A 57,342-nucleotide genomic window follows, 5' to 3' on the forward strand; every position below is an offset into this window, starting at 1 on the left:
CCGCTGCTGAAGATGCTGGAAGAGTATCGCAATATCCCGATGGTGGTGATGGACTGGGGCGAAGCGAAAGCGGACTTCACCGACTCGGTCATTGATAACGCCTTTGAAGGTGGCTACATGGCAGGACGTTATCTGATCGAACGCGGGCATCGCGATATCGGCGTCATCCCGGGCGCGCTGGAGCGCAACACCGGTGCCGGTCGTCTGGCCGGTTTTATGAAAGCGATGGAAGAAGCCTTAATCACGGTGCCGGAAAACTGGATCGTCCAGGGCGACTTTGAGCCGGAGTCCGGCTATCGCGCCATGCAGCAGATCCTCTCCCAGACGCCGCGTCCGACCGCTATTTTCTGCGGCGGCGATGTTATGGCGATGGGTGCCCTGTGTGCCGCTGACGAGATGGGCCTGCGCGTTCCGCAGGACGTTTCGCTGATCGGGTATGATAACGTGCGCAACGCCCGTTTCTTCACCCCGGCGCTGACCACCATCCACCAGCCAAAAGATTCGCTGGGCGAGACCGCCTTCAACATGCTGCTCGACCGTATCGTCAATAAACGTGAAGAGTCGCAGTCCATTGAAGTGCATCCGCGTTTGATCGAACGCCGCTCCGTCGCCGATGGCCCGTTCCGCGACTACCGCCGTTGATCCGCTCAGGGAGCCAGTACCTCTGGCTCCCGCAACCACTCCCTGTTCATCGTTTCACTGTCCCCCAGATAATCCAGCAGCCACGCCAGCGCCGGTGACATGTCGTTTTGTTGCCAGGTGAGGCAGCAGGCCGCATCCGGGAAGGGGTTTTCCAGCGTCAGCTCCACCCATTTGCCACTGTCTATCCAGGGCCGGGCAAAATGGACCGGCACCATCCCCACGCACAGCCCGGCCGACAGGCAGGTCGCAGAGGATTCCCAGTCCGGGGTGACGATCCGCCGCTGGTTATCCAGCAGCCAGGTGATCCGTTTCGGCAGCGAGCGGGAGGTATCTTCCCGCACCAGCGACGGCCAGTTGCGCAGGGTATCATCGCTGAGCGGGCCGGGAAGCGCGGCCAGCGGATGGTGGCTCGCCACCACGCAGACCCAGCTCAGCATCCCCATATCGCGAAACGCGTAGCGCCCCCCCACCGGTATCGCCTGGGTCGCGCCGATCGCCATCTCCACCCTGCCATCCGCCAGCGCATCCCAGACACCGTTAAAGACCTCCTGGGAGACACGCAGCTCAACGTCAGCGAAGTGGCGATAAAAGTCGACGATCATCTGGCGGGTGCGCTCGGGACGAACGATGTTATCCACCGCAATGGAGATATGCCCGCGCCAGCCGTTGGCAATCTGCTGACACTGTTCGCGGGTGATCTGCATTTTTTTGATAACAGAACGCCCCTCCTTCAGAAACCACAGCCCGGCAGGCGTCAGCTCCACATCACGGTGTCGCCGTTCAAATAGCGGCACCGCCAGCCACTCCTCAAGCTGACGCACCGTATAGCTGATGGCTGACGGGACACGATGTAGCTCCTGTGCCGCGCCGCTGAAACTGCCGTTACGCGCCACGGCATCCACCACTTCAAGGGAATATTCTGACCACATTTTCTGCCTGCAAAAAATTTGAATGCAACCGCCAAATATTAGCGTTTCACAAGCGGGATTGCACTGCCTACACTCAGCGGCTACCTAAACCTGCATCCATAAGGACAATAAAACCATGCAACCCGGGAAAGGATTTTTAGTCTGGCTCGGCGGCCTGAGCGTGCTGGGCTTCCTCGCCACCGATATGTACCTGCCTGCGTTCGCCATCATGCAGGCGGATCTGCAAACCCCGGCTGCCGCCATCAGCGCCAGCCTGAGCCTCTTCCTGGCCGGTTTTGCCTTCGCGCAGCTGCTCTGGGGACCGATGTCTGACCGCTTCGGACGCAAGCCGGTACTGCTGGCCGGCTTAGCCATCTTTGCATTCGGCTGCCTCGGTATGCTGTGGGTACGCGACGCCACCTGGCTGCTGGTGCTACGCTTTATCCAGGCGGTGGGGGTCTGCGCCGCGGCGGTGACCTGGCAGGCGCTGGTGACCGATTACTACCCGGCATCGCGAACCAACCGCATTTTCGCCACCATCATGCCGCTGGTTGGCTTGTCGCCAGCGCTGGCACCGCTGCTCGGCAGCTGGATCCTCGCCCATTTCAGCTGGCAGGCCATTTTTGCGGTGCTGTTTGCCATTACCCTGGTGCTGATGATCCCGGCCTTTTTCCTGAAGCCAGTGACGGTAAAAGAGGCGCAGCCAACCTCCCGCGTGACCTTCTTTACCCTGCTTCGCTCCCGGATCTACCGCGGCAACGTGCTGATCTACGCCGCCTGTTCCGCCAGCTTCTTCGCCTGGCTGACCGGCTCGCCGTTTATCCTCAGCGATATGGGCTACAGCCCGGCGGCGATCGGACTGAGCTATGTGCCGCAGACTATCGCCTTCCTGATTGGGGGTTACGGCTGCCGCGCCGCCCTGCAAAAATGGCCGGGTCACCAGATGCTGCCGTGGCTGCTGGGCCTGTTTGCCGTCAGCGTGATCGGTACCTGGGCGATCGGGTTTATTCCGGGCGTCAGCCTGGCGGCGTTGCTGGCCCCCTTCTGCCTGATGGCAGTGGCGAACGGCGCCATCTACCCTATCGTGGTAGCGCAGGCGCTGCGTCCCTTCCCGCAGGCAACCGGCAGCGCGGCGGCACTGCAGAACACCCTGCAGCTGGGACTCTGTTTCCTCGCGAGCCTGCTGGTCTCCTGGCTGATTGCCACCCCGTTGCTGACCACCACCAGCGTGATGGTGGCGACCGTCGTGCTGGCCGCGCTTGGCTATCGGATGCAGTATCTCCCTGTGGGCCAGCAGGATGAGAGCCCGCACGCAGAATCTTCCCACGCCTGACAGGATAAATAATTAGCGTACTAACAATATGCTGTTGAATCACCAGGATATCAGTCCTATACTGGCTAAAGCTTTCTGATAAATACTAAAATCATTAAGTGTTAACGGGAGCCGGATTGCTCCCGTTTTACCATGGATGGCCTTTCGGCAAGGGTCCTCTCCCTTCCTCTGTTCTACGTCGGATATTAGCCTCACGGGTTGCACCGTGAAATTTCTCACTCTCCATGAAGAGCGTCTACGCTGTTTATGGGTTCTGATCACATCAGGTGATGGAGAAGCTATGAGTTCATCGTGTATAGAAGAAGTCAGCATCCGGAATGATGACTGGTTCCGGATAGTCAATGAATTGCTGAGCCGCGCGGGTATCACCATCAACGGCCCGGCATCCTCCGATCTACAAGTTAAACACCCCGATTTTTTTAAACGCGTCCTGAAGCAGGGCTCACTGGGTCTCGGCGAGAGCTATATGGACGGCTGGTGGGAGTGCGAACGGCTGGACATCTTTTTCCATAAGGTTCTGCGAGCGGGTCTGGAAACACAGCTGCCCAGCCACCTGAAGGATACCCTGCGCATCGCTACTGCCCGCCTGTTCAACCTGCAAAGTAAAAAGCGCGCCTGGATTGTCGGCAAAGAGCACTACGATCTTGGCAATGACCTGTTCAGCCGTATGCTCGACCCGGCTATGCAGTACTCCTGCGGTTACTGGAAAGAGGCCACCACCCTTGAGCAGGCCCAGCAGGATAAACTGCGCCTCATCTGCGAAAAACTGCAACTGCAGCCCGGTATGCGGGTACTGGATATCGGTTGCGGCTGGGGCGGGCTGGCGGAGTTTATGGCGCAGCACTATGGCGTCAGCGTGGTCGGTGTGACCATATCAGCGGAGCAGCAACGCATGGCGCAGGCGCGCTGCGCCGGGCTGGATGTCACCATCCTGTTACAGGACTACCGCGATCTGCACGATCAGTTCGATCGCATTGTCTCGGTAGGGATGTTCGAGCATGTGGGGCCAAAAAACTACAACACCTATTTCAACGTGGTGGATCGTAACCTGAAGCCGGATGGCCTGTTCCTGCTGCATACCATTGGCTCACGAAAAACCGACCATAACGTTGATCCCTGGATAGACAAGTACATCTTTCCGAATGGCTGTTTGCCCTCAGTTCGCCAGATTGCGAATGCCAGCGAAGCCCATTTTGTAATGGAGGACTGGCATAATTTTGGCGCTGATTACGATACTACCCTGATGGCCTGGCATGCGCGCTTCCTTGCCAGCTGGCCGGAGATCGCCGACAACTATTCTGAACGATTTAAACGGATGTTCAGCTACTATCTGAACGCCTGCGCCGGTGCGTTTCGCGCCCGTGATATTCAGCTGTGGCAGGTGGTATTCAGCCGCGGCGTGGAGCACGGCCTGCGGGTGCCCCGCTAAAAAAGACCCCGGCTTGCCGGGGTCTTTTTTATCATGCGTCGTTGAGCGTCTGCTGGATAGCGGCGGCCTCTTTCGCCGCCAGTACGCGCTCCACGGTATCGACCACCGCCTGGGTTTGCGGGTCGATTTCGATATTCACTCTGTGCCCCAGCTTTTTGCTGCCGAGAGTCGTGCGCTGCAGCGTCTCCGGGATCAGGTGGACACTGAATCGGGTAGGTGTCACTTCACCAACGGTCAGACTAATGCCATCCACGCCAATAAAGCCTTTATAGAGGATGTACTTCATCAATGAAGGATCCTGCACCTTGAACCAGATTTGACGGTTATTTTCTGAGGTGAGGATTTTGGCAATTTCCGCGGTAGTCATAATATGGCCTGACATTAAATGCCCGCCAATTTCGTCGCTGAATTTCGCGGCGCGCTCCACGTTAACAATATCGCCCTCAACCAGGTCACCCAAATTGGTAATGCGCAGCGTCTCTTTCATTAAATCGAAGCTGATGAGATTACCGTTAATTTCGGTCACCGTCAGGCAACAACCGTTGTGTGCAACCGATGCCCCAGTCTCCAGCCCATCGAGCATCTCGTCCGGCAGGGCGACGACGTGGGTACGGAAATTGGGTTTTTCATCAATGGCCACCAGTTTCGCGGTGCCCTGCACAATACCAGTAAACATGCTTACGACTCCTGTTTGTTCCTTCGGTGTTAACACCGTTTAATCCCACCACAATAACAGTTGAAAATAGAGGTTGCCAGTACCCCCCTTTTCTGGCGATTTTTTCACTAGATAATTAGCTTATCCCCGCTACAATAGCTGGACTTCCCCGCATCTTCTTCTTGCTGTTTTTCGCAGCGGCTTTTTTTGCATTCAAATAACAACAATACCAAAGGTGTTCACGTGCAGAAGTACATGATTGAAGCGCGTCAGTTATTAGCTCTGGCAATCCCGGTGATACTCGCGCAAATCGCCCAGACCTCAATGGGGTTCGTCGATACAGTTATGGCGGGTGGCTACAGCGCCACCGATATGGCCGCGGTAGCCATCGGGACCTCTATCTGGCTACCGGCTATTCTCTTCGGCCACGGCCTCCTGCTGGCCTTGACGCCAGTGATTGCTCAGCTTAACGGCTCCGGGCGGCGGGATCGTATCGCCCATCAGATCCGTCAGGGCTTCTGGCTGGCCGGTCTGGTCTCGGTGTTGATCATGCTGGTGCTGTGGAACGCGGGCTATATTATTCACGCCATGCGCAATATTGACCCGGCCCTGGCGGATAAAGCCGTCGGCTATTTACGCGCCCTTCTCTGGGGGACGCCGGGTTATTTATTCTTCCAGGTGATGCGTAATCAGTGCGAAGGTCTGGCGAAGACCAAACCGGGCATGGTGCTGGGCTTTATCGGCCTGCTGGTCAATATCCCGGTGAACTACATCTTTATTTACGGTCATTTCGGCATGCCTGAACTGGGCGGCATCGGCTGCGGCGTTGCCACGGCGGTAGTCTACTGGGTGATGTTCTTCGGCATGCTCTCCTATGTGAAGCGTGCCCGCTCCATGCGTGATATCCGTAGCAAAGCGGGTTTCAGCCAGCCGGACATGGAGGTGGTCAAACGGCTGGTGCAGCTGGGCCTGCCTATCGCGCTGGCGCTCTTCTTCGAAGTGACGCTGTTCGCGGTGGTCGCCCTGCTCGTCTCCCCGCTGGGGATTGTGGATGTGGCCGGGCACCAGATCGCCCTTAACTTCAGCTCGCTGATGTTCGTCCTGCCGCTGTCGCTTGCTGCCGCGGTAACCATTCGCGTCGGTTATCGCCTCGGACAGGGCTCCACGCTGGATGCGCAAATCGCAGCCCGGACCGGCATTGGCGTAGGCATGTGCATGGCCGTCTGCACGGCGCTGTTCACCGTCACGCTGCGCGAGCAGATCGCCCTGCTCTATAACGACAACCCGGAAGTGGTGCTGCTGGCCTCCCATCTGATGCTGCTCGCGGCCGTGTACCAGCTCTCCGATTCAATCCAGGTGATCGGCAGCGGCGTGCTTCGAGGTTATAAAGATACGCGTTCGATCTTCTTTATCACCTTTATCGCCTACTGGGTGCTGGGTCTGCCGAGCGGCTATATTCTGGCGCTCACCGATCTGGTGGTGGATCGTATGGGCCCGGCCGGTTTCTGGATGGGCTTTATCATCGGTCTGACCTCCGCCGCCGTTATGATGATGCTGCGCATGCGTTTTTTACAGCGCCAGCCATCCAGCGTGATTTTGCAACGCGCTGCGCGTTAATCACCCGCCAGCCGCCTGCGGGCGGCTACTTTCTCTTCATTTTGCGCGGGAATAGAGCAATCGCGTGAAATCTGAAAGAAAATTGCGGTTTGCCTCTTGCCTCATGCGACCACTGCCGCTAATATCCGTCCCCGTTGTCACACACAACAATGCGTTCATAGCTCAGTTGGTTAGAGCACCACCTTGACATGGTGGGGGTCGTTGGTTCGAGTCCAATTGAACGCACCATTCTGCGTCCGTAGCTCAGTTGGTTAGAGCACCACCTTGACATGGTGGGGGTCGGTGGTTCGAGTCCACTCGGACGCACCATTTCAGTTCTGAAATGGTGCAATCCCTCTTCTTCTCTGATTTATCACTTTCGCTTCGTTTCTGAGTTGCTCATCACCCGTTTTCTACCACACTTAACCTGCATAGCATTTTTCCCATGGATTCGGTAAAAAAACAGCAGGTAAACACAATGAAAAAAATTGCCATTGTCGGAGCAGGTCCCACAGGGATCTATACCCTCTTTTCTTTTCTGAAACTGAATACACCGCTTTCCGTCACCGTTTATGAACAGGCTGAAGAGGCCGGCGTCGGGATGCCCTATAGCGATGAAGATAACTCGCGCATGATGCTGGCCAATATCGCCAGCATTGAGATCCCGCCCCTTTTCTCCACCTACCTCGCGTGGCTGCGCACCCAGAGTGAGGCGCATCTTGCGCGCTACGGCGTGCAGAAATCTACCCTGCACGACCGACAGTTCCTGCCGCGTATTCTGCTGGGCCACTATTTCCGTGACCAGTTCCAGACGCTCATCGCGCAGGCACGAAAACAGGGCTTCGAGATCACTGTCCAGGAGTCCTGCCAGGTGAGCGATCTGCTGGCCAGCGCCGAGGGGGTGAGCATCTGGACCGACGGCAAACTCACTCCTGACCAGTTCGATCTGGCGGTGATCGCCACTGGCCACGTCTGGCCGGACGAAGATACCTCTCCACGCGACTTCTTCCCGAGCCCCTGGTCCGGGCTGATGGAGGCCAGCATCGGCGCGGGCAAGGTGGGCATTTTAGGTACCTCCCTGAGCGGGCTGGACGCGGCAATGGCCGTCGCCGTACAGCATGGCAAATTCATTGAGACCGATGACGAGCAGATCCACTACCGGCTCGATGAGAAGAGCGAGGCGCTGAAGATTGTGCTGATGTCCCGCTCTGGCATCCTGCCCGAAGCCGATTTCTACTGTCCTATCCCTTACGAGCCGTTAACCGTGGTCACGGAAACGGCCATCGAGGCGGCGATCCAGCAGGGCACCACCGGCCTGCTCGACCGGGTATTTATGCTGATGATTGAAGAGCTGACGCAGGCTGACCCGCAGTGGAGCAAGGCGATCGCCCTGGACACCCTCACCGCCGACAGCATCCGCGACGCCTGGTTTGCCGATCGCCAGAAGCATGGCCCGTTCCGCTGGGCGGTCTCTAACCTGGATGAAGTGGAGCGTAACAAGCGGGACCACCGCACGTTGCCGTGGCGCTACACCGTGTTGCGGCTGCATGAGGCCGTAGAAAAGATTGTGCCCTACCTGGATGAGACCGACAGAGAACGCTTTAAAACGGGGCTGGCGCGGGTGTTTATCGACAATTATGCGGCGATCCCTTCACGGTCGGTGCGCCGACTGCTGGCCCTGCGCGAGGCGGGTATCATCAGCATCGAGGCGCTGGGCAACGAGTATGAACTGACCGCAGAAGGGAACCGGACGGTCATTCACGCCGAGGGTAAACGCTGGATCTTTGATACCTTTATCGACGCCCGCGGGCAGAAAGCGCTGAAAAGCAAAGACCTGCCGTTTCCGTCCCTGCGCGAACAGCTTGTCTCTGCGGGAGAAGATATCCCCGACGTCGGCGACGATTACACCCTGCTGGCACCGGAGTACCTGCGCGGGCGCATCGCCTTCGGCGCCCTGCCCTATCTGATGCACGATCGCCCCTTTGTCCAGGGTCTGGTGGCCTGCGCGGAGATCGGCGAAGCGATGGCGAAAGCCGCCGTTCAGCCCGCCTCCCGCGTACGCAGGCGGTTGCCGCTTATGGCGGAGTAAAGGCGGTTTCGCAGGCGGCGGCCAACGCCAGCAGCGGCGATTCATCGGCTGCGGGAGAGAGAATTTCCAGCCCCACGGGAAAGCCGCTGCGCGTTCTGCCGCAAGGAAGCGTGATAGCGGCGAAACCGCTGATGGCCGCCAGCTCAGGTGCACATCCGGGCGGCATCTTCTCCAGGCTGTCGGGTATACGGCACACCGTTGGGTAGAGGTAAGCATCGACCCCCGCCTGCTCTGCTACCTGACCAAGGGTGTGGCGCAACCGACGCCGCAGCTCTCTTCCGGCGCGCCACGCCGGGGTTTTCAGTTTGTCGCAGGCGAGCATCTGGGTCAGGAGCGGTAAAAACTCCGGCAAAAATTGCCCGGATGCCACAATGGTATGCAGATCCGTCGGCGCCCCCGGATGCTGCTTTAACCAGGCATCGAACCCCACGCGAAATTCGAACAGGCTCAGGCAGATTGCTCTCTCCACGTCGTGCAGTATCGGCAGATCGATCTCCGTAAGCGTTGCGCCGTGACGCGCAAGCTGCGCGAGGGCGGCATGCCATACCTCTCCCTGGTGCGAATCGCTCCCTTCCAGGCTGCGGATCACCCCAAAACGCACCCCTTTCAGCGAAACGGGTTCAAGGGTCCGTGGCGTCTGGCCGTGGATAATCCAGTGCAGCAGGGCCGCATCCTGCACGCTATGTACCATCGGCCCCACCGTGTCTTTACTGAGGGAGAGCGGCGCGATGCCCTCCATCTGCCCCCTGCGCACCCGCGGTCTTAACCCCACCAGCCCGGTATAGCTGCACGGGATGCGGATCGAGCCGCCGGTATCAGTACCCAGCGCCCCCTCCGCCATTCCTGCCGCCACCGCCGCCGCGCTGCCGCCGCTGGAGCCGCCTGCCGTAATGCCCAAAAACAGCGGGTGATGCACATCGCCGCCAAGCGAGCTGCGGGAGCGGACGTCGAAAGCAAACTCAGACATATTGGCCCGGGCCAGAATAATCGCCCCGGCAGCCCGCAGACGGCGCACCACCAGCGCATCCCCTGTGGACCGAAGCGCGGCCAGGGCCTGACACCCTGCCGTTACCGGCAGTCCGGCGCAGGCGATATTATCTTTGACCACCAGCGGCACGCCGTGCAGCGGCCCCAACGTCTGGCCGCGACGCCGCTGCGACTGGCAGAGGTGCGCCTGGGCCTGCGCCTCCGGGTTGATGCCGAGGATTGCGTTCAGCTGCGACTGCCCGGCGATGATCGCCAGCCGCCGGGCTATCTCTTCGGGGGCATCTCTCGGGGGAATCAAGCGACTCTTTTGCATATTGTCCTCTTCACAGTCATGCCGGAGGCCAGCGCAACGCGCTGACCTCCCGTTGCAATCAGTCCCGCAGTCCGGAGGTGATGGCATCCAGCGCTTCCGGATGCAGGCGGATCTCCGCGGCGCGACGGTGCCCCTGCATCCCCTCGGTACGGCTCTGGCGAATGGCCGGTTCCGCAATCGCCGCGATGCCCTGCTCGTCGATCCACTGATGGGTACAGATTTTAACGTAAGCTCCCACCCACAGCCCGCCGGTGTATCGTGCCGCCGCCATGGTTGGCAGGGTGTGGTTGGTGCCGCAACATTTGTCCGAGAAGACCACGCTGGCGTTCTGGCCGATAAACAGCGAGCCGTAATTGCGGATTTTCGCTGCCGTGCTGTGCGGGTCGCGGGTATGGACCTGCAGATGCTCGGTCGCCATATGATCCGCAAAGGCGATCAACTGCTCTTCGCTGTCGCAGACCACGATTTCACCCTGACGACGCCAGGCTTCGCCCGCGGTCGCGGCGGTAGGCAGCGTCATCAGCTGGCGCTCAATTTCTGACAGCACCCCCTCGGCGATCGCCCGGCTGGTGGTCGCCAGCCCGACGCGGGTGTGAACATCATGCTCGGCCTGCGCCAGCAGATCGGCGGCAATAATGCGCGCATCAGCGCTGTCGTCGGCGACGGTGAAGATCTCGCTCGGCCCCGCCAGAGCGTCAATCCCCACTTTGCCAAACACCTGGCGCTTGGCCTCGTTCACAAAGGCGTTGCCCGGTCCGACAATTTTATCCACCGCCGGTACGCTCTCCGTTCCCCAGGCCATGGCCGCCACCGCCTGAGCACCGCCAATTTTAAAGATCCGGTGCGCCCCGGCCAGGTGACAGACCGCAATCATCGACGGGTGCGCCGCGGGCGGCAGACAGGCGATAATCTGCTCGCACCCGGCAACCGTGGCGGGCACGATGGACATCACCGGCGCGGAGAGGATCGGATAGCGGCCCCCCGGCACATAACACCCCACCGTCTGAACCGGAATAATGCGGTGCCCCAGATGCACGCCAGGCAGGGTTTCCACCTCCAGCGGCTGCATGGTGGCAAGCTGGGCCTCGGCAAAGCGCCTGACCTGGGCGATGGCAAACTCGCTGTCGCGGCGGGTCTGCGGGTCCATCTCGCGCAGCGCGGTCTCAATCTCCCCGGCCGTGACTTCAAACTGCGCGGGCACCACCTTATCAAACTGCCGCGAGAAATCTCTCAGGGCCGCGTCGCCCTCGTCCTTTACCCGCGCAATAATGCCACCGACCGTGTCGGTTAACGATTTGTCGGCCTGCGCATCCTGCCCCTGGGGACGTTTGATCCAGCTCACCTGGTCAACAATTGACTGTACAGACATTATGCTTCCTCCATTTGACCCAGTTTGATTTGTGCCAGCAGCGCCAGGTGATCGTAAAGCACCCACTCGTCGACAATTTTGCCGTTGATAATGTGGTAGTGAGACATCCCCATCACGAACAGACGTTTACCGGTCGGTTTACCCAGCTCGCCGTAGCCCAGGTGGTGGCCCTCGATGATCCAGCGTATCGCTACTTTCGTGCCGCCTTCGTCGCACGGGTTGGAGCAGATGTGCTGCGGCAGCCAGGCGCCGTCAGGGATCATGCCGATCAGGGCCAGAGTCTGGTGCGTCACCGATGCCGTGCCGTACAGCTCTTTCATCAGCGGGCCGTGCCACTGAACGTTCGGCGCGTAGACCTCTTTGATCTTGCCGAGCATCCGGCGGTTATAGATTTCGTGCATCCAGCGCAGGCACTGCTCTTCGGTGTCGGTATGGGCGATGGAGACATCGCAGACCATCTCCGGCGGATACTGCCCCAGCATGCGGCCGTTTTCACCGATATCGGTAACGCGAAAGCCCTTGTCGAACTGCTCTTTCGCCATGTTGAAGGCGATTTCATCGGTGTTCAGTCCCAGCTGCTTCATCAGCGACATGTTGTCGCTCACCACCCACTCGCGATAGATCTTGTTCTCGTGGATCATGCAGTCGGCCACGGTGCGGGTGACGAACGTTCGGTTAGTCGGTTTGCCGAGGTGGCTGAACTGGGTATGCCGCCCGCTGCCGGTCACCAGGTGCGAGGTGTAGAAACCGTCCACGTCGTTACCGTTCCAGATCACCTGGGTCGCCATGCCGCGGCGCTCCGGAAAAGCCACCAGGCGTTGCAGCGTATCCTGCACTACCTGCTCGCGGGTATAGAGAGTACCCAGCGCGTTATATAAGACGCAGTTGTGCGTATAGTGGGTGTAAATTAACCCCACGTCGCGTTCATCCCATATTTTATGGGTGCAGCGGACAATATAATCGACAATATCGGTATAACACTCATCGAACCCACGTAATGATTGCGCCCGCGGACGTTTCTCCGGCACTAAATCAATAAAGTCGCGACGCTCAACCTGTAATACCGGTTCATCACGGGTCAGCTTATTATTTTTTTCAGGTACGGCTGGTGCTTTATTTGTTGCTTCAGTTGAAGACATATAAACCCCTGCTTCTGTTTTCAGACAATACGATCCCGCACCCGGAATGGATGGAGAATGGAGCCGCAATATTTATTGCGGCGGATTTAAAATCGTTCAGGTAAGAAATATAGCGGAGGTGGTCCTCCGGTTAATTCACGATTTGCGACCAGATAGCTAATTCATCAATACCAAGATATTCGCGAATAATTAAACCATCGCGTAATTCAAGCTGACTGATACCGGTGATCGATACCGGCTTACGGGTCGGCACGCCAAACTTGCCATACCCGTCGTGCCAGGTGAGGAGCGACCAGCGCAGCGAAATGCGCACCGGCTCGCCAGGGTCCCGGCGCACGATAAGGTGGTGCAGCTGCACTTCACTGTCGGCAAAGGAGGCGCGGTATCCCGACAGTAGCGCGGCAATCTCCTGCTCTCCCGTGCCGCTGCAGTGGCCCGGCGCATAGAGCGTGGCGGCAGGATGATACAGACCCGGCACGGTGCCGCTGTTGCCGCCCGCCCACATGGTGAGATAGCGCTCCACTACCCCGGCAATCGGCCCTTCGACATCATCCCCCTCCGGGCCACCCGCCCAGCGGGCGTCCAGCGTTTCGGCGGTTGCCCGGGGAATACCCAGCTGCTCCTGCATGCCCGCCAGATTGCGCGCAAATTCCTGCACGTTAAGTCCGAGCTGAGCGACAATCGCCGCTCTGTCCTGCAAAAGCCACTCCTGGCGCACCGCGCCGTCGGCACAGATACGGTCGGCCCAGGTGCGCACCCAGAGGGTTTTGCCGCTGGGTGCGCCGAAGAAGCCTTCGCCCATATGGCGAATGCAGGCGATGGTACGCTGGGCGGCGTAGTACTCATTACCGGGATTCTGTGTCGCCAGAATGTCCTCGGTCAGCACGGTGCGCTGGGGAAAGCTGTGCATCGCCTCCAGGGTCAGGCGCATAAACTGCGGCAGATCGGTCAGCTGTTTTTCGGGGGTGATAAAGACCACCGGCGTAGCGTAGAAGTCGGCAAGCTGGCCGATATCCTTTTGTTCCCAGACCACATGCGTCAGGGTGAGAATAAACTGTTGGATGGAATCGAACTGAGGGCTGAAGCCCGGCAATCTGCTCATTTGTCCTCCTGCGTCTGGAACATGTAATAACCCTCGGCGTCGATAGCCCCCGCATGCGGTCGGCGTGCGGAGTGGCGTACCACCAGTTTTCCCGGCACGGTAATTTGTTCAGGCTCGATCGTACCGCTGTCGATCTGCTTCATCAGTAGCTCCACCGTGGCGCTGACCATCGCCTCGACGGGCTGTGACGCGGAGGTTAATGCATAGGAAGCCCAGCCGGAGGGGCCGATGTCGTCATATCCCACAATGGAGACATCTTCCGGGATGCGCAGGCCAAACTCGTAGCGCGCCACATCCATGACGATCACCGCCATATGGTCATTGGCGACAAAAATGGCGTCCGGCGCGGGGGATGCGGAGAAGAGCGCATAGGCCGCTCGGGCCGTCTCCTGGGCATCGTAATTGCCGTTCACCACCCGGACATCCTCAATGCCCTGCTCCTGCAAAGCCTGCAAATACCCGCGCTGACGGGCGATGTTGACGGACGAGTCCGCCACCCCTCCTACGTAGGCAAAGCGTTTATGTCCTGCCGCCAGTAAAAATTCGGCAATCTGGCGGGATGCCGCCTCGTTATTGCTGTTGACGCTCGACGCCATTCCGCTCTCTTCGCTGCGGTTAAACAGCACCACCGGGATCCCGGCGGCAAGGCACTCCTGGGAGAGGTCAAGCGACAGGGTGACCGAAGCCAGCACAATGCCGTCTACCCGATACTGCATGATCTGGTCGAAAATCCGGTCAACATTCCCGTCGCGATCGCCGACAAACAGCAGCAGGTGATAGTTAAGGGTGTCCAGCTTTTGCGCCAGCGCCTCAAGCACCTGGGGATAAAACTGGTTATCAAAATAGGAGATCACCACGCCGATGATCCGTGAGCGGGCCGTGTTAAGCGAGCGGGCGATGGCGTTAGGCCGATAGCCCAGCTCACGCGCCGCCTTGAGCACCTTCTCACGCGTTGCCGGTGAGATGCTCGCCCCCGGCGTGAAGGTGCGGGACACCGCCGATTGTGATACTCCCGCCAGCTGCGCCACCTGTTGAGAGGTCACCGCTGTAAAAGTCTTACGTTTCATTACCGTGAGTTCCTTATCCCTGTGACTCCCCTCATCGGCGCTTGTGGCAGGGCTATTCCCTGTCACCGCGCCGCAGGAAGCGGGTACTTTTTATACTTACACCATGTTTGCATGCGTATGCAACAGCCTAAATTATTTTTTTCACAATGGTGATAAACGACCTTTACAAATTTGAAGCCTTTTCGTAACTTCAATTTTTGAATACGTATGCAGAGAAATATTCACACCGTCAATTGTACCGGGCAGCCTGGTCAGTATCCAAAGGGATTGAGCCGGTAAACGTTGTACTTGACTGGTTTTAACCCATTACGTTTTAAGAGGTTCACAACCATGTTTCGAGCACTGTTACGCCGCCCCGAAGCCCGGCTCTTTTTTATCATCAGCGTGTTGTTTTTTATCTGTATTCACAGCATTGATGCGTTCCTGGCCCCGATGATGATCAACCAGGGGATGGAGCCGCAGGTGATGGGGATCATCATGGGGGCCAGCGGCCTCGCCACGCTGCTGATCCGCTTTCCACTGGGTATTGTTTCCGATGTGGTGAAGAGTCGAAAAATCTTTATCCAGGGGGCGCTGGTCCTGCCGATTATCGCCTGGCCGCTGGCGTGGCTGGAGCCTAACGCCCTCACCCTCTATCTGGCGAAGGCGGCTGACGGGGTCACCGCTGCCACCTGGGTGCTCTACAACATTCTCTTTATTCGCTATTTTGACCGCAAAGATGCCCCTGCTGCGGTGGCCTTTCTGGCGCTGGCGGGACCGCTGGGGGTGTTTCTCGGCAACTGCATCGGGGGCCTGTTGATTCACTATTTTGAGAACAACATCGCATTTTTCGTCTCCTGCGTCTCGGCGCTGGTGGCGCTGTTTCTCACCACCCGCATCCGGGATGTACACGATCCGGTCAAAGCCCCGACGCTGAAAGCCTGTATCGCCGGTGCCCGCCTGCAGTTGGCCGATCGTTCGGTGTGGCTGATTGGTATTCTGGCGACCCTCGTCATCCTGGTGCCTTTTGCTACCCGCGATACGCTGACGCCGATCTATGCCGAGCAGTTAGGCGGGCGTGCCGGGATCTTAACCCTGCTGAGTAACATCCATCTGATCTTCTACGCCCTCGCCATCGCCCTGTGCAGCAGCCTCTTTTATCAGCGCCTTGGGCTGATGAAGACGGCGGTGCTGGGCATTGTCCTGCAGGTGGTGTCGACCTTAGGCATCCCCTTCACCAGCAATATGTATGTCATCTATCTGTTACAGGCGCTGGCGGGCTTCTCCTTCGGGATGGCGTTCGCGGCCTTTATGTCCCTGAGCGTGGTTAACACCACCTCCGATGAGCAGTCCACGCGCATGGGTCTGTTCCAGACCATCTACTCCTGCGGCATGTTTGCCGGGCCGGTGATCATGGGCGTGATGATGCAGCACATTAATCTGTCGTCCGGCTATCTCTTTATTGCTGCCCTGTCGGTTATCGCGGCCATTGCCACCCCGCTCTCCGTGCGCTGGGTGAATAGCCGTAAAACGCCGCCGTCTGCGGAATTATCCCTTAACGCCCCACTCGCGCCCGCGCGCGACCAGTAATATTTATCACCCATACATTTATCCCGGCCCGCCGGGAGGATGGTTGTCATCTTAATTATGCGAGGAAGAGATTGTGGCTTATATGCTTAAAACCAGTAAACCGGTTCAGGAACGTCAGGATGCGCAGCGTCAAATAAGGGAAACGGTAGAGCTAATCCTGGCGGATATTGAAAAACGCGGTAATAAAGCCATCCGCGAATTATCCATTAAGTTTGATCGCTATGACCGTCAGGATTATCGCCTGAGCGACGCGGAAATTAATGCCTGTATCAATAAATTAAGCCGCCAGGATATTCACGATATCGAATTTGCGCAGGAGCAGGTCTTTAATTTCGCCCGCGCTCAAAAAGAATGTCTGCGGGATCTGGAAATTGAAACCCGTCCGGGGGTGATTCTCGGGCATAAAAACATTCCCATCAATGCGGTGGGGTGTTATGTCCCGGGCGGGAAATATCCCCTGCTGGCCTCAGCGCATATGTCGATTATCACCGCCAACGTGGCGGGCTGTTCCCGCATCGTGAGCTGCGCGCCGCCGTTCGGCGGCGAACCGGCTCCCGCAATCGTCGCGGCGCAAAAAATGGCCGGCGCCACGGAAATTTATGCGCTGGGGGGAATTCAGGCCATCGGCGCGATGGCGCTGGGCACCGATTCGCTCTCGCCGGTCGATATGCTGGTCGGGCCTGGTAACGCTTTTGTGGCGGAGGCCAAACGCCAGCTCTTTGGCCGGGTCGGGATTGACCTCTTTGCCGGTCCAACGGAGACGCTGGTCATTGCCGACGACACCGTTGACGCCGAAATGTGTGCTACCGATCTGCTGGGACAGGCCGAGCATGGTGTGACCACGCCGGCCATTCTGCTGACCAACTCGATGGCCCTTGCCAAAGAGACGCTGCGCGAGATCGATCGCCTGCTGGAAAAACTGCCCACCGCTGATATCGCCCGCCAGGCGTGGCGCGATTATGGGGAGATCATCGTCTGCGACAGCTACGAAGAGATGCTCGCGGAAGCCGACCGCATCGCCTCTGAGCATGTTCAGGTCATGACCGCCCGGGACGACTGGTTCCTGGCCAATATGACTAACTTCGGCGCTCTGTTCCTCGGCCCGCGCACCAACGTTGCCTATGGCGATAAGGTGATCGGCACCAACCACACGCTGCCCACGCAAAAAGCGGCGCGTTACACCGGCGGCCTGTGGGTGGGGAAATTCATGAAAACCTGCACCTGGCAGAAAGTCCTCAGCGATGAAGCCACCACCGAGATCGGCAGCTACTGCTCGCGCCTCTCGCTGCTGGAAGGCTTCGCCGGACATGCTGAGCAGGCCAATATCCGCGTCCGCCGCTACGGCCAGGTGGAGGTGCCTTACGCCACCCCGGCGCCGATCAGAGAGAAGGTGTAAGTCATGGCGTGTCCTGAGATGCCCTCCTTCGGCCTGCAGGGAAAGCGAGCCCTGGTGACAGGCGGCTCCCGCGGGCTGGGATTCGCCTGCGCTGTCGCCCTGGCGCAGAGTGGCGCAGAGGTGTGGATTGCCGCCAGGGATCGCCAGGCGCTGGATGCGGCTGCCACCCTCGCCGCCGAACGCGGGCTGCTGCTGCGTCCGGTGGTGCTGGATATCACCGATGTCGCCCAGGTGGAGGCCGTCACCGAAGCCCTGCCCGCCTTCGACATTCTGGTCAACAGCGCCGGGCTGGCTCGCCACGAACCGTTTCTGACGGTCAGCGAGGCGAACTTTGATGCGGTGATGGCGATCAACCTGCGGGCGACCTTTTTTGTCAGCCAGCGGATCGCCGCCCGGATGCGTGAGGAGCGAATAGCAGGCTCGATCATCCACATCTCCTCCCAGATGGGGCATGTCGGCGGCCCTAAGCGCAGCGTCTACTGCGCGTCCAAATTTGCGCTGGAAGGGTTAACCAAAGCCATGGCGCTGGAGCTTGGCGAGGCGGGGATCCGGGTTAATACCCTCTGCCCGACCTTTATTGAGACGGCGCTGACCGCATCGTCGCTGGCCGACCCCGCCTTCCGCCACTACGTGCTGGAGAATATCAAGCTCGGACGCACCGGTACCATCGAAGATGTGATGGGTCCGGTGGTGTTCCTGGCCTCCGGCGCCGCAGCGATGATCACCGGCAGCGCGCTGATGGTCGACGGCGGCTGGACCGCAACCTGAGGAGTAAGATTGTGGATAATCACGCCCTGCCGCTGGTGCTGATTAGCGGCACGCTCTGTAACGCGAGTCTCTGGCAGCCGCTGCTCGACAGACTCAATCTCTCTGACGTGCTCTGCATTACGCTGACCGACGCGACGTCGGCGGCAGACGCCTCGCGAAACCTGCTGCGCGAACTGCCGCCGCGCTTCCTGCTGGCTGGCTTTTCGCTGGGGGCGATTGTGGCCCTGCAGATGGTCGCCGACGCGCCACAGCGTATCGCCGGGCTGGCGCTGCTGTCGGTCAATCCCCTTGCCGATGCGCCAGAAAATGCCGCTCCCCGACGCGAGGCGGTGCGCGTGGCGCGACAGCAGGGTGTAATGAGTTGGCTCTCCGCCAGCCTGTGGCCGAAATACGTTGCCCCGACGCGCACGCAGGATGCCGCCCTGCACGATCTGATTTGCCAGATGGCCGGGGAGTGCGGTCCCGACACCCTGGCGACGCAGACTGAAATCGCCATTACCCGGCGGGATAATCGTGGGGCGCTCCCGGCCCTCGCCTGCCCCATCGTTGTTATCAACGGCCTGCACGATCCCATCTGCACGCCGTCTCACCACCAGCGGGTTATTGAGAGTGCGCCTCAGGCGACGCTTGTCACCCTCGCCTCAGCCGGACATTTCACCCTGCTGGAAGCGCCGGATGAGGTTGCTCACCCGCTACGTCACTGGATCCAGGAGTGTTTAGATGCGTAAAAACAGACTCAAGGCAATGCCCGACGGCAGCGCCATGATTAACGGCTGGCTGGCCATCCCGTCGGGCTACAGCGCGGAGATCGCCGGCTATCAGGGTTTCGATGCGGTCACCGTCGATCTTCAGCACGGCATGATTGACTTCGCCAGCGCGCTCGCCATGCTGCAGGCCCTCTCCGCTACCCCTGCGGTGCCGCTGGTCCGGGTGCAGGATAACGATCCGGCGCAGATCATGCGCATGCTGGATGCGGGTGCCTACGGCATTATCTGCCCGATGATCTCCACGGCCGAAGAGGCTCGCCGTTTTGTGGCCGCCTGCCGCTATCCGCCGCTGGGCAACCGCTCCTTTGGCCCTGCCCGGGGGCTGCTCTACGGTGGCGCGGATTATCCGCAGCACGCCAACGACGAAATATTGACCCTGGCGATGATCGAAACCCGTGACGGGCTGGCGAACCTGGATGCCATCCTCGCCACCGACGGACTGGATGGGGTCTTCATCGGCCCGAACGATCTGTCGTTGACCCTGACCGGCAGCGCCAGCGCCGAATCCCGTCACCCTGAGATGCTGGCCGCCATCGAGCGGGTCGTCAGCCGGTGTCGTCAGTTGAATAAAATCGCCGGGATCTTTTGCACCTCGGGTGAGGCTGCCGCCCGGCGCATTAGCGAAGGTTTCCAGTTTGTCACCCCGGCGAACGATGTCATGCAACTTGGCCGCGCCTCACGCGAAGCCATCGCCCTGGCGCGGGGCAATGCACTCCCCACTACCGGCGCATCAGGTTATTAACAGGAGAAAAGATGAAAGCACGTCACATTAGCCCCGAACTGGCCCGCAGCCGTCTGGTTGCCCCTGAAGATATGGTGTCCTGCAATCTTGCGTTTATCGACTGCAAGCTCCCCGGCTCTCACCTGAAACAGAACTATTCGTTTATTGGCCCGGGCGTGACCCAGTCCTCCGCTCAGGTGGTCAATATCCCGGAGCCGCACGGCTTTAATATCGGCGCCGCGGCGATGCCAAAAGGGGTGACCAATAACCTGCATCTGCATTTCACCGCCGAAGTGTTCTTGATTCACGAGGGCACGTGGCGTTTTCGCTGGGGAGCCAACGGCGAAAATGAAGCCGAGTTCAGCGCCCCGGCCATTCTTTCCATTCCCACCTGGATCTTCCGCGGCTTTACCAATGTCAGTAAAGAAGAGACCTGCGGCATGGTCTACACGGTGCTTGGGGGAAATAACACGGGGGGAATTATCTGGCATCCGTCGATTCTGAACGCGGCCAGCGAGTATGGCCTCTATCTGAGCAAAGACAACATGCTTATCGACGTGAATGCGGGCGATACCCTTCCGGAACCGGCAGAACTGCTGGCGCCATTGCCTGCAGAAGAGATCGCCGCCCTGCGCCACTACTCCGTGGAGGAGATGCGCCAGCGGGCGGTGACCGGGGACGATCGGCGCTGGTCGGCGGCGGGGTTACTCGATTCGGTCCTGCCCGGCCACGGCGGCGAGATCGCCCCGGCGATCGGCTTTGGTATCAGCCAGGATAAACACGCCGCGCCAGCTATCGTTAACCCGCACGGTTTTTCCGTTGAGTGGCTGCGCCTGGCCGCGGAGCATGTGGTGGGTCGCCACCTCTGCCCGGACGTGCAGGTGATCATGGTCTTTAAAGGGACGCTGGAGGTGACCTGGAATAAAGAGGGCGAAGAGGTGAGCATTGTCGCCCCTGAGCGTTCGGTCATTTCGGTTCCGGCCAACAGCTGGCGGCGTTATCGCGCGTTGGAGGGCGACATGGAGTGCATTCTGACCACCGAGGGCGATCAGCGTAAGCGCGTCTACTGGGATGAAGAGATCCTGCAACAGGCGAGAGCGGCAAACCGCTGTCTGGATCCGGACGGGTATGTCACGGCGGCGGATCTGCTGCCGGAAACGGCGAAGCGCGCGGGTCTGAAACTTGAGGCGCTACCGTAAACAGAATCAGGGCGGGATCGCCCGCCCTGAATGCGGCGTGTTACTCGAAGTAAACGCCAGGATTTTCGGACAGCGAAACGAAGGTTTTCGTCTCTTTATCCAGGGCGCGAATTTCGCCGCTTTCGATATCGTACACCCAGCCGTGCAGGCGAATGGCGTTGTTACGCAGGCCGACCGCCACTGAAGGATGGGTTTTGATGTTGCTCAACTGGGCAAAGACGTTCTCCTGCACCATGGCGTTGACCTTGTCGGTCGGGGTTTCCCAGGTTTTCTTTTCCACCACCGCTTTCGCCGCATCGGAGTAGCGCAGCCAGTGAGAGACGGCAGGCATCGGCTCGAGGTTGGCGTTGTCGGCAATCGCCTTCATCGCGCCACAGTTAGAGTGACCGCAGATCACGATATCGGTCACGCCCAGGGCGACCACCGCATATTCGATGGTGGCGGATACACCGCCCGGCTCCGGCCCGAAAGGCGGAACGATGTTGCCAGCATTGCGAATGACAAAGAGCTGTCCCGGCTCCTGCTGGGTTACTAACTCCGGCACCAGGCGGCTGTCAGAACAGGAGATGAACAGCGCTTTGGGATTCTGGCTGGACGCCAGACTGCGGAAAAGGTCTTTACGTTGCGGAAAAATTTCTTTTTGAAAGCTGAGAAAACCTTCAATGATATGTTGCATAGCAATGTCTCATTTTTTTGTGATTGTTACAGGCATGATCGAGATCACGGTTTTTTGAGTTTACCCACCGGTCACGACTTCAGACAAGCAATATATTTCTGGACCGACCGCATGACAATCTCCCGCGCGTTCGCGGAAATGTTCTGGCCTTCAAAGGCGCCGTAGAGGCGTTCGAAGGAAACCTTTTCCAGCCGGGCGGCGATCTCAGCCACGACGCCTGCCGGGAGCGGCAGCATGTTCGGGTAGCTCCACATAAACGACACCGCATCTTTGCCCGGCGTGACCTGCAGAATATCCCCGGCCAGCAGAATACCGCCGTCGCGGTGCCAGTGCAGCACCGTCCCGCCGGCAAAATGGCCGCCCAGTCGGTGCAGCGTCACGTCAGGGACGATCTCCAGCGAATCGCCCTCCCAGAAGCGCAGCGCCGGGCTGCTCCTCATCACCCACTGCCGATCCCTGGCGTGCAGGTATACCGGGGCGTTAAAGGCCGCTGCCCAGTCCTGCATGGTGGTGTAGTAGTGCGGGTGCGAGATGGCGATGGCGTCGATACCGCCCAGCGCGGTCACCAGCGCCCGGGTGGCGGGATCGAGATTGGCGATGCAGTCCCACAGCACATTACCCTGCGCGGTTCTCAGCAGGATCGCGCGCTGGTTGATGGCAAACGCGGGCACGGTTTTGATGCTCAATAAGTCGGGTTCGAGCTGTTGCCACTTGTTGGTGTGCGTGCGGGTCAGGGCGGAAAAATCAAGCCACTCCTGGCCCGTCGCGGGTACATACTGGCGCTCATCTTCGCAAATGGCACAGTGCTGCGGTTCGCGGTCGGCGTCATAAGACGTGCCGCAGGTTTTACATAAGACGATCACAACGCCTCCTGAGTCCGGGTAAGTCATCAGTATGGCAAGGATTATCCTTATGTGCGCTGGGGTGCCTCCTCCCTCTGTTTTGCTCTATAATACGACCTGAAACAAAAACCGAACAAAGCAGGTAAACGATGGAAATTGATCTCAACAATCTGGTGTTTGACGGGCTGGACGAAGCCGAAGAACGTAACGCTGAACGCCTTGAAGATGCGGATAAAAAAGCCCAGGCGATCGTAGCGGATGATGATTGCGGCGACGCCTGCAAGATCTGATGTAAAAAGCCCCGGACTCGCGTCGGGGCTTTTAGTTTTATGCCGGGTGGCGCTACGCTTACCCGGCCTACAACACCCTTCCCTCAGAGCCGCGTAAGCGCAGCGCCGCCGGGCGTTTTTACGACTTCTTCAGGCCATCAATGGCTTGCTGCGCGCAGGCTTCATCCAGATGACCACCCGGCGCGCCGCCAATGCCGATGGCGCCAATCACCTCATCCCCTTCCCTGACCGGTACTCCTCCCGCCAGCAGCAGCAAGCCCGGGATATCGCGCAGGTTCTGCGCGCCCGCGTTGCTCTGGGCAGACTCCATCACCTTCCCCGACGCGTTTTTGGTGCTGAGGGCGGTAAAGGCTTTCATTTCGCTGGCTTTCAGGGTGTGCGGACCGGCGTTATCCGTGCGCTGCACCGCTTTTACCGCCCCGGCGCGATCCACCACCGTGACGCTGACCTGATAATTTTTTGCTGTGCAGGCCTGGATCGCCGCGCTGGCTAACGCATTCGCCTGGGCCAGGGAGAGATTTTTCTGCGCCACAGACTGTGCATGCGCCGATACGCTGACCATCCCTGCTACACACGCTGCCGCCATCATTAACTTTTTCATCGCACATCCTCTTGTAAGTGGGAACCCTTGCAGCGTATCCAGTCGTGGGATGAAATGTTATTCGGTTGACTACGCGGTGATCCTGGTAGTTATACGGATTGTAATTTGTCATATTCCCGGATGGCCTGCACCAGACTTGAGACGCCCAGCTTGGCGAACACCGCCGCCCGGTGCGCTTCCACTGTCCTTGGGGAGAGATTCAGCCGGGCGGCGACCGCTTTATTACTGCTGCCTTCCATGAGCGCCTGCAGCACCTCATGCTCCCGGGTGGTGAGCTGTTCAAACCGCGCTCGGACCCGCGTGGCCTCCTGCCAGACGCCCAGGCGCCGCTGGCTCTCGGTGAGGGCGGCGGTAATGGATTCGATCAGCCTGTCGGCATCCAGCGGCTTGGTGAAAAATTCAAACACGCCGTTGTGAAACGCGCGGCGGCAGGCATCAATGGTGCCATGACCGGTCATGAGGATCACCGGCAGCAGCGGCCACGGCCAGTCGCCCTCCTCCAGCCAGGCGAGCCCACCTTTTCCCGGCATGCGCATGTCCAGTAGCAGACAGCCGGTCAGGGATTTTTCCCCACTCTGAGCCGCGGTAAACGCGGCAATACTGTCATAAGGCTCCACATGCCAGTTCATACCGGTGAAAAGAAAAACCAGCGACTCTCTGACTGACGCATCATCATCAATCAACCAGATGACGTTATCCATTTACCTGACCTCCGTGGTGAGCAAACTGCAATCTGATCCTGGCCCCGCCCTCCGGGGCATTATCCAGAGCCAGCGTGCCATTCATCCGGGTGACCAACGACTCCGTTAAGGTCATTCCCAGCCCCGTGCCGCCCTCTCGCCCGCTATAAAAGGGCATAAAGGCGTTGTGGAGCGCTTCCGGGGTAAAGCCCGGGCCACCGTCAGTGATCGCTATATGGATGCGTTCGCCTTCGCGATGGCTGCGGATATGCACCCATCCCGCGGCGCGCTCCTGCTGGGCCTGAATAGCGTTGCTGAGCAGGTTATGCAGCACCTGCTCCAGCCACAGCCGGCCGGCGCAGAGCGTGCGGGCATCGGCGGCGAAATCATGGGTAAGACGAACAGGACTGGCGGTGCGCTCATGCTCCAGCAGGTTACTGACATGCCGCCAGCACTCGGCCAGATCTACTGCTTCTAAGGTGACAGCCTCCTGGGTCACGTGCTCACGAAAGCGGGTCAGCAGCGCGCTAATGCGCTGGGTTTGCACCAGCGCCGAGCCCAGCGCCTGAGCAACCGCCGCAGGGTTATCCTGGCGCACCTGGCGCTGCGCCCCTTGGATCCAGGTCTGCACCGCCGTGAGAGGCTGGTTGATCTCATGCACGATACCCGCGGTGATCTCCCCCAGGGTATTGAGCCGGGCATGTTGATAGTACCAGGCGCGCTGGTCGGCGTTCTGGCGCTGCTTACGCTGCCAGAGGATCACGCCACCCGCCGCGACCACAATAGCCCAGCCCACAAACAGCAGGACAAACGGCAGCAGCGCCACGCTCAGCCACGCCGGTTGGGCCTCGGCCAGCAGAATAAACGGCTGGGTATGCTGAGAAAACTGTCGCTGCCAGTGCCAGAAAGCCTCTGTTGCCGGTGGCTGCACCTCACCGGAGAGATTCAGGGTGAGGCGGGAAAAGCGGGGCCAGGCGTTAAGGACCGGCGAAGGGTCAATCAGCACCCGGATCTGTCGCCAGGGGTTGTAGAGCCAGTACTGCGTGCCCGTCACCGGTTCAACCCGGGCGGCGTCGAGTGCGCGACCAGAGGTGGTTTGCAGGTCGAGTATTTGCGGGAATGTTTTACGCAGCGCCGTCAGATCTTCATCGCCATTCAACAGCGGCAGCACTGACTCATTCTGGGTGAGAACCGCGCCGATCTCCGTAAACGCCGTGGCAAATTCCCGGTCGAGTGCCCAGTACTGACGGCGGATCTGTTCGGCATACAGCAGCACGCTGCTGAGCAGGCAGAGCGTGAGCCAAATCAGGAGCCCTCGTTGTAGATAGTTTTTGCTGTTCATTCATTTAACTGGCGCAGGAAAAGGACGCCAGAGACCTTAGCAGGAAGCTAAGCCGTGGACAAAACTTGCGGCGATTTTTGGATGTTAGCGTCCAGAATGGCAGAGGGTGCGGTGAAGAATGCACACCTCATTCCAGTATGTTTCCCGCACCAGACGGTGTTCAGCGTGGCGTTTGGTCATGGAACCACTCCGGGTCAATATTGGCGATATCCACACCGTAGAGGCTGGCGACAGGCAGAATGGATTCAATAATACGCTGCGCGCTGTTCTCTTCCGATCGTGCGGTAAAAAACCGCCGTAACGTACTCATCAGTTTGTCCATTGCCCTGTTCCTCATGTGCTCAACCTGAAAGCAGTACAACAGCAATCCGTCGGCGATGGAAATGCCGATTCCGGCAGAGGATTTGCGCCAGGCGCAAAAGCAACGCTGCTTTAACCGCTGAGTAACGCGCTGTTCACTAATGATTTTTTTCGTTAAGCAAAGATAATATTGGCATTTGGCTACCTGCGCCGGGTATGGGAGCGTATGAGGACAAAATAAAAACAGAAGCAGAGGAACCTATGGCAATACACACAAAACGGACGCTGGCACTGGCTTTACTGGCCGCTGTCGGGATGGTTTCCACCCAGGCGCAGGCAGACCAGCTGGCGGATATTAAGGCGGCGGGTGTGGTGAAAGTCGCAACGTTTGATGCCAATCCGCCGTTTGGATCGGTGGATGCAAAAAGCCATGAGATCGTCGGCTATGACGTCGACTTCGCTAAAGCGCTGGCAAAATCACTCGGGGTAAAACTGGAGCTGGTCGCCACTAACCCGGCAAACCGCATCCCGCTGCTACAGTCCGGGAAAGCGGATCTGATTGTGGCGGATATCACCATCACCCCGGAACGGGCGCAGGTGATCGACTTTTCGACCCCCTATTTCGTGACCGGGCAGCAGTTCCTGGTTCCGGCCAAGGGCGCGGATAAACTGGAGGCCTACAGCAAGGCGCGTATCGGGGCGGTAAAAGGCACCACCGGGGAGCAGGCGCTGCATCAGCGTTTCCCGCAGTCCCGCGTGCTCTCTTATGACGATATTCCGCTGGCGCTGACGGCGTTGCGCAACGGCAACGTGCAGGCGATCACCCAGGACAGCACCATTCTGGCGGGTCTGCTGGCCCAGGCGCCGGATAAAGCCAACTTTAAGATCCTCCCGGATCTGCTAAGTAAAGAAGAGATTGGCGTCGGGGTGAAAAAAGGCGAAACCGCGCTGTTAAAGGTGGTGAACGATGAGCTGGTGAAGCTGGAGAATACAGGCGACGCGGCAAAAATCTACGATGCCTGGTTTGGTCCACAGACGCCCTCCCCGCAGCCTCGCGCCTTTAAAATAGAAGCCCAGTAATATGCTGTCAGGTTTATTCTCTCGCTCCGCGGCCCGTGCCGCGGATTTTTCACATCTGCAACAGGCCAGCGTCACCTTTTGCGAGGTGGTGAAACGTTACGGCGACCGCCCGGTGCTGAAAGGCATCAACCTCAGCGTGACGCCCGGTGAGGTGGTCGCTATTCTCGGCCCGTCGGGTTCCGGTAAATCGACGCTGATTCGCCTGATCAACCAGCTGGAAGATCTCACCTCCGGCGACATCCTGATTGACGGGAAATCTACGCGCCAGCTCCCCCGCCAGGCGTTGCGCCAGCTACGCAGCCGGGTCGGTTTTGTCTTCCAGCAGTTTAATCTCTACAGCCATCTGACGGCCCGACAAAACATCGCCCTGGCGCTGAGGCACGTTCATGGCTGGCATTCGGCAGAGGCCGACACCCGCGCCGATAGATTGCTGGCGCAGGTGGGGATGGCGGATAAAGCCGATCACTATCCGGAGGCGTTATCCGGTGGGCAGCAGCAGCGGGTGGCGATCGCCCGGGCCCTGGCCTCCTCGCCGCAGATCATCCTCTTTGACGAGCCCACCTCGGCCCTCGATCCGGAGATGATTGGCGAAGTGCTGCTGGTGATGAAAGCCCTTGCCCACAGCGGGATCACCATGATTGTGGTCACCCATGAGATGCAGTTTGCCCGGGAGATTGCCGACCGGGTGGTGTTCATCGATGGCGGGCACATTCTGGAGGTGGCTCCGCCGGAACAGTTCTTTCAGCATCCTGCCCATCCGCGCACCCAGCGTTTTCTGCAGAAGGTGCTTAACCCGCTGCATCCGGGAGGGGTGTGATGCCCAACCTCGACTGGGAAGGGGTGCTGACCGGCCAGCCCTTGCAGTGGATCTTGTCCGGTTTTCTCACCACCCTGTGGGTGACGCTGGCAGGGATGGTGGTCGCCAGCCTTATTACTCTCGCCTCTCTGGGATTGCGTCTCGCCGGGGGGCGCATCGGCGCGCATATCGTCGCCCTGTGGGTATCGCTGTTTCGCAATACGCCCCTTCTGGTGCAGCTGCTGTTCTGGTATTTCGCCGCCTGGAACGGGCTGCCGCAGGGGTTTCGCACCTTTGTGATGGACGATCATGCCTGGGCGGTGCTGCCGGGTCCGGTCTGGTGGTTTACGCCAGAGTTTCTCTGCTCCGCCTGGGGACTGGGGGTCTTTACCTCGGCCTTTTTGACAGAGGAGATCACCGCCGGGCTACGCGCCGTTTCCGCCGGGCAGCGGGAAGCCGCCCTGGCGCAGGGCTTTTCCCCCTGGCCGCTGCTGCGGTATATCCTGCTGCCGCAGGGGCTGGCGAACGCCTGGCAGCCGGTGGTGGGTCAGTACCTCAATCTGATGAAACTCTCTTCGCTGGCAAGCGGCATCGGCTTTGCGGAGCTCACCTACCAGGTGCGGCAGACAGAGAGCTATAACGCCCACGCGCTGGAGGCTTTCAGCATCGGCACGGTACTGTACCTGCTCACCGGCGTGGCGATGGGGGTGTTGCTGACCAGACTGGGACCTTCAACCGAACGGCGCCGTAAAGCCGCCATCACCCCCCGGAGTGAAGAGAGATGTTAGCCGGACTTACTGTCATTACCGATAACCTGGATTATCTGCTCTGGGGACGGACTGCGACCGGAGAGCCGGGCGGCGTGCTGTTGACGCTACTGATGGCTTTGGGTGCCGCGGCGCTGGCGTTTCCGGCTGGAATAGCGCTGGCGGGGCTGGCGTGGCGTTTCCCGGGTGGCCTGCGCAAAGCCCTGTTCCTGTGGGCTGAGATTATCCGCGGCATCCCGCTGATTTTTGTCATTTTCTGGCTGTGGTATCTGTTACCCCTCATCACCGGAGGCGATCTGCCGGGGGCGCTGACCGTTACTCTCGCACTGGCGTGGTTTACCGCCGCCGCCGTGATGCACTCCGTGCTGGCCGGGCTGAATGCGTTGCCTGGGGGACAATATGAAGCCGCTCAGGCCCAGGGGTTTGGCGCGCTGCAAACGCTGGGGTTACTCTTGCTGCCGCAGGCGTTGCGCAACACCCTGCCTTCGCTAATGGGGATTTTTATCAGCCTGCTGAAGGACACCTCACTGGCCTTTATTGTCAACGTGCCGGAGCTGACCACCGTGGCAGGCCAGGTGAACAACCGGGTGCAGATCTACCCGGCGGCTATTTTTATTTTTACTGGCGTGGTCTATTACCTGCTGTGCTGTGGCGTTGAACAGCTGGCGAAACGCTGGCGGCTTAACCGGCCAGCGCTTTAACGACGGTTTCCATCGCCTGGGTGGTTAATTCGCTGCGTTTCACCCGCTGGTTTGCCAGTGCGGTGCGTAGTACCCCGGCGATGACGATATGCTTCGGCTCCTGCCCCAAATCGCGCATCTCAAGAACGACTTTGCCTACCACGCGACACATCTCCTGATACAGCGCTTCGTCTTTGGTTACATTGCCCATGACTTTCACTCCGTTGCCTTAAAAGGCCAGCTTAATAGATTCATCGCCGTTATACAAAAAAGCCCGACGAGAGACTCGCCGGGCTTTGAAATCAAACGGATAAATCAGTTGTTAACCGGGATCACCGCGCCTTTATACTTGGTTCGGATCCAGTCCTGGATCTCTTTAGAGTGCAGCACGTCCACCAGCGCCACGATGTCTTTCTTCTTCTCATCGCCACGGTGAACGGTGATGATGTTGGCGTACGGGTTGTTTTCACCGCTCTCCACCGCAATCGGGTCGTGAACCGGGTCCAGACCGGCGTCAATGGCGTAGTTGGCATTGATGACAACCGCCGCGCCCTCGTCATTGTTATACATCTGCGGCAGCAGGGAGGCTTCTACGTTCGGGGTGAACTGCAGCTTTTTCGGGTTCTCAACGATGTCGCTGATGCGCGCGGTCACTTTGTCGATGCCCGGCTTCAGCTTGATCACGCCCTCTTTCTCGAAGATAGAGAGGATACGTCCCTCTTCAGAGACCGCATCACGCATGATGATTTTGCCGCCTTCCGGCAGATCTTTCAGCGACTTGTATTTTTTGGAGTAGATACCGATTGGCTCGATGTGGATCGCCCCGGCGCTGACGAAATCGTACTCTTTATCCCCGGCGTGATCTTTCAGCACGCTGTTCAGGTATGGAATGTGCTGGAAGTAGTTGGCGTCGATGTCACGACCCGCCAGCGCGGTGTTCGGCAGGATGTAGTCCTGGAACGGTTTGATCTCCAGATCGATACCCTGTTTCGCCAGAATCGGCTTCGCCTGCTCCAGAATTTCGGCGTGCGGGGTGTTGGAGGCTCCCACGGTCAGGGTATCAGCCCAGGAGGCAAAGCTCAGGGCGCTCAGGGTTGCTGCGGCGATCAACGTCAGTGTCTTTTTCATGATGATGGTTCCTGTGTATTGTTGTGTTTATCTTTTATCAAGAATGGAAGTAATGATGTCGCCGCAGAACTGGATAATGAAAACGATGATCAAAATGGTCACCGTTGCCACCAGCGTGACGTCACCATGGTTGCGCTGGAATCCCTCCAGATAAGCCAGATTTCCCAGACCACCGGCACCAATCACCCCCGCCATGGCGCTGTAGCTCACCAGGGCAATCAGCGTCACCGTGATCCCTGAGACCAGGGCTGGTGAGGATTCCGGCAGTAAAACCCGAAAAATTAAGGTGCTCAGACGGGCACCCATTGAGCGCGTCGCCTCGATCACCCCTTTGTCCACTTCACGCAGGGCGATCTCCACCAGACGGGCGTAGAACGGCGCGGCACCGACGATCAACGCAGGCAGTGCGGCGTTGGCCCCGAGGATGGTCCCCACCACGGTTTTGGTGAAGGGGATCAGCAGCACAATCAGAATGATGAACGGGATGGAGCGGAAGACGTTCACCACAATCGAAATGACGCTGTAGACCGTGCGGTTATGGAACATGCCACCGCGTGCGGTTAAAAAGAGCGCCAGACCGAGGACAAGCCCGAGCACAAAAGTCGCAACGCCGGAGAGCGCGGTCATATACAGCGTCTCCAGGGTGGCGGCCCAGAGCTGGTCCCATTTCAGGTGCGGGAAGAGATTCTCAGCCATGTTTAATTACCTCGCCTTCAATATCACTGTGCTGCAAATCGGCGAGGATATTGTTCAGTTGTTCATCTGTTGCCACCACGTGCAGCCAGAGCTGGCCGAAGACGCCGTGGGCGGTTTGTGTCATTTTGCCGTGCAGGATGTTAAACGGCAGGCCGTAGCGCAACGTCAGTTCCCCGACGACCGGTTTGTGGGTGCTGTGGCCGGTAAAGGTCAGCTTAATAACGGTGCCTTCCAGTTCGTTTGCCAGCTCGCTGTTAAAGGTTTCGTCTTCGGCGTACTGGCTGACCTGACGCACAAACTGTTGCGTAATCGGCTGCTGAGGATGGGTAAAGACCTGCAGCACGTCGCCCTCTTCCACCACTTTGCCGTTTTCCATCACCGCCACACGGTCACAGATTTTGCGCACCACGTGCATCTCATGGGTGATGAGTACAATGGTGAGCTTAAAACGACGGTTGATGTCGAGGAGCAGATCGAGGATCTGATCGGTGGTCTGGGGATCCAGCGCCGACGTGGCCTCGTCGCAGAGCAGCACGTCCGGGTTGTTGGCCAGCGCGCGGGCAATGCCCACGCGCTGCTTTTGCCCACCGCTAAGCTGGGACGGATAAGCCTGTTCGCGGCCTTTCAGCCCCACCAGCTCAACCAGTTCTGCCACGCGGGCTTTGATTTTGGCTTTAGGCACCCCGGCAATCTGCATTGAAAAGGCGATGTTCTCGCTCACGGTGCGCGACCACAGCAGATTGAAGTGCTGAAACACCATACTGATCTTCAGCCGCGCCTGGCGCAGGGTTTCACCTTTCGCCGCGGAGATGTCGTGTCCGTTAATCGTCACGCTGCCGGTGGTCGGCTTTTCCAGGCCATTGAGCAGGCGGATTAAGGTACTTTTACCCGCGCCGCTGTAGCCAATAATTCCATAAATTTGCCCCTGCTCTATCGTCAGGTTCACGTTATCAACGGCTGTCAGCGCCACTTTTCCGTTGTCAAAAATCTTTGAAATATTCCTGAGTACAATCATTCTTCGGGTAATCCGTTCGCCTGTGGCGGTTTAGCAGTATGGATGTCCAAACGATAGTAAACAGCCGTTATTAGCTTTTGAATGAATGAAAAGGAATATCTTATAACTTTGAGTGATAAGAGGCGTGACACCTGGGGAGAAGGCCTTTGCTAATTTTCTGCAATCGATAGCTAAAAAGTCGCCATAGCGAAACGCCATAAAAATGGGGCATTTGCCTGAAGGTTTTTCGCGAGCGCAACATCTACGCGGTCAACCTTAACGCATTGATAACAACCCTTTGTAAAACTGCATATATAATTTTTGAAACGCTGTTTTCATTTTCCTTTTGCGCATCTTTCAGCGTATAATGCGCGCCTGTCTTCTGATGAATGGTTTCAGCGCTTGGACTACAAAAAACAACGCATACAACTTAACCTCTCTCCCTGGGCTGAAACACAGGCACACATTCTTCTGCACGCTCAATTGATGTCACCTATCCTTACTGCGTGCCATAAAAAATTTCGCAACACAGGTTTGACTCCAGGGCTCTGCGCCCCCGGAGCGAGATTTCCATATCCTTCCCAACTTAAAGACTAAGACTGTCATGAAAAAGACGAAAATTGTTTGCACCATCGGCCCGAAAACCGAATCTGAAGAGATGCTGACCAAAATGCTGGACGCCGGCATGAACGTGATGCGTCTGAACTTCTCTCACGGTGACTATGCTGAACACGGCCAGCGCATCCAGAACCTGCGCAACGTGATGAGCAAGACCGGTAAAAAAGCAGCAATCCTGCTGGATACCAAAGGTCCAGAAATTCGTACCATTAAACTGGAAGGCGGCAACGACGTTTCGCTGAAAGCGGGACAGACTTTCACCTTCACTACAGACAAGTCTGTTGTCGGCAACAGTGAAATCGTTGCTGTGACCTATGAAGGCTTCACCAGCGACCTGTCCGTCGGTAACACCGTTCTGGTGGACGACGGCCTGATCGGTATGGAAGTCACCGCTATCGAAGGTAACAAAGTTATCTGTAAAGTGCTGAACAACGGCGACCTGGGCGAAAACAAAGGCGTTAACCTGCCAGGCGTTTCCATCGCGCTGCCAGCCCTGGCTGAGAAAGACAAACAGGACCTGATCTTCGGTTGCGAGCAAGGCGTTGACTTCGTAGCAGCTTCCTTTATCCGTAAGCGTTCTGACGTTGTTGAAATCCGTGAGCACCTGAAAGCCCACGGCGGCGAAAACATCCAGATCATCTCCAAAATCGAAAACCAGGAAGGCCTGAACAACTTCGACGAAATCCTCGAAGCCTCTGACGGCATCATGGTTGCGCGTGGCGACCTGGGCGTTGAGATCCCGGTTGAAGAGGTGATCTTCGCGCAGAAGATGATGATCGAGAAGTGTGTTCGCGCGCGTAAAGTGGTTATCACCGCAACGCAGATGCTGGACTCCATGATCAAAAACCCACGCCCTACCCGCGCAGAAGCCGGCGACGTGGCGAACGCCATCCTCGACGGTACCGATGCGGTAATGCTCTCTGGCGAATCGGCTAAAGGTAAGTACCCGCTGGAAGCGGTCTCCATCATGGCGACCATCTGTGAGCGTACCGACCGCGTGATGAAGAGCCGTCTGGATTACAACAACGACAGCCGTAAACTGCGCATCACCGAAGCCGTGTGCCGTGGCGCGGTAGAAACCGCCGAGAAACTGGAAGCACCGCTGATTGTCGTCGCCACCCAGGGCGGTAAATCAGCTCGCGCAGTGCGTAAATACTTCCCGGACGCGACCATTCTGGCATTGACCACCAACGAAACCACTGCGCGTCAGCTGGTGCTGAGCAAAGGCGTGGTTCCACACCTGGTAAAAGAGATCGCCTCTACTGACGATTTCTACCGCCTGGGTAAAGAAGTGGCCCTGCAGCTGGTTGAACGTGGCCTGGCGCAGAAAGGCGACGTTGTGGTGATGGTTTCTGGTGCACTGGTTCCAAGCGGCACCACTAATACCGCATCTGTTCACGTGCTGTAATAATTTCGTTCGAATTAGTTTGTATAAAAAGCGTCCTTCGGGGCGCTTTTTTTATTTCCGCTATCAGCCAAAGTTATTAAAAAAGCAAATCGGGTTTTTCTATTTAACGGGGTCGTTTTCTAAGATGAATCCGATGAAAATTGTCTGTTTTAACACAATATTTTTCATGAAATAGTCAAAACAGGTGCTTCTTTGAGCGAACGATCAAAAATAGGCATATTCCCATCAAAAAAATATTCTCAACCTAAAAAACTTTGTGTAATACTTGTAACGCTACATGGAGATTAACTCAATCTAGAGGGTATTAATAATGAATCGTACTAAACTGGTACTGGGCGCGGTAATCCTGGGTTCTACTCTGCTGGCAGGTTGCTCCAGCAACGCTAAAATCGATCAGCTGTCTTCTGACGTTCAGACTCTGAACGCTAAAGTTGACCAGCTGAGCAACGACGTGAACGCAATGCGTTCCGACGTTCAGGCTGCTAAAGACGACGCAGCTCGCGCTAACCAGCGTCTGGACAACCAGGCTACTAAATACCGTAAGTAATAGTACCTGTGTTAATAAAATGGCGCACATTGTGCGCCATTTTTTTTTGCCCCGCATTTCGCTTTACTGAATCGCCTGTTCATGCCCCACCGACGAAAGCGTGTTCTTCGCTGAAAGCCCACTACTGTTCACATTCGCCCCGGCACCTGTCGAGACCTCTACCGGGATACCCGCCCGACGCGACAACGCTTTGTTCACTAACGTCTTATCGCTGCCGCTCTGCGACATAAAGGATGCAAGCGCACTGGAGTGGGCAATCGCCAGCGTTTGCGGATTCTCCCCTTCCATCGTCGCCAGCGGACGATGCACTTCAACGTAGCGCTTACCGTCCGGCTCAACCGAGAACTTCACCGGCTCATTGATGATCTGCACCCGCGTGCCGACAGAGGTCTGGGCGAAGAGCGCTTTGATATCCGGCGCATTCATACGCATACAACCGGAACTGACGCGCAGCCCCACGCTGTCGGGCGCGCTGGTGCCATGGATCAGGTATTCACCGTTACCCACGCCCAGACGCAGCGCAAAGCGTCCTAACGGGTTATTTGGCCCTGCGGGTACTACCGGCGGCAGTTTGATGCCCTGGGCCAGCGAGCGCGCTCTGATGCCCGCAGTTGGCGTCCAGGTCGGATTCGGGATCTTCTGGCTGATGCGGGTGGTGGTCACCGGCGTGTCCAGCCCCAGCTGTCCAATGCCCAGCGGATAGACCTGCACGCTATTTTCACCCGGGGGATAGAAGTAGAGCCGCAGCTCCGCCAGATTCACCACAATCCCTTCCCGGGGGGTATCCGGCAGCAACATTTGCGACGGAATGGTGATCACCGTTCCCGGCGCCGGATAGACCGGGGCGATAGTATTATTGGCTTCGAGTATTAAATGCGCAGCGGTATTAAATCGGCGCGCAATGGCCTGCAGGTTATTATCACCTTCCTGAACAACATAGGTCTGATTTTGCCCGATTAACCGGCTACCCGCCGCTGGCAAAGGATAATCCACCGCCCGGGCGCTATTAAGCGCGCTGAGCGAACCTAAAAGAATGAGAGTTAATAAAGACGCGCGCTTCATACTGAGATTCCTTATTCACTGACAGAACGTCAGAAAGCTGAAAAATCCGCGAGGCGGGAGCCGTCTCGCGGAGCAGAATGAGGGCTGTCCTGATAGTTTAGCTAATGTTGGCGGCTTTGGAGCGGATTGCGCGGATCATCGCCTCAAGCCCCTGGGACCGGGAGGGGGTTAAATGCTGGGTGAGGGCCATTTTTTCAAACCACGGGCGGACGTCAAAAGCGACAATATCCTGGGCGGACATCTGCTGATATAAAATAAACACGACGGCAATAAGGCCTTTGACTATTGCCGCATCACTGTCGCCCGCTAATTCAATCACCCCGGCTTCATTCTGGTGCATTATTATCCACACCTGGCTCTGACACCCCTGAATACTATTTTCCGGGACGTGGTCGCTTTCGCTGAGGGCAGGCAGACGCTGCCCCAGCTCAATGATGTAGAGGTACTTCTCTTCCCAGTTTGCGCAACGCGTAAAATTACGCAGCAATTTATCTCTGTCTGGCAATGCAGCCATCTCTTGCCCTCTTTTTAGCCCAGCAGCTGGTGGATACGCTTCAGCCCGGCCACCAGTCTGTCGACCTCTTCCAGTGTGTTGTACATCACCAGCGATGCGCGGCACATCGCCGGTACCTGATAAAACGCCATCAGCGGCATAGCGCAGTGGTGTCCGGTTCGCACCGCCACCCCGTAGTTATCGAGAAAACTGCCCACGTCATAGGCGTGGTGTTTGCCAAGGTTAAAGGCAATAACACCCTGACGGTCCGCCGGGCCATACAGCGTGAGATCCGGCACGCTGGCAAGTTCCGCCAGAGCGTAGCGCATCAGCATCTGTTCATATTCGGCGATAGCATCAAGGCCGATGCCTGACACATACTCCATCGCCGCGCCCAGCCCGATAATGCCGCCGGTGTTAGGCGTGCCCGCCTCAAAGCGCCACGGCGCCCGGGCGTAGGTTGTGCCTCCGCTCAGGCTGACGGTGGCGATCATCGACCCGCCCCCTTCCCACGGCGGCATCGCCTGTAAAATCTCATCTTTGACGTACAGCAAGCCGATACCGGTAGGCCCGTAGAGCTTATGGCCGGAAAAGACATAGAAGTCGCAGTCCAGCGCCTGGACATCCACCGTATGGTGCATCACCGCCTGGGCGCCATCAATCAGCACTTTCGCCCCCACCTGGTGGGCTTTGGCGATAATCTCCGCCACCGGATTTTCGGTACCCAGCACGTTGGAGATCTGAGTAATGGCCACCAGCCGGGTGCGTTCATCCAGCAAGGTATCCAGCTGTTCAAGCTGTAACGTGCCATCCTCGTTAAGCGGGATTACCCGCAGTTCCGCCCCGACGCGCTCGCACAGCATCTGCCAGGGCACGATATTGGCGTGGTGCTCCATCTGACTGATGATGATGTTATCGCCCGCGTGCACTTCGGCGCTGCCCCAGCTGTTCGCCACCAGGTTGATCCCTTCGGTGGTACCGCGCACAAAGACCAGCTCCTCCGGCGAGCGGGCGTTTAAAAATGTTGCCGCGCGGGTACGGACATTCTCCATCCGCTGCGTCGCCTCGGCGCTGAGGGTGTGGATCCCCCGGTGCACCGCCGCGTAACCATGCCGGTAAAACTCCGCCTCGGCCTCGATCACCTGCGTGGGCTTTTGCGCGCTGGCGGCGCTGTCGAGATAGGCAAGCGGCAGACCGTTTACTTCACGGGTCAGGACAGGAAAATCCGCCCGCACTTTCTCTACAGGGAAAATCATGCCACACCTCCAGGCAGACGCTGGCCGATACGCGCCAGCACCTGCTGTCTTAACGTTTCATCGTCGAGGGCTTCGGTCAGCTCAGCAGCAAAGGCGTAGATAATCATCTTCTCGGCCGCCTGCTTATCGATCCCGCGGGAGCGCAGATAGAACATCTGCTCATCGTCGATCCGCCCCACGGTGGCGCCGTGGCTGCACTTCACATCATCGGCGTAAATTTCCAGCTGCGGTTTGGTGTCCACCTCCGCCAGTCGCCCCATCAGCAGATTGTTGTTGGTCATCTGGCCGTCGGTTTTGATGGCGTGCTGCGCCACGTTGATCAGCCCGTTGAAGACGGCCCGCCCCTTATCGCTGACGATGGTTTTATGCAGCTGGCGGCTGTTGCAGTAGCCCTTGTTGTGCTCAAGCCAGGTACGGGTGTCGCACACTTCAGATTTCACCGGCATCGCCAGGCTGTTGATGCGCAGGGTCGTATTTTCGCCGTTAAGCTGAGTGCTGGTGTTATGGCGCAGTACTGCGCCCCCCAGCAGGAAGCTGTGGCTGAATGCCGTCGCATCGGCGGCCATCAACAGGTCGTTATGGGCGAAGTGGTGGCTCGCCGCGTTCTCGAACGCCAGCTTGATATGGTGCAGCCGGGCGTTAGCCGCCACGTTCATGGTCAGGCGCGAGCCGGTGAAATGGTGCATCTCATTGAGACTTACGTAATGCTCAATGATGGTTGCTTCTGCACCCTGCGCCAGTTCCAGATGGTGACGATAGTGAGCAGTGTTGATCTCTTCGCCTTCAAGTCCCTGGGTGATGTGCATCAGCAGCAGCGGCTTTTCAGGACGGGCGTTACGTTTCACGCTGATATGCGTCACGCTCTGGGCCAGACTTTCGGTCAGATGCAGGAACAGCTCCGGCTGAACCGGTGCCGCCAGGCTTTGCCGCTCGTCGTTAATGGTCACCTCAAACCCGCTGCCGTCGGTGCTGTCGCTCAGTTCCGGACTAAAGCGTCCGTCAACAAAGACCAGCCGCGTGGCGTCGAGAGTAAGCGCCAGGGCATCCCGATCGCTCGCTGCCACCCTGGCGGGTCGGGAAACAAACTCGCCGTTAAGCAACCCTTCCAGCGGGGTATATTTCCAGTTTTCGTGCTTACGCGTCGGCAACCCGAGGCGCAGCATCTGCTGCAGGTGCTGCTGGGCCTGTTCAGAGCGGGTTCCGCCCTGTGCCTCAAACAGGCGGTGCCACTGCTGCAGCGCGTTACTGCTGTTCGCTAAGCCAGCCATAGCCCTGCTCCTCCAGCTGTTTGACCAGCGTAAAATCACCCGATTTCACAATCCGCCCCTGATAGAGCACATGCACATAATCGGGTTTGATGTAATCAAGGATGCGCTGATAGTGGGTGACGATGATAAACGACCGCTTGCCGTCGCGCAGGGCGTTAACGCCGTCGGCGACGATTTTCAGGGCGTCGATATCGAGCCCGGAGTCGGTTTCATCGAGGATGCACAGCTCCGGCTCCAGCACCGCCATCTGCAGAATGTCGTTGCGCTTCTTCTCCCCGCCGGAAAAACCGACGTTGACCGAGCGGGTGAGCAGATCTTCCGGCATCTTCAGCAGCTGGATCTTCTCTTCCATCAGATCCTGGAAATCAAAGCGATCCAGCTCCTCTTCGCTGCGGTATTTGCGCACGGCATTCAGGGCGGTCTGCAGGAAGAACTGGTTGCTGACGCCTGGGATCTCTACCGGGTACTGGAAGGCCATAAAAATGCCCTCCCCGGCTCTCTCTTCCGGTGACAGCTCCAGCAGATCTTTGCCCTTAAAGTCGACCGAACCGCCGACCACTTCGTAATCTTCGCGCCCGGCAAGGGTGGCTGACAGCGTACTTTTGCCCGACCCGTTAGGGCCCATAATCGCATGCACTTCGCCCGGGCGGACCTCAAGGCTCAGGCCGCGCAGGATCGCTTTATCTTCCACACTGACCTGTAAATCTTTAATGCTTAACATGTGCTTTCCTTAATCCTTAGCCGACGCTGTGTTCGAGGCTGATCGCCAGTAATTTTTGTGCTTCCACGGCAAACTCCAGCGGTAGTTCAGAGAACACATCCTTACAGAAGCCGTTCACAATCATCGAGATGGCATCCTCTTCGCTGATGCCGCGCTGCAGGCAGTAGAAGAGCTGATCTTCGCCGATCCGCGAGGTTGTCGCTTCGTGTTCCAGCTGGGCGCTGTTATTGCGACACTCAACATACGGGAAGGTATGCGCCCCGCAGTCCGGGCCAATCAGCATGGAGTCGCACTGGGTAAAGTTACGGGCGTTGGTGGCCGTCGGCATGATTTTGACTAAGCCGCGATAGCTGTTCTGGCTCTGCCCAGCGGAGATCCCTTTCGAAATGATGGTCGACCGGGTGTTTTTGCCGATGTGGATCATCTTGGTGCCGGTATCGGCCTGCTGATGCCCGCTGGTCAGCGCCACGGAGTAGAACTCGCCGATGGAGTTATCCCCGCGCAGAATACAGCTCGGATATTTCCAGGTGATGGCGGAGCCGGTCTCAGACTGGGTCCACGACATTTTACTGTTTTCGCCTTCGCACAGGGCGCGCTTGGTGACGAAGTTCAGGATGCCGCCGGTGTTATTATCCCCCGGGAACCAGTTCTGCACCGTCGAATATTTCACCTCGGCGTCTTTATGGATGATCACCTCCACCACTGCCGCGTGCAGCTGGTAGCTGTCGCGCACCGGGGCGGAACAGCCCTCGATATAGCTGACGTAGCTACCCTCATCGGCAACGAGGATGGTGCGTTCAAACTGGCCGGTTTTCTCGGCGTTGATACGGAAATAGGTAGAGAGTTCCATCGGGCAGCGCACGCCTTTCGGCACGTAGATAAAGGTGCCGTCGGAGGCTACCGCCGCGTTGAGGGCGGCAAAGAAGTTGTCATTGCCCGGCACGACGGTGCCAAGATATTTCTTCACCAGCTCTGGGTGATCGTGGATAGCTTCCCCGAAGGAGCAGAAGATGATCCCCTGCTCGCCCAGTTTTTCGCGATAAGTAGTCGCGACCGAGACGGAGTCAAAGATGGCGTCCACCGCCACCTCGCGCCCTTCACGTACCGGCACGCCGAGCTGTTCGAACGCCTCCTCCACCTCTTTACTTAAAAAGGCGTTAGCCCCGGTCTGCTGTACCGCACCGGGCTCAGAGGCGCAGGTGTCGTCGCAATGACCGCAGGAGGGGGCAGAGTAGTAGCTGTAATTCTGATAGTTAAGCTTATCGTAGTGCGCCTTCAGCCAGTGCGGCTCTTCCATCTCCAGCCAGGCTTTGAACGCATTCAGCCGGAACTCCAGCATCCAGTCGGGTTCGTTACGCTTGGCGGAAATCGCGCGGATGACCTCTTCGTTAATCCCTTTTGCCAGCTCGTCGGTCTGCAATTGGGTGAAGAAGCCCTCTTTGTAATTAATGTGGCCGCCGGACCAGGTGTTGACGTCGTCAGTTGCTTCAGTATGTCGAGACATAATACCGCCTATACCCCAAAACTTTCGCCGCAGCCGCATTCGTTCTGGGCTTTCGGGTTATTGAATTTGAATAACTGGTTTAAGCCTTCGCGCACGTAATCCACTTCCGTACCGTCAATAAACGGCATCGCCTGGAGCGGCACATAGAGCCGGGCGCCGTCATGTTCAAAAACCAGATCGTCTTTTTCCGGCTGGCTGACGGTGGTGAGGACATAGCCGAAACCGGCGCAGCCCGTCTGTTTCACCCCTAACCGCACGCCGAGCATATCTGCCTGTTTGCTCACCAGCTCGCGAATGTGCGCCGCTGCGGCAGGGGTCAGCGATAATCCGCGCCATGCAAAATCTGTCGGATCAAACGTTTCTGAATGCTGTTCCATAAGTCCACCTCATGTATTGCGCCCTCTGGGCATAACACCATGTTAGTGATAATGATTATCACTTCAACCCCTCACTTGCAGGGGCATTCGGCTTAATCGCCCTTTTTGCATACTTTTATTAAGCATAGACCCTGATGACAGGCTTAACAGGCCTGACGAAGATTGTTTAATCTCTTGATAATCTTGATGATTAACAGAACAAATCGACCATAATGGTCAAAAGTTAAAATATGTATAGAAAATGCCTATTTTTGGAATAGCCAGATAGATAAGACGCAAGGACAGAGGATCTCCTGAAGGGCGGTGCCAGGTGAGCCAGGCTCTCCAGGATTGAGGCATGACCTTATTTGGGTACTTTGGGCCAACAGGCAAACCTGCGCCCCAGCAGGGTTTTTCTTTTTGTAAGCGTATTCTGAATCTCAGTCGGAAGGGTGAGGCGAACGCCGCCGGGTGCGCTATGCTTCGGCAAAAGGGCAGCATACGGAGGGGAAAATGCTCATTGCAGTTGTGACCATCGCCATCGTTGCCGTCGTCATAACCGGTCTGGTTATCCTGTCTGCCATGCAGGACATTAACAACGATTACTGAATGCAGTAAAAAGAAAGCCCTTAAGACTACCAGAAGTAATCTTAAGGGCTTCTCGCTCCATCCGGCGCTTATCTCCGGCACTCAATATGGCTTAGCTCTTGAAGGAGTATAGGAATAATCTCATAAACCTTGACGCGCGAATTAACATTTCTTGCGGCCCGCCAGTAAGTCTCCCTTTTTCAAGGTGATAAGAAAGAAAAAAGGCCGCTTTTGCGGCCTTTCGCTTTAGATCACAGCCGTAGTCAGCCGCGACGAGCAGCACAAGCGATTCTGTTCATCCAGGATCTCAATCTCCCAGACCTGATGGCGTGAGCCAGCATGCAGCGCACGGCAGACGCCGCGCACCCGGCCGCTGCGCACGGAACGAATATGGTTGGCATTCACCTCCAGCCCCACCACCTTCTGCTCTCCTTCGGTGCAGAGATAGCCCGCCACCGAGCCCAGGGTTTCGGCCAGCACCACCGACGCACCGCCGTGCAGCAGCCCAAAGGGCTGATGGGTGCGGCTGTCGACCGGCATAGTGGCCTCCAGTTCATCCTCGCCGATACGGGTAAACTGGATATCCAGCAACCCCACCATATTCCCGTCGCCCATGGCGTTTAACGCCTGTAACGTGACAGCCCGTTTCCAGATCATCCCATAATCTCCAGTAAGGCCTGCAGTGGATGGCGCACGCCGTTGCCCTCGACGCGTTTGACCTGGCTGCGGCAGGAGTAGCCGGTCGCCAGGCAGCGGTTGCGCGGCAGGCGCTGCATCGCCTGGTGCCAGGAGAGCTCATAGATCCCCAGCGAGTTCGCATGGTTCACCACCTCGTGCCCGTAGGTTCCGGCCATGCCGCAACAGCCAACGCTGACGCTCTCCAGCTTCGCGCCAAAACGGGCAAAGATGGCCGACCACTGTGCTGGCGCGCCCGGCAATGCGGTTACTTCTGTACAGTGTCCGAACAGATACCACGCCTCGCCGCTGGTCTCCTGGGCGGGTTGCGCATCGAGGATCGTCGGCAGCCACTCATGTACCAGCATGACGTGGAAGTCGCCGCGCTTGTCACCGAGGGTCTGCTTGTACTCATCGCGATAGCAGAGCACCAGCGCCGGATCGACCCCAACCATCGGCATACCCAGCTGCGCCACCCGGTTAAGGAAATCCGAGGTTTTTTGCGCGGTTTTCGCAAAGCGGTTGAGGAAACCTTTGATGTGCTGCGCCTTGCCGTTCGGTGAAAACGGCAGCAGCACCGGCTGGTAGCCTAACCGCTCGGCAAGACGAATAAAGTCCGCTACCACCTGGGCATCGTAATAGCTGGTAAAGGGATCCTGCACCACCAGCACCGTTTTCGCTTTTTGCTCTGCGCTCAGCGCCTCAAGCTGCTCGAGGGTCAGGTTGGCAGAGCGGTGGCCGACCATCTGACGCTGCAGGGAGGGCGTGGAGAGCAGCGGCAGGTCGATCATGCCGATATGCTTCTCGGAAAGTTTCCGTACCAGCGGCTGGTTAATAAAGAAGTTAAAGGTGCGCGGCGCGCGGGCCATCAGCGGGGCATAACTCTCCACCGTCGCGACCAGGTGATCGCGCATCGGGCGCAGATACCGGCTGTGATAGAGCTGCAGGAAGCGGGAGCGGAACTCCGGCACGTCGATCTTAATCGGGCACTGGGTAGAGCAGGCTTTACAGGCCAGGCAGCCCGACATCGCCTCTTTCACCTCGTGGGAGAAGTCGTACTCCCCTTTACGCGCATGCCAGCTGTTGCGGGTGCGATCGATAAGGGTGCGCAGGCTGGCGCGTTTCTCCGGCAACTCTTTCTCCAGCGCAAGCGGATCGACGCCGCGTTCGGCCAGCAGGCGCAGCCACTCGCGCACCAGCGTCGCACGTCCTTTCGGCGAGTGAATGCGGTTGCTGGTGATCTTCATTGACGGGCACATCGGGCTTTTCGCATCGAAGTTAAAGCAAAGGCCGTTGCCGTTACACTCCATCGCCCCGCGCCAGGAGGCGCGCACGGCTATCGGGATCTGGCGGTCAAAGGTGCCACGCTTGACCGCATCCACCTGCATCATCGGGGCATCGACACCCTCCGGCGGACAGATTTTACCGGGGTTGAGGCGGTTGTTCGGGTCAAAGGCCGCTTTGATTTTGCGCAGCTCGCCATAGAGCTGTTCGCCAAAGAAGGCCGGACTGTACTCTGCGCGGAAGCCCTTCCCGTGCTCGCCCCACAGCAGGCCGCCATATTTGGCGGTGAGCGCCACCACCTCATCGGAGATCTGCTTCATCAGGATCTCCTGCTGCGGATCGCACATATCCAGCGCCGGGCGCACGTGCAGCACCCCGGCATCGACATGGCCGAACATGCCGTAGCTCAGGCCGTGGCTGTCGAGCAGAGCGCGGAACTCCACGATATAGTCCGCCAGGTTCTCCGGCGGCACGCAGGTGTCTTCAGCAAACGGTATCGGCTTGGCAGCCCCTTTGGCGTTGCCCAGCAGCCCCACCGCTTTTTTACGCATCGCATAGATACGTTCGATGCCAGCGAGATCGTTACACAGTTGCCAGCCAATCACCCCGCCCTCGCCCCGGGCGATAAGTTCGTCCAGCCGCTGGCACAGGGCAGCGACCTGGCTTTCGATAAGCGCTGCGTCATCGCCAGCAAACTCAACAATGTTCAGGCCCAGCATCTCTTTATCGGGCACGTCAGTGATAAGTTCGCTCACCGAGTGCCAGACGATATCTTCCCGCGCCAGGTTGAGCACTTTTGAGTCGACGGTCTCAACAGACAGCGCCCGGGCATCCACCATAAACGGCGCATTACGCAGCGCAGAGTCGAAGGAGTTGTACTTCACATTCACCAGGCGGCGCACTTTTGGCAGGCGGGTGATATCGAGACGCGCTTCAGTGATAAAGGCCAGCGTCCCTTCTGAGCCGGTGAGGATACGGGTCAAATCGAACTGGCTGAGATCGTTATTAAAGACATGACGCAGATCGTAACCGGTCAGGAAGCGGTTCAGTTTCGGGAATTTATCAATAATCAGCTGGCGGTTATCGCGGCAGCGTTCCAGCACGGTGCGGTAGATGCGCCCGGTGGCGGTGTTGTCCTTGCCGAGCGTTTCGGCAAGCTGAACCGGCACAGGCTGGGTATCAAGAATATCGCCGCCCAGCAGAACTGCCCGCACGCCGAGAACGTGATCGGAGGTTTTACCGTAGACCAGCGAGCCCTGTCCCGAGGCGTCGGTATTGATCATCCCGCCGAGAGTAGCCCGGTTACTGGTCGACAGCTCCGGGGCAAAAAAATAGCCGTAAGGCTTCAGAAACTGATTGAGTTGATCCTTAATCACCCCGGCTTCCACCCGCACCCAACCCTCTTCCGGGTTGATCTCGATAATGCGATTCATGTAGCGGGACATATCGACGACGATCCCCGTGTTAAGCGCCTGGCCGTTGGTGCCAGTGCCGCCGCCGCGAGGGGTGAAAATCAGCGAAGCGAAACGCTCCTGGGAGGTCACACGGGCCAGGAGTGCCACATCAGCGGTAGAACGGGGAAAAACGACTGCATCGGGAAGTAGCTGGTAGATACTGTTGTCGGTCGCCATGGTCAGCCGGTCGGCATAACGTGTGGCGGTATCGCCGGTAAAACCCTGTTGCTCCAGTGCCTGCAAAAAATTAAGCACCAGCTGAACGACGCCGGGTGCCTGAGAAATTTGTGGGATCATTACTGTCGACCCTGCCCAATCTTAAGAGTTGTAGATAATCGTTTGCGTTGTGTCTCACATTTTGTATCACATTTTAAACGTATCCGCCCGACAGAATTACAGGCAGAATCTGCCTGTTAAAAATGGCTGAAATCACTAATGATTGTAGTGATGCGGTTTTATGTTCTCGCCGGTTTGCCGGTGTTCTCAAAAGGTAAATTTCATCTATGGTCAATCGACACCAGCCCAGGGACGTTGCACAAGTTTTGCTGTCGGTGCTGTTTCTGGCAATCATGATTATTGCGTGTCTGTGGATTGTTCAACCCTTTATTCTCGGTTTTGCCTGGGCAGGAACGGTGGTTATCGCCACCTGGCCGCTATTTATTCGTCTTGAACGCTTACTGTTTGGTCGCCGGACGCTGGCGGTGCTGGTGATGACGTTGCTCCTGGTCCTGCTCTTTGTCATTCCTGTCGCATTGCTGGTTAATAGCCTGGTTGACGGCAGCGGCCCGCTTATCAGCAGTGTTACCAGCGGCGATATGACGCTGCCGGAGCTGGCCTGGCTCAAAGATATCCCGCTGATTGGCGATAAACTCTATGCCGGCTGGCATAACCTGCTGGATATGGGCGGCAGCGCGATTATGGCGAAAGTACGGCCTTATATTGGCGCCACCACCACCTGGTTTGTGGGTACCGCCGCCCATCTTGGCCGCTTCGTCGTGCACTGCGTACTGATGCTGCTGTTCAGCGCCCTGCTCTACTGGCGCGGCGAGCAGGTAGCGCTGGGCGTTCGCCATTTCGCCACCCGTCTGGCCTCGACACGCGGCGACGCGGCGATGCTGCTGGCGGCGCAGGCCGTGCGTGCCGTGGCTTTAGGTGTGGTGGTGACTGCTCTGGTGCAGTCAGTGCTGGGCGGTGTGGGTCTGGCGATCGCCGGGGTGCCTTACGCCACCCTCTTTACGGTGCTGATGCTGTTAACCTGCCTGATGCAGCTGGGGCCATTGCTGGTTCTGGTTCCGGCGATTGTCTGGCTCTACTGGAGCGGCGATACCACCTGGGGCACCTTCCTGCTGGTGTGGAGCTGCGTGGTGGGCACGATGGATAACGTTATCCGCCCGATTCTGATTCGCATGGGTGCCGACCTGCCGTTGATTCTGATCCTCTCCGGCGTTATCGGGGGGCTGATTGCGTTTGGGATGATCGGCCTGTTTATCGGACCGGTACTGCTGGCCGTCTCCTGGCGACTCTTCTCTGCGTGGGTCCATGAGGTCCCGCTGCCGCCAACCGATCCTGATGTGCTGCTTGCCGCCCTTAACGAAACGGACGAGGTCAAAAAGTAACGCTCCCGTTCTGGTGGGTTCGCCCACCAGAATGTTAAGCACCACTTATCAATTTGATTTCCCTTAAGCGCTGCTAAAGCCTCTCCTGCTCGTAATTCCTTCAATCTACTTCATAAATTCTTCATGCTTCTTAAACTATTGAGACGAATCTGATCGACGCAAAAATTCCCTATGCCTACTATTAGGTCACGGTTATGAATCAACAACACCTTGATTTATAAGCATGGAAATCCCCTGAGTGAAACAACGAATTGCTGTGTGTAGTCTTTGCCCATCTCCCACGATGGGCTTTTTTTTATCCTGCAAACCAGGCGGGAGAAAAGATTCCCGCCTTTACAGCACCTTAGCTCGCGCTCTTCTCAACCGTGCAGTGACTCACCATACGCCACTCGCAAGGTAATACCCGGGTGTCGCCCGTCGCCTCGACAGTGACCACCTCGCGAATATCCGCCGACGATGCCCCGACCTGCAATTCAAACTCGCCCGGCTCAACCACGCGTTTGCCGTCCCGGCGCGTAAAGTTGAAGAGATCCACAGGCAGGGTAAAGGTGAGCGTGGCGCTTTCACCCGGAGACAGCGTGACGCGCTGGAAGGCTTTTAGCTCCTGCAAGGGCCGCACCTGGCTGGCGACTTTATCCCGGACGTAAACCTGGACCACTTCGCTCCCGCTGCGCTCGCCGCTGTTTTTCACGTCGATGCTCAGCGTCACCTCGCCGTCGACGGGCACCCTGCTCTCAGCCAGCCGTGCGGCTCCCCAGCTGAAGGTGGTCCAGCCCAGGCCATAGCCAAAGGGATAGCGAGCCCCAAAGTGGAAGGCGAACGGCGTACCGCCGCTTTTCAGCTTGTGGTTGTAGTAGAAAGGCATTGCCCCCGCGCTTTTCGGTACGCTGACCACCAGCCTGCCCTGTGGCTCTGCCCGCCCGGTCAGTACATCGGCGATGGCCCAGCCGCCTTCCTGACCCGGCGCCCAGGCCATCATCAGGGCCGCTACGCGATCTTCCAGCCCCTGCAGGTTGTATGGCCGCCCTCCCGTCATCACCACGATCACCGGTTTGCCGGTCGCCACCAGCGCCTCCAGCAACTGCTGCTGTACGCCGGGCAGATTCAGGCTGTCCGTATCCGAGCCCTCACCCACGGTGCCGCTCTGGAACAGGCCCGCCAGGTCCCCCACGCATGCCACCACCACATCGCTGTCGTTGGCGACCCGCACAGCGTGCGGGATGAGCTGGGTATCCTGCGAAACCGGCGACTGCTGCATCGGTTTACCGCTGCTGTCCCCCGGGAAAACCGGGGCCCCCGCCATACGTTTTTCGATGATATGACACCCTTGCGCATACTGAACGTGGGCCTCGCCCAGGTAGTGCTTCAGTGCCTGCAGCGGGGTGGTCACCTGAGCGGTCTCTTCCACCATGTCACTGATGATCAAATGGACCGGGAAGCTGTAGCCGCTTAACAGCGCCAGCGGATCGTCCGCCGTGGGCCCGACCACCGCCACGCGAGGTTTACCGGAGAGAGGCAGAACGCCGCGGTTCTCCAGCAGGGTTAGCGAGCGCGTCGCCACCTCGCGGGCCACCCGGCGAGTCTCGTCACTTTGCAGATCGATGGCGTTTTCGTCGGCATAGGGATGTTCAAAGAGCCCAAGGCGGAATTTTTCGGTCAGTATGCGGGCGACGATCTCATCCACTTTCTCCATGGCCATCAGGCCCCGCTCCACCGCCCCGGCCAGATGCCGGGCGCAGTCATCTTTTGGCAGTTCGACGTCCAGCCCGGCGTTAAAGGCCAGCGCGGCCGATTCGGCTGCATCGTGAGACACACCATGGTGCTGATGCAACAGACTCACGCCGCCGTAATCCGCCACGATGATGCCGTCAAAGCCCCACTGCTCGCGCAGCACGGTGGTGAGCAGGAAGTGGTCGCTGTGGCCGGGTTGATTATCAATATCGTGATAAGCCGGCATCACTGACCCGGCATTCGCCAGCTTCACCGCCATCTCAAAGGGCAGCAGGAAGGTGTCGTTGAGTTCGCTGAAACCAAGATGGACCGGGGCGTGGTTGCGCGCCCCTTCGCTAAAGGAGTGGCCAACATAGTGCTTGAGGGTCGCCAGCAGATCGCGCTTATCGCCCTGCAAGCCCTTCACATATGCCGTTGCCATCACCCCCACCAGCCACGGGTCCTCGCCAAAGGTCTCTTCTGTTCGTCCCCATCGCACGTCGCGGGAGACGTCCAGCACCGGTGCCAGCCCCTGCTGGCAGCCAACCGAACGAGCCTCGTTACCTATCTGTTCAGCGGCACGCTGCACCAGCTCCGGATCCCAGGTTGAACCGTAGTTCAGTGAGGAGGGAAACAGGGTGGCGTCTTTACACAGCAGCCCCACCAGGCACTCTTCGTGAAACAGCGCCGGTATACCGAGCCGCGTCTCCTCCATCATCATGCGTTGCAGACGGTTAGCGGCGCGCACGCCGGTTCTGGCATCAACAATGTGGGTGCCCAGCGGACGGGTGATCTGCCCGACGCCCAGCTTCAGGCGTTCGCTCAGGGCGGCCTGTTCACTTACGCCGGCAAATTCATCGCTCAAATCGCTACGCTCACGGTGGTTGCCGTTCTCATCGAGGATCAGCCAGTAAGCGTGCATCTGGGCAAATTTCTCTTCCGGGGTCATGCGCGCCAGTAAGTCGGCGACGCGCTCCTGCACGGGACGGCCCGCATCCTTGTAAATAGCAGTCATCAGTTACTCCTGAGTTGCGGAATGAATTGCCGGGCTGAGGTGCCCTGCCTCGTTACGGGTTTCACGTTTGCTGGCGAGTTCACGCGCAATGGTATCCACCAGTCGGCTGTTGAGCTTGTAGACAGCCAGCAGCAGCACCATGCAAATAAACAGGCCGCAGGGGATCAGGGTGAACAAGGCGTTGATCGTAGAGAGCACGTGCGGGGCCTGGGTGGCCTCTCCCGGCGCGTAATCCACCATCCCCAGCACCCAGCCCACCACGGCACCGCCCAGCGCAAGACCAAATTTGATGGCGAACAGCGCAGTAGAGAACACCAGCCCGTCGAGTCGGCGACCGCTGCGATGCTCTTCGTAGTCCACCACGTCCGAGAACATGGTCCACTGGAGCGGCGTGGTCAGGTTTTGTATGAAGCTGAAGATGATATTCAAACCAAAGATCAGCCAGACCTGGGAAGGCGGAATGAAGAAAATCAGCGCGCCAAAAATAACGAAGGTAATAATGGTCCACTGATAAGCGCGAACCCGGTCAAATTTTCCCAGCAGGCGTTCGGATAATAAGGCACCGCTCAGCGAAGCCACCATCCCAGAGACAATAAAGGCAAAAATCAGTTCGGGGCGCAGCAGAACATATTTCACGTAATACATCGTTGCTGACCCACGCGTGACCACCGCGGTAAGCAGGAGAATATTGAACAGAAAAACGTTTCGCCACTGGCTATTTCCGGCCAGCAGTTTTAAATCCGTCAGCATTGAGCCCGAGGTGTCATTACGGGGAGAATAACGTTCGCGGGTCATAAAGAAACAGCAGAAGAATAAGATAATGCCTAATAACCCCATAAGGCTCATGGCATAAAAATAGCCCTTCTGAACGTTATCATTGCCTAAATAAGAGACCAGCGGTAAGGCGATAACCGTGACGATCAGACCGCCGATAAACGACAAACCAAAACGCCAGGATTGCAGGGAGTGGCGCTCGCGCGGATCCAGCGTCAGAGCGCCGGGCATTGCGCAGTAAGGCACGTTAATGGCGGAGTAGATAAGGCTTAAAATAGCGTAGGTTACGCAGGCATAGATAATTTTTGCCGTGGCGCCTACGTCCGGAACATAGAAGGTAATCAGGCAGCTGACGCCAAACGGAATGGCGAACCAGAGCAGCCAGGGGCGAAAACGACCGTGGCGGGTTTGGGTGCGATCGACCAGCGCCCCAATACAGGGATCGACAAAGGCATCCACTACCCTGACGACTAAAAACATGGTACCCATAATGGCCGCAGGCAGGCCAAAAACATCGGTATAAAAGTAGGCCAAAAATAACGTCGCGGTTTGCCAAACCAGCGCGCTGGCCATATCACCTAATCCATAGCCTATTTTATCCTTCGTACTCAATACAGAGGAAATTGTCATTTTTAATGAGCCTTTTTATCAGGTTAAAATTATTTCAACCAGCTGCGCAAGAATCAGATTCGTGCGCATTCGAGGCTCAATTATTAGCAACGCTTTGCCCGCTAACAATTGTCTAAATTAACAGACAAATTATGATATTTAGTTTTTTGATTTATTTGTGATGGAGAGCAAGTCTCGGGGGAAATAAAAAAGGTGAGGATCAATATCCTCACCTTTTATCGTGCAGAAGCTGAATGTTACTTTTTCAGTTCGGCCAGGCTCAGCCAGGTTTGTACCACGGTATCCGGGTTGAGGGAGAGACTGTCGATCCCCTCGTCCATCAGCCATGCGGCAAAGTCTTCATGGTCGGACGGGCCCTGACCACAGATACCCACGTACTTACCCTGCTTCTTCGCGGCGCGGATGGCCATCGACAGCAGCGCCTTGACCGCCTCGTTACGCTCATCAAACAGCGCGGAAACCACGCCGGAGTCGCGATCCAGACCCAGCGCCAGCTGCGTCATATCGTTCGAGCCGATAGAGAAGCCGTCGAAGTGTTCCAGGAACTGCTCTGCCAGCAGGGCGTTGGACGGGATCTCACACATCATAATGATTTTGAGCCCGTTCTCGCCGCGCTTCAGCCCCTGACGCGCCAGTTCGTCAATGACCGCTTTCGCCTGATCCACGGTCCGCACGAACGGCACCATGATCTCAACATTGGTCAGCCCCATATCGTTACGCACGCGTTTTACCGCCTCGCACTCCAGGGCAAAACAGTCGCGGAAGCTGTCAGAGACATAACGACCGGCGCCACGGAAGCCCAGCATCGGGTTCTCTTCTTCTGGTTCATAACGCTCGCCGCCCACCAGGTTGGCATATTCGTTAGATTTGAAGTCGGAGAGACGGACGATGACGCGTTTCGGGAAGAATGCCGCACCCAGCGTCGCAATCCCTTCAGTCAGACGGCCAACGTAGAACTCTTTCGGCGAGTCGTAGCCCTTCATCATCTCGCGGATCTCTTTTTGCAGCTTCTGATCCTGGTCGTCGAACTCCAGCAGCGCACGCGGGTGAACCCCGATCATACGGTTGATGATGAACTCCAGTCGCGCCAGGCCAACGCCTTCGTTTGGCAGGCAGGCGAAGTCAAACGCCCGGTCCGGGTTGCCGACGTTCATCATAATCTTCAGCGGCAGATCCGGCATGGTATCCACGCTGGAGCTCTTCACGCTGAAGTCCAGCAGCTCCGCGTAGACATAACCGGTGTCGCCTTCGGCGCAGGAGACGGTGACGTTCTCATCGTCCTTCATACGTTCCGTGGCGTCACCACAGCCGACGACCGCCGGAATACCCAGCTCACGGGCGATGATCGCCGCGTGACAGGTGCGACCGCCACGGTTGGTGACAATTGCCGAGGCCTTTTTCATGATCGGTTCCCAGTCCGGGTCGGTCATGTCTGTTACCAGCACGTCCCCCGGCTGGATACGGTTCATTTCGCTGATATCGTGGATAACCTTCACCGGGCCTGCGCCGATGCGGTGGCCGATGGCACGGCCTTCAGCGATGATTTTGCCCTGGGCATGCAGGGTGTAACGCTCCATCACCTGGCCGCGGGAACGGACGGTTTCCGGACGCGCCTGGACGATGAACAGTTTGCCGGTGTTACCGTCTTTCGCCCATTCGATATCCATCGGACGGCCATAGTGCTTCTCAATCTGCACCGCCTGCTTCGCCAGCTCCTGCACCTCGGCATCGGTCAGCGAGAAGCGATCGCACTGTTCCTGCGGCACATCTTCAATGCGAACCTGCTTGCCGTGCTCCTGGGTTGGGGCGTAAACCATGCGGATCTTTTTCGACCCCATGGTACGGCGCACGATAGCCGGGCGATCCGCAGCCAGGGTTGGCTTGTGAACATAGAATTCGTCAGGGTTGACGGCACCCTGCACCACCATCTCGCCCAGACCCCAGGCAGAGGTGATAAAGACCACCTGATCGAAACCCGATTCGGTATCAATAGAGAACATCACCCCTGATGAGGCCAGGTCTGAACGCACCATGCGCTGCACGCCCGCCGAGAGCGCAACGCCACGGTGGTCATAACCCTGATGCACGCGATAGGAGATTGCGCGGTCGTTAAACAGGGAGGCAAACACATGTTTTACCGCCACCAGCACCGCATCGTAGCCCTGCACGTTGAGGAAGGTCTCCTGCTGTCCGGCGAAGGAGGCATCTGGCATATCTTCTGCGGTCGCAGAGGAGCGCACGGCAAAGGAGGCCTGCGCATCGTCAGCGGAAAGCTGGTTGTAGGCGTCGTGAATGGCTTTTTCCAGTTCAGGCTGGAAAGGTGTGTCGATGATCCACTGGCGGATCTGAGCCCCGGCTTTTGCAAGCTCGGAGACATCATCAATGTCCGTATTATCCAGTAGTTCGTAAATGCGCTGGTTTACGCCGCTTTGATCCAGAAAATAGTTAAAAGCATCGGCGGTGGTAGCAAATCCATTCGGTACGGAGACACCCATACTGGACAGATTTGTAATCATTTCACCCAGGGAGGCATTTTTGCCTCCAACTCTGTCTACATCATTCATGCCGAGTTGGTTATACCAAAGCACCAGCGGTGACGAGCCATTGTTGGACATCGAAACAATCCTTTTATGATATATGAACGGGTTTTGAGAAGTTCCTTACTGCGTATTTATACTGTCATATTTATTCGCGCTAAAAAAACGGTGAATCGTGTAAGCACATTTATTTTTTAGCTTTTCAGACTCTTCCCGCTTAAATGCTAACCTAATGATTCTTATGGATTCCCACAAAAATACTCAGACTTTAGGGTGATTTTGAAAAATGAAACACCCCTTTCATTTAAAATAAAAATAGCGTTTCATTTTTATTTTCCGGCCTACATCGCCTGTTGTATTTTACTTTTTTAATTTATGCTTTCAGTCAATTACATCTGATATACCGAGTGTGCAAAATGGATAATGCTGTCGATCGCCACGTTTTTTATATTTCCGATGGTACGGCCATCACCGCCGAAGTACTGGGCCACGCAGTCATGTCGCAGTTCCCGGTTTCCATTAACAGCATCACCCTGCCGTTTGTAGAAAACGAGAGCCGCGCCAGAGCGGTGAAAGATCAAATCGATGCCATTTTTCAGCAGACCGGCGTGCGCCCGCTGGTCTTCTATTCGATTGTCATCCCGGAGATTCGCCAGATCATTTTGCAGAGCGAAGGCTTTTGCCAGGATATCGTCCAGGCGCTGGTGGCCCCTCTACAACAGGAGATGAAGCTGGACCCCACCCCGGTGGCGCACCGCACCCACGGCCTGAACCCGGCGAACATCATTAAATATGACGCGCGTATCGCCGCCATCGATTACACTCTCGCCCATGACGACGGCATTTCGCTGCGTAATCTCGATCAGGCCCAGGTCATTCTGCTCGGGGTGTCGCGCTGCGGTAAGACCCCTACCAGCCTCTATCTGGCGATGCAGTTCGGGATCCGCGCCGCCAACTACCCCTTCATCGCCGATGACATGGATAATCTGGTGCTTCCGGCAGCGTTAAAACCCCTGCAACATAAGCTGTTTGGTCTGACCATTAACCCGGAACGCCTGGCGGCCATCCGTGAAGAGCGCCGGGAAAACAGCCGCTACGCCTCGATGCGCCAGTGCCGTATGGAGGTGGCTGAAGTCGAAGCCCTGTACCGAAAAAACAATATTCCGTGTCTGAACAGCACCAACTATTCGGTCGAAGAGATCGCCACCAAAATTCTCGATATTATGGGCCTGAATCGCCGCATGTACTAACAGGCTAGTACATTGGTTCATAATCCTTTATACTCGCTCCCCATTACAGGGCACGTCTGTGCCCTGCACTTGAAATCAGCGGGGATTGGTTTAAGGTGATGCCCATCACTTCCCGGTAAGTTACCGATGAAGCACTACATTCTGAGAAATACCATGAATAAAACCGATGAACTGCGCACAGCGCGTATCGATAGCCTGGTGACGCCAGCAGAGCTGGCCCAGCGGTACCCTGTTTCTGCGACAGTAGCCGAACACGTGACAACGTCACGAAAACGTATTGAAAAAATCCTTAACGGGGACGATCGCCGCCTGCTGGTGATTGTCGGTCCCTGCTCTATTCACGATCTCGACGCAGCGATGGACTACGCCCAGCGCCTGAAAGGACTCCGGGATAAACAGCAGTCACGACTGGAGATCGTGATGCGTACCTACTTTGAGAAACCGCGCACGGTGGTAGGCTGGAAGGGGCTGATCTCGGACCCCGATTTAAACGGCAGCTACCGGGTCAATCACGGCATCCAGCTGGCACGTAAACTGCTATTGCAGGTCAACGAACTTGGCGTGCCTACCGCCACTGAATTTCTCGATATGGTGACCGGGCAGTTTATTGCCGATCTCATCAGCTGGGGGGCGATTGGCGCCCGTACCACCGAAAGCCAGATCCACCGTGAAATGGCCTCGGCGCTCTCCTGCCCGGTGGGCTTTAAAAACGGCACCGACGGCAATACCCGCATCGCGGTAGATGCCATCCGCGCCGCCCGCGCCAGCCATATGTTCCTGTCGCCGGACAAGAACGGTCAGATGACCATCTATCAGACCAGCGGCAACCCCTACGGCCATATCATTATGCGCGGCGGCAAACAGCCAAACTATCATCCCCAGGATATCGCGGAAGCCTGCGATACCTTGCGCGAGTTCGACCTGCCGGAACAGCTGGTGGTGGATTTCAGCCACGGTAACTGCCAGAAGCAGCACCGTCGCCAGCTCGACGTCTGCGACGAGGTTTGCCAGCAGATCCGCAACGGCTCCAGCGCCATTGCCGGGGTGATGGCGGAAAGTTTCCTGCGCGAAGGTACGCAAAAAGTGGTGGTCGGCCAGCCTGTTACTTACGGACAGTCAATCACCGATCCTTGCCTGAGCTGGGAAGATACTGAAGTGCTGCTGGATAAACTGGCGGCGGCGGTGGACTCACGCTTTTAGCACCTGCGCCGGGTGGCGGCTACGCCTTACCCGGCCTACAAACCCCTTCCGTAGGCCCGGTAAGTTAAGCACCACCGGGCTTTTTTTCAGGTCGCATCTCTCAAGCCTCTCACCTTTTCTCACAAAAAGAGTTGCTGGACCGGTCAGTTTATCGATAATGATTATCAATGTTACATTGATTGCTATTTTAAAAAATTATATGTCACCTATGGATAACAGTGCAGCAACGCTTACCCGTCATGAAGACAAAACCGCGCCAGCCACGGAGGCGACCGATCGCCGTATCGACAGTAAACAGCTGCTGGGCGAAGAGGGACGCGTCATCATTGAGCATCATGGTCAGCACTACCTGTTGCGCCAGACACATGCCGGAAAACTCATCCTCACAAAATAATCCCTTCGCCACCGCAGCCGGTATTCTCACGCGTTAGCTTGAGCAACTCACCTCAAGCCGCTTGCCCCAGTCTGGCGGGCGGCTGATATAGTCATCGTTACGGTCAGCAAACGGCGTCCGCAGGGCCTCATGCAGGCGGTGAAGCTCAGCGTAATCGCCTTTTTCGGCCTGCTCGATCGCCCGCTGCGCCAGCCAGTTACGCAGCACCATCGCCGGGTTGACGGCATTCATTTGGGCCTGACGCACATCGTCGGCAACATTCTCCTGCTGCAGGCGCGCGCGGTAAGACGCAAACCAGTCATCAAAGGCCTGACGGTCGATAAACTCATCGCGAAGCGGCGAAGCGGGGCTCTGCTGCTCGGTTTGCCCCAGCATGCGGAAGGTGCGGGTGTAGTCGCTGCCTTCCCGGGCCATCAGCGCAAACAGGTTATTCAGGATGGTGTTATCGCCCTTCTCCTCGGTCATCAGCCCCAGCTTGCGGCGCATCAGTTTGCCGTATTGCTGCAGGAGCACCTCCTGATAGCTATCCAGCGCGTCGTTGAGCGCCTCAACGTCAATAAACGGCGACAGAGACTGGGCCAGACGCTGCAGGTTCCACAGCCCGACAGCAGGTTGGTTATCAAAGCTGTAACGCCCCTGATAGTCGGAGTGGTTGCAGATATAACCCGGCTGATAGTCATCGAGGAAACCGTATGGGCCATAATCGATAGTCAGCCCGAGAATCGACATGTTATCGGTATTCATTACCCCGTGAGCAAAGCCCACCGTCTGCCAGCTGGCGATCAGGGATGCGGTACGCGCCACCACGTCGCGGAACCAGAGAAAGTACTTATCGGCCTCGTCCTGCCACTGCGGCCAGTAGTGACGAATAACAAAATCTGCCAGCTGGCGGACTTTTTCCGGCTCGCGGCGATAGTAGAAGTGTTCAAAATGGCCGAAACGGGCATGGCTCCGGGCAACACGGATCAGCATGGCTCCCTGCTCCATCGTTTCACGCGCGACGGGGGTATCGCTGGTGACAATCGACAGTGCGCGGGTAGTGGGAATGCCCAGGGCATGCA

General features: G+C 57.7%; 53 protein-coding genes, 2 tRNA genes and 1 other RNA gene (2 of these 56 running past the window's edge). 26 read left to right on the forward strand and 30 right to left on the reverse strand.

The genetic code is table 11. The features are described from left to right. Positions 1-642, forward strand: partial view of an HTH-type transcriptional repressor PurR gene (gene purR / locus ACT3IC_RS21965; protein WP_103179356.1) — the 3' portion only. It extends 384 nt beyond the left edge of the window; only the last 642 of its 1,026 coding nucleotides appear in the window; its start codon lies beyond the left edge, outside the window; it ends in the stop codon at positions 640-642. Positions 643-647: 5 nt separating this feature from the next. Here purR and punR read toward each other — a convergent pair whose 3' ends face one another. After that, positions 648-1,571 (reverse strand): DNA-binding transcriptional activator PunR, encoded by a 924-nt coding sequence (gene punR / locus ACT3IC_RS21970; RefSeq protein WP_103179355.1) that lies wholly within the window; start codon positions 1,569-1,571, stop codon positions 648-650. A gap of 115 nt (positions 1,572-1,686) precedes the next feature. Here punR and punC point away from each other — a divergent pair, with 115 nt between their 5' ends. Continuing rightward, the gene (gene punC / locus ACT3IC_RS21975; RefSeq protein WP_103179354.1) at positions 1,687-2,883 is read left to right on the forward strand and encodes a purine nucleoside transporter PunC; all 1,197 of its coding nucleotides are present in this window, start codon (positions 1,687-1,689) and stop codon (positions 2,881-2,883) included. 280 nt (positions 2,884-3,163) lie between these two features. After that, a complete protein-coding gene (cfa, locus tag ACT3IC_RS21980; protein WP_103179353.1) occupies positions 3,164-4,312 on the forward strand; it encodes a cyclopropane fatty acyl phospholipid synthase in 1,149 nt (382 codons plus the stop codon). A gap of 31 nt (positions 4,313-4,343) precedes the next feature. Here cfa and ACT3IC_RS21985 read toward each other — a convergent pair whose 3' ends face one another. Further along, positions 4,344-4,988 carry a riboflavin synthase subunit alpha gene (locus tag ACT3IC_RS21985; protein WP_103179352.1) on the reverse strand — a complete coding sequence of 215 codons (645 nt, stop codon included), beginning with the start codon at positions 4,986-4,988 and terminating at the stop codon, positions 4,344-4,346. 222 nt (positions 4,989-5,210) lie between these two features. Between ACT3IC_RS21985 and mdtK the strand changes: the two genes are divergently transcribed. From mdtK to ACT3IC_RS22005, 4 genes are all read left to right on the forward strand, one after another. Then, positions 5,211-6,584 carry an MdtK family multidrug efflux MATE transporter gene (gene mdtK / locus ACT3IC_RS21990; protein ID WP_103830391.1) on the forward strand — a complete coding sequence of 458 codons (1,374 nt, stop codon included), beginning with the start codon at positions 5,211-5,213 and terminating at the stop codon, positions 6,582-6,584. Positions 6,585-6,735: 151 nt separating this feature from the next. Next, positions 6,736-6,812: transfer RNA gene (locus ACT3IC_RS21995), tRNA-Val, on the forward strand. Between the two features lie 4 nt (positions 6,813-6,816). Then, a tRNA-Val gene (locus ACT3IC_RS22000) sits at positions 6,817-6,893 on the forward strand. 148 nt (positions 6,894-7,041) lie between these two features. Beyond that, the gene (locus ACT3IC_RS22005) at positions 7,042-8,652 is read left to right on the forward strand and encodes an FAD-NAD(P)-binding protein (protein WP_473479375.1); all 1,611 of its coding nucleotides are present in this window, start codon (positions 7,042-7,044) and stop codon (positions 8,650-8,652) included. Here ACT3IC_RS22005 and ACT3IC_RS22010 read toward each other — a convergent pair. From ACT3IC_RS22010 to ACT3IC_RS22030, 5 genes are all read right to left on the reverse strand, one after another. Next, positions 8,639-9,952: an amidase family protein gene (locus ACT3IC_RS22010; RefSeq protein ID WP_473479377.1), complete on the reverse strand. Its 1,314-nt coding sequence runs from the start codon at positions 9,950-9,952 to the stop codon at positions 8,639-8,641. The two genes, ACT3IC_RS22005 and ACT3IC_RS22010, sit on opposite strands and share 14 nt — an antisense overlap. A gap of 58 nt (positions 9,953-10,010) precedes the next feature. Next, positions 10,011-11,321 carry a histidinol dehydrogenase gene (gene hisD, locus ACT3IC_RS22015; RefSeq protein ID WP_159339050.1) on the reverse strand — a complete coding sequence of 437 codons (1,311 nt, stop codon included), beginning with the start codon at positions 11,319-11,321 and terminating at the stop codon, positions 10,011-10,013. Beyond that, positions 11,321-12,460: a nuclear transport factor 2 family protein gene (locus tag ACT3IC_RS22020; RefSeq protein ID WP_103823897.1), complete on the reverse strand. Its 1,140-nt coding sequence runs from the start codon at positions 12,458-12,460 to the stop codon at positions 11,321-11,323. Before ACT3IC_RS22020 ends, hisD (ACT3IC_RS22015) begins: the two co-directional genes overlap by 1 nt. Before the next feature lie 130 nt (positions 12,461-12,590). Then, positions 12,591-13,562, reverse strand: a complete 972-nt coding sequence (locus tag ACT3IC_RS22025; protein ID WP_156654378.1) for a nuclear transport factor 2 family protein — start codon at positions 13,560-13,562, stop codon at positions 12,591-12,593. Then, positions 13,559-14,629, reverse strand: coding sequence for a LacI family DNA-binding transcriptional regulator (locus ACT3IC_RS22030; RefSeq protein WP_103179345.1), 1,071 nt, complete (start codon positions 14,627-14,629; stop codon positions 13,559-13,561). Before ACT3IC_RS22030 ends, ACT3IC_RS22025 begins: the two co-directional genes overlap by 4 nt. A 330-nt stretch (positions 14,630-14,959) precedes the next feature. Here ACT3IC_RS22030 and ACT3IC_RS22035 point away from each other — a divergent pair, with 330 nt between their 5' ends. From ACT3IC_RS22035 to ACT3IC_RS22060, 6 genes are all read left to right on the forward strand, one after another. After that, positions 14,960-16,198, forward strand: coding sequence for an MFS transporter (locus ACT3IC_RS22035; protein WP_420193499.1), 1,239 nt, complete (start codon positions 14,960-14,962; stop codon positions 16,196-16,198). A 73-nt stretch (positions 16,199-16,271) separates the two neighbouring features. Then, positions 16,272-17,594, forward strand: coding sequence for a histidinol dehydrogenase (gene hisD / locus ACT3IC_RS22040; protein WP_197431839.1), 1,323 nt, complete (start codon positions 16,272-16,274; stop codon positions 17,592-17,594). A 3-nt stretch (positions 17,595-17,597) separates the two neighbouring features. Then, positions 17,598-18,362: an SDR family NAD(P)-dependent oxidoreductase gene (locus ACT3IC_RS22045; RefSeq protein WP_473479383.1), complete on the forward strand. Its 765-nt coding sequence runs from the start codon at positions 17,598-17,600 to the stop codon at positions 18,360-18,362. 11 nt (positions 18,363-18,373) lie between these two features. Further along, the gene (locus tag ACT3IC_RS22050) at positions 18,374-19,090 is read left to right on the forward strand and encodes an alpha/beta fold hydrolase (protein ID WP_473479387.1); all 717 of its coding nucleotides are present in this window, start codon (positions 18,374-18,376) and stop codon (positions 19,088-19,090) included. Beyond that, positions 19,083-19,871, forward strand: coding sequence for an HpcH/HpaI aldolase family protein (locus tag ACT3IC_RS22055; RefSeq protein ID WP_473479390.1), 789 nt, complete (start codon positions 19,083-19,085; stop codon positions 19,869-19,871). The genes ACT3IC_RS22050 and ACT3IC_RS22055 overlap by 8 nt, the downstream gene beginning before the upstream one ends. Before the next feature lie 11 nt (positions 19,872-19,882). Next, positions 19,883-21,049 (forward strand): cupin domain-containing protein, encoded by a 1,167-nt coding sequence (locus ACT3IC_RS22060; protein WP_473479392.1) that lies wholly within the window; start codon positions 19,883-19,885, stop codon positions 21,047-21,049. Between the two features lie 40 nt (positions 21,050-21,089). On the opposite strand, the gene ACT3IC_RS22065 is transcribed toward ACT3IC_RS22060, so the two are convergent. Next, the gene (locus ACT3IC_RS22065) at positions 21,090-21,725 is read right to left on the reverse strand and encodes a carbonic anhydrase (protein ID WP_103179339.1); all 636 of its coding nucleotides are present in this window, start codon (positions 21,723-21,725) and stop codon (positions 21,090-21,092) included. A gap of 71 nt (positions 21,726-21,796) precedes the next feature. Next, positions 21,797-22,588, reverse strand: a complete 792-nt coding sequence (locus tag ACT3IC_RS22070; protein WP_263950913.1) for an MBL fold metallo-hydrolase — start codon at positions 22,586-22,588, stop codon at positions 21,797-21,799. Positions 22,589-22,716: 128 nt separating this feature from the next. Here ACT3IC_RS22070 and ACT3IC_RS22075 point away from each other — a divergent pair, with 128 nt between their 5' ends. Beyond that, positions 22,717-22,857: a hypothetical protein gene (locus tag ACT3IC_RS22075; protein WP_032617828.1), complete on the forward strand. Its 141-nt coding sequence runs from the start codon at positions 22,717-22,719 to the stop codon at positions 22,855-22,857. A 118-nt stretch (positions 22,858-22,975) separates the two neighbouring features. Here the strand turns inward: ACT3IC_RS22075 and ACT3IC_RS22080 are convergent, their stop codons facing one another. The 4 genes from ACT3IC_RS22080 to ACT3IC_RS22095 all read right to left on the reverse strand — a co-directional run bounded on the left by ACT3IC_RS22080 (position 22,976) and on the right by ACT3IC_RS22095 (position 25,802). Continuing rightward, the gene (locus ACT3IC_RS22080) at positions 22,976-23,458 is read right to left on the reverse strand and encodes a GlcG/HbpS family heme-binding protein (RefSeq protein ID WP_473479396.1); all 483 of its coding nucleotides are present in this window, start codon (positions 23,456-23,458) and stop codon (positions 22,976-22,978) included. Between the two features lie 89 nt (positions 23,459-23,547). Continuing rightward, on the reverse strand, positions 23,548-24,159 hold the full coding sequence (locus ACT3IC_RS22085) for a response regulator transcription factor (protein ID WP_473479399.1): 612 nt from the start codon (positions 24,157-24,159) through the stop codon (positions 23,548-23,550). Beyond that, on the reverse strand, positions 24,152-25,480 hold the full coding sequence (locus tag ACT3IC_RS22090) for a sensor histidine kinase (RefSeq protein WP_473479401.1): 1,329 nt from the start codon (positions 25,478-25,480) through the stop codon (positions 24,152-24,154). The genes ACT3IC_RS22085 and ACT3IC_RS22090 overlap by 8 nt, the downstream gene beginning before the upstream one ends. A gap of 160 nt (positions 25,481-25,640) precedes the next feature. After that, on the reverse strand, positions 25,641-25,802 hold the full coding sequence (locus ACT3IC_RS22095; protein WP_168192014.1) for a hypothetical protein: 162 nt from the start codon (positions 25,800-25,802) through the stop codon (positions 25,641-25,643). Between the two features lie 239 nt (positions 25,803-26,041). Here ACT3IC_RS22095 and ACT3IC_RS22100 point away from each other — a divergent pair, with 239 nt between their 5' ends. The 4 genes from ACT3IC_RS22100 to ACT3IC_RS22115 are packed head-to-tail and all read left to right on the forward strand — an operon-like array spanning position 26,042 to position 29,124. After that, complete coding sequence (locus ACT3IC_RS22100; RefSeq protein WP_103179334.1) at positions 26,042-26,860, forward strand: ABC transporter substrate-binding protein; 819 nt, start codon at positions 26,042-26,044, stop codon at positions 26,858-26,860. A gap of 1 nt (position 26,861) precedes the next feature. Continuing rightward, on the forward strand, positions 26,862-27,677 hold the full coding sequence (locus tag ACT3IC_RS22105) for an amino acid ABC transporter ATP-binding protein (RefSeq protein ID WP_156654369.1): 816 nt from the start codon (positions 26,862-26,864) through the stop codon (positions 27,675-27,677). Beyond that, positions 27,674-28,444 carry an amino acid ABC transporter permease gene (locus ACT3IC_RS22110; protein WP_420193507.1) on the forward strand — a complete coding sequence of 257 codons (771 nt, stop codon included), beginning with the start codon at positions 27,674-27,676 and terminating at the stop codon, positions 28,442-28,444. Before ACT3IC_RS22105 ends, ACT3IC_RS22110 begins: the two co-directional genes overlap by 4 nt. Beyond that, positions 28,438-29,124 carry an ABC transporter permease subunit gene (locus ACT3IC_RS22115; protein WP_103179331.1) on the forward strand — a complete coding sequence of 229 codons (687 nt, stop codon included), beginning with the start codon at positions 28,438-28,440 and terminating at the stop codon, positions 29,122-29,124. Before ACT3IC_RS22110 ends, ACT3IC_RS22115 begins: the two co-directional genes overlap by 7 nt. Here the strand turns inward: ACT3IC_RS22115 and fumD are convergent. From fumD to ACT3IC_RS22135, 4 genes are all read right to left on the reverse strand, one after another. Next, a complete protein-coding gene (gene fumD, locus ACT3IC_RS22120) occupies positions 29,105-29,314 on the reverse strand; it encodes a fumarate hydratase FumD (RefSeq protein WP_014831602.1) in 210 nt (69 codons plus the stop codon). The genes ACT3IC_RS22115 and fumD overlap by 20 nt on opposite strands. A gap of 104 nt (positions 29,315-29,418) precedes the next feature. Further along, positions 29,419-30,231, reverse strand: coding sequence for a MetQ/NlpA family ABC transporter substrate-binding protein (locus ACT3IC_RS22125; protein WP_039029111.1), 813 nt, complete (start codon positions 30,229-30,231; stop codon positions 29,419-29,421). Positions 30,232-30,258: 27 nt separating this feature from the next. Then, the gene (locus tag ACT3IC_RS22130) at positions 30,259-30,927 is read right to left on the reverse strand and encodes a methionine ABC transporter permease (RefSeq protein ID WP_103179330.1); all 669 of its coding nucleotides are present in this window, start codon (positions 30,925-30,927) and stop codon (positions 30,259-30,261) included. Next, entirely contained in the window at positions 30,920-31,942 is a 1,023-nt protein-coding gene (locus tag ACT3IC_RS22135) for a methionine ABC transporter ATP-binding protein (RefSeq protein WP_103179329.1), read from the reverse strand. Before ACT3IC_RS22135 ends, ACT3IC_RS22130 begins: the two co-directional genes overlap by 8 nt. Before the next feature lie 381 nt (positions 31,943-32,323). Between ACT3IC_RS22135 and ynhH the strand changes: the two genes are divergently transcribed. From ynhH to lpp, 3 genes are all read left to right on the forward strand, one after another. Further along, positions 32,324-32,518, forward strand: coding sequence for a protein YnhH (gene ynhH, locus ACT3IC_RS22140; RefSeq protein WP_418936632.1), 195 nt, complete (start codon positions 32,324-32,326; stop codon positions 32,516-32,518). 7 nt (positions 32,519-32,525) lie between these two features. Continuing rightward, entirely contained in the window at positions 32,526-33,947 is a 1,422-nt protein-coding gene (gene pykF, locus ACT3IC_RS22145; protein ID WP_103179328.1) for a pyruvate kinase PykF, read from the forward strand. A 310-nt stretch (positions 33,948-34,257) separates the two neighbouring features. After that, positions 34,258-34,494 (forward strand): murein lipoprotein Lpp, encoded by a 237-nt coding sequence (lpp, locus tag ACT3IC_RS22150; RefSeq protein ID WP_001082307.1) that lies wholly within the window; start codon positions 34,258-34,260, stop codon positions 34,492-34,494. Positions 34,495-34,557: 63 nt separating this feature from the next. Here the strand turns inward: lpp and ldtE are convergent, their stop codons facing one another. The 9 genes from ldtE to ydiJ all read right to left on the reverse strand — a co-directional run bounded on the left by ldtE (position 34,558) and on the right by ydiJ (position 45,452). After that, entirely contained in the window at positions 34,558-35,556 is a 999-nt protein-coding gene (gene ldtE / locus ACT3IC_RS22155; RefSeq protein WP_103179327.1) for a L,D-transpeptidase LdtE, read from the reverse strand. A 97-nt stretch (positions 35,557-35,653) separates the two neighbouring features. After that, on the reverse strand, positions 35,654-36,070 hold the full coding sequence (gene sufE, locus ACT3IC_RS22160; RefSeq protein WP_103179326.1) for a cysteine desulfuration protein SufE: 417 nt from the start codon (positions 36,068-36,070) through the stop codon (positions 35,654-35,656). A gap of 14 nt (positions 36,071-36,084) precedes the next feature. Further along, positions 36,085-37,305 carry a cysteine desulfurase SufS gene (gene sufS, locus ACT3IC_RS22165; RefSeq protein WP_473479417.1) on the reverse strand — a complete coding sequence of 407 codons (1,221 nt, stop codon included), beginning with the start codon at positions 37,303-37,305 and terminating at the stop codon, positions 36,085-36,087. Then, complete coding sequence (sufD, locus tag ACT3IC_RS22170; RefSeq protein ID WP_103791328.1) at positions 37,302-38,573, reverse strand: Fe-S cluster assembly protein SufD; 1,272 nt, start codon at positions 38,571-38,573, stop codon at positions 37,302-37,304. Before sufD ends, sufS begins: the two co-directional genes overlap by 4 nt. After that, positions 38,548-39,294 carry a Fe-S cluster assembly ATPase SufC gene (gene sufC / locus ACT3IC_RS22175; protein WP_039029104.1) on the reverse strand — a complete coding sequence of 249 codons (747 nt, stop codon included), beginning with the start codon at positions 39,292-39,294 and terminating at the stop codon, positions 38,548-38,550. The genes sufD and sufC overlap by 26 nt, the downstream gene beginning before the upstream one ends. Before the next feature lie 16 nt (positions 39,295-39,310). Next, complete coding sequence (gene sufB / locus ACT3IC_RS22180; protein WP_103179323.1) at positions 39,311-40,798, reverse strand: Fe-S cluster assembly protein SufB; 1,488 nt, start codon at positions 40,796-40,798, stop codon at positions 39,311-39,313. An 8-nt stretch (positions 40,799-40,806) separates the two neighbouring features. Further along, the gene (gene sufA / locus ACT3IC_RS22185) at positions 40,807-41,175 is read right to left on the reverse strand and encodes a Fe-S cluster assembly scaffold SufA (protein ID WP_103179322.1); all 369 of its coding nucleotides are present in this window, start codon (positions 41,173-41,175) and stop codon (positions 40,807-40,809) included. Between the two features lie 813 nt (positions 41,176-41,988). Next, positions 41,989-42,399 carry a 1,4-dihydroxy-2-naphthoyl-CoA hydrolase gene (gene menI, locus ACT3IC_RS22190; RefSeq protein WP_103179321.1) on the reverse strand — a complete coding sequence of 137 codons (411 nt, stop codon included), beginning with the start codon at positions 42,397-42,399 and terminating at the stop codon, positions 41,989-41,991. Then, positions 42,396-45,452, reverse strand: coding sequence for a D-2-hydroxyglutarate dehydrogenase YdiJ (gene ydiJ, locus ACT3IC_RS22195; RefSeq protein ID WP_473479423.1), 3,057 nt, complete (start codon positions 45,450-45,452; stop codon positions 42,396-42,398). Before ydiJ ends, menI begins: the two co-directional genes overlap by 4 nt. 206 nt (positions 45,453-45,658) lie before the next feature. On the opposite strand from ydiJ, the gene ydiK reads away from it, so the two are divergent. Together ydiK and rprA are read left to right on the forward strand one after the other, a co-directional pair. Then, positions 45,659-46,771 (forward strand): AI-2E family transporter YdiK, encoded by a 1,113-nt coding sequence (gene ydiK / locus ACT3IC_RS22200; RefSeq protein WP_263950917.1) that lies wholly within the window; start codon positions 45,659-45,661, stop codon positions 46,769-46,771. Positions 46,772-46,959: 188 nt separating this feature from the next. Continuing rightward, positions 46,960-47,070, forward strand: an RNA gene (gene rprA / locus ACT3IC_RS22205) — antisense sRNA RprA. Between the two features lie 44 nt (positions 47,071-47,114). Here the strand turns inward: rprA and ACT3IC_RS22210 are convergent. From ACT3IC_RS22210 to ppsA, 3 genes are all read right to left on the reverse strand, one after another. After that, complete coding sequence (locus tag ACT3IC_RS22210) at positions 47,115-49,496, reverse strand: glycoside hydrolase family 3 N-terminal domain-containing protein (RefSeq protein WP_180209569.1); 2,382 nt, start codon at positions 49,494-49,496, stop codon at positions 47,115-47,117. Positions 49,497-49,499: 3 nt separating this feature from the next. Continuing rightward, entirely contained in the window at positions 49,500-50,900 is a 1,401-nt protein-coding gene (locus ACT3IC_RS22215) for an MFS transporter (RefSeq protein WP_473479428.1), read from the reverse strand. Positions 50,901-51,136: 236 nt separating this feature from the next. Next, a complete protein-coding gene (gene ppsA, locus ACT3IC_RS22220) occupies positions 51,137-53,515 on the reverse strand; it encodes a phosphoenolpyruvate synthase (protein WP_103179316.1) in 2,379 nt (792 codons plus the stop codon). A 338-nt stretch (positions 53,516-53,853) separates the two neighbouring features. Here ppsA and ppsR point away from each other — a divergent pair, with 338 nt between their 5' ends. From ppsR to hemP, 3 genes are all read left to right on the forward strand, one after another. After that, positions 53,854-54,687, forward strand: coding sequence for a posphoenolpyruvate synthetase regulatory kinase/phosphorylase PpsR (gene ppsR / locus ACT3IC_RS22225; protein WP_103179315.1), 834 nt, complete (start codon positions 53,854-53,856; stop codon positions 54,685-54,687). 153 nt (positions 54,688-54,840) lie between these two features. Continuing rightward, positions 54,841-55,887 carry a 3-deoxy-7-phosphoheptulonate synthase AroH gene (gene aroH, locus ACT3IC_RS22230; protein WP_159339068.1) on the forward strand — a complete coding sequence of 349 codons (1,047 nt, stop codon included), beginning with the start codon at positions 54,841-54,843 and terminating at the stop codon, positions 55,885-55,887. 157 nt (positions 55,888-56,044) lie between these two features. After that, on the forward strand, positions 56,045-56,281 hold the full coding sequence (hemP, locus tag ACT3IC_RS22235; RefSeq protein WP_473479432.1) for a hemin uptake protein HemP: 237 nt from the start codon (positions 56,045-56,047) through the stop codon (positions 56,279-56,281). A gap of 33 nt (positions 56,282-56,314) precedes the next feature. Here hemP and selO read toward each other — a convergent pair whose 3' ends face one another. Then, positions 56,315-57,342 carry the 3' portion of a protein adenylyltransferase SelO gene (selO, locus tag ACT3IC_RS22240; RefSeq protein WP_159339070.1) on the reverse strand. The gene runs 415 nt beyond the window's last position, so only the last 1,028 of its 1,443 coding nucleotides appear in the window; its start codon lies beyond the right edge, outside the window; the stop codon is at positions 56,315-56,317.

The sequence above is a fragment of the Leclercia sp. GHBNCSD genome (assembly GCF_055805075.1).

Coding starts and splice junctions, on each gene's coding strand:
- punR (WP_103179355.1), bottom strand. CDS start 1,571: ATGTGGTCAGAATATTCCCTTGAAGTGGTGGATGCCGTGGCGCGTAAC.
- punC (WP_103179354.1), top strand. CDS start 1,687: ATGCAACCCGGGAAAGGATTTTTAGTCTGGCTCGGCGGCCTGAGCGTG.
- cfa (WP_103179353.1), top strand. CDS start 3,164: ATGAGTTCATCGTGTATAGAAGAAGTCAGCATCCGGAATGATGACTGG.
- ACT3IC_RS21985 (WP_103179352.1), bottom strand. CDS start 4,988: ATGTTTACTGGTATTGTGCAGGGCACCGCGAAACTGGTGGCCATTGAT.
- ACT3IC_RS22005 (WP_473479375.1), top strand. CDS start 7,042: ATGAAAAAAATTGCCATTGTCGGAGCAGGTCCCACAGGGATCTATACC.
- ACT3IC_RS22010 (WP_473479377.1), bottom strand. CDS start 9,952: ATGCAAAAGAGTCGCTTGATTCCCCCGAGAGATGCCCCCGAAGAGATA.
- hisD (WP_159339050.1), bottom strand. CDS start 11,321: ATGTCTGTACAGTCAATTGTTGACCAGGTGAGCTGGATCAAACGTCCC.
- ACT3IC_RS22020 (WP_103823897.1), bottom strand. CDS start 12,460: ATGTCTTCAACTGAAGCAACAAATAAAGCACCAGCCGTACCTGAAAAA.
- ACT3IC_RS22025 (WP_156654378.1), bottom strand. CDS start 13,562: ATGAGCAGATTGCCGGGCTTCAGCCCTCAGTTCGATTCCATCCAACAG.
- ACT3IC_RS22030 (WP_103179345.1), bottom strand. CDS start 14,629: ATGAAACGTAAGACTTTTACAGCGGTGACCTCTCAACAGGTGGCGCAG.
- ACT3IC_RS22035 (WP_420193499.1), top strand. CDS start 14,960: ATGTTTCGAGCACTGTTACGCCGCCCCGAAGCCCGGCTCTTTTTTATC.
- ACT3IC_RS22045 (WP_473479383.1), top strand. CDS start 17,598: ATGGCGTGTCCTGAGATGCCCTCCTTCGGCCTGCAGGGAAAGCGAGCC.
- ACT3IC_RS22055 (WP_473479390.1), top strand. CDS start 19,083: ATGCGTAAAAACAGACTCAAGGCAATGCCCGACGGCAGCGCCATGATT.
- ACT3IC_RS22060 (WP_473479392.1), top strand. CDS start 19,883: ATGAAAGCACGTCACATTAGCCCCGAACTGGCCCGCAGCCGTCTGGTT.
- ACT3IC_RS22065 (WP_103179339.1), bottom strand. CDS start 21,725: ATGCAACATATCATTGAAGGTTTTCTCAGCTTTCAAAAAGAAATTTTT.
- ACT3IC_RS22075 (WP_032617828.1), top strand. CDS start 22,717: ATGGAAATTGATCTCAACAATCTGGTGTTTGACGGGCTGGACGAAGCC.
- ACT3IC_RS22080 (WP_473479396.1), bottom strand. CDS start 23,458: ATGAAAAAGTTAATGATGGCGGCAGCGTGTGTAGCAGGGATGGTCAGC.
- ACT3IC_RS22085 (WP_473479399.1), bottom strand. CDS start 24,159: ATGGATAACGTCATCTGGTTGATTGATGATGATGCGTCAGTCAGAGAG.
- ACT3IC_RS22090 (WP_473479401.1), bottom strand. CDS start 25,480: ATGAACAGCAAAAACTATCTACAACGAGGGCTCCTGATTTGGCTCACG.
- ACT3IC_RS22095 (WP_168192014.1), bottom strand. CDS start 25,802: ATGGACAAACTGATGAGTACGTTACGGCGGTTTTTTACCGCACGATCG.
- ACT3IC_RS22100 (WP_103179334.1), top strand. CDS start 26,042: ATGGCAATACACACAAAACGGACGCTGGCACTGGCTTTACTGGCCGCT.
- ACT3IC_RS22105 (WP_156654369.1), top strand. CDS start 26,862: ATGCTGTCAGGTTTATTCTCTCGCTCCGCGGCCCGTGCCGCGGATTTT.
- ACT3IC_RS22115 (WP_103179331.1), top strand. CDS start 28,438: ATGTTAGCCGGACTTACTGTCATTACCGATAACCTGGATTATCTGCTC.
- fumD (WP_014831602.1), bottom strand. CDS start 29,314: ATGGGCAATGTAACCAAAGACGAAGCGCTGTATCAGGAGATGTGTCGC.
- ACT3IC_RS22125 (WP_039029111.1), bottom strand. CDS start 30,231: ATGAAAAAGACACTGACGTTGATCGCCGCAGCAACCCTGAGCGCCCTG.
- ACT3IC_RS22130 (WP_103179330.1), bottom strand. CDS start 30,927: ATGGCTGAGAATCTCTTCCCGCACCTGAAATGGGACCAGCTCTGGGCC.
- ACT3IC_RS22135 (WP_103179329.1), bottom strand. CDS start 31,942: ATGATTGTACTCAGGAATATTTCAAAGATTTTTGACAACGGAAAAGTG.
- pykF (WP_103179328.1), top strand. CDS start 32,526: ATGAAAAAGACGAAAATTGTTTGCACCATCGGCCCGAAAACCGAATCT.
- lpp (WP_001082307.1), top strand. CDS start 34,258: ATGAATCGTACTAAACTGGTACTGGGCGCGGTAATCCTGGGTTCTACT.
- ldtE (WP_103179327.1), bottom strand. CDS start 35,556: ATGAAGCGCGCGTCTTTATTAACTCTCATTCTTTTAGGTTCGCTCAGC.
- sufE (WP_103179326.1), bottom strand. CDS start 36,070: ATGGCTGCATTGCCAGACAGAGATAAATTGCTGCGTAATTTTACGCGT.
- sufS (WP_473479417.1), bottom strand. CDS start 37,305: ATGATTTTCCCTGTAGAGAAAGTGCGGGCGGATTTTCCTGTCCTGACC.
- sufD (WP_103791328.1), bottom strand. CDS start 38,573: ATGGCTGGCTTAGCGAACAGCAGTAACGCGCTGCAGCAGTGGCACCGC.
- sufC (WP_039029104.1), bottom strand. CDS start 39,294: ATGTTAAGCATTAAAGATTTACAGGTCAGTGTGGAAGATAAAGCGATC.
- sufB (WP_103179323.1), bottom strand. CDS start 40,798: ATGTCTCGACATACTGAAGCAACTGACGACGTCAACACCTGGTCCGGC.
- sufA (WP_103179322.1), bottom strand. CDS start 41,175: ATGGAACAGCATTCAGAAACGTTTGATCCGACAGATTTTGCATGGCGC.
- menI (WP_103179321.1), bottom strand. CDS start 42,399: ATGATCTGGAAACGGGCTGTCACGTTACAGGCGTTAAACGCCATGGGC.
- ydiJ (WP_473479423.1), bottom strand. CDS start 45,452: ATGATCCCACAAATTTCTCAGGCACCCGGCGTCGTTCAGCTGGTGCTT.
- ydiK (WP_263950917.1), top strand. CDS start 45,659: ATGGTCAATCGACACCAGCCCAGGGACGTTGCACAAGTTTTGCTGTCG.
- ACT3IC_RS22210 (WP_180209569.1), bottom strand. CDS start 49,496: ATGACTGCTATTTACAAGGATGCGGGCCGTCCCGTGCAGGAGCGCGTC.
- ACT3IC_RS22215 (WP_473479428.1), bottom strand. CDS start 50,900: ATGACAATTTCCTCTGTATTGAGTACGAAGGATAAAATAGGCTATGGA.
- ppsA (WP_103179316.1), bottom strand. CDS start 53,515: ATGTCCAACAATGGCTCGTCACCGCTGGTGCTTTGGTATAACCAACTC.
- ppsR (WP_103179315.1), top strand. CDS start 53,854: ATGGATAATGCTGTCGATCGCCACGTTTTTTATATTTCCGATGGTACG.
- aroH (WP_159339068.1), top strand. CDS start 54,841: ATGAATAAAACCGATGAACTGCGCACAGCGCGTATCGATAGCCTGGTG.
- hemP (WP_473479432.1), top strand. CDS start 56,045: ATGATTATCAATGTTACATTGATTGCTATTTTAAAAAATTATATGTCA.